General features: G+C 46.7%; 43 protein-coding genes, 1 pseudogene and 1 other annotated feature. Of the genes and pseudogenes, 23 read left to right on the top strand and 21 right to left on the bottom strand.

What is annotated here, in order from left to right:
* Positions 1-332 precede the first annotated feature (332 nt).
* Complete coding sequence (locus B5D35_RS13165; protein WP_078753026.1) at positions 333-1136, bottom strand: MATE family efflux transporter; 804 nt, start codon at positions 1134-1136, stop codon at positions 333-335.
* A 204-nt stretch (positions 1137-1340) separates the two neighbouring features.
* The gene (locus tag B5D35_RS13160; RefSeq protein WP_078753025.1) at positions 1341-1844 is read right to left on the bottom strand and encodes a M48 metallopeptidase family protein; all 504 of its coding nucleotides are present in this window, start codon (positions 1842-1844) and stop codon (positions 1341-1343) included.
* A 270-nt stretch (positions 1845-2114) separates the two neighbouring features.
* On the opposite strand from B5D35_RS13160, the gene B5D35_RS13155 reads away from it, so the two are divergent.
* Together B5D35_RS13155 and B5D35_RS13150 are read left to right on the top strand one after the other, a co-directional pair.
* Complete coding sequence (locus B5D35_RS13155; protein WP_078753024.1) at positions 2115-2486, top strand: hypothetical protein; 372 nt, start codon at positions 2115-2117, stop codon at positions 2484-2486.
* Positions 2487-2520: 34 nt separating this feature from the next.
* On the top strand, positions 2521-2865 hold the full coding sequence (locus B5D35_RS13150; RefSeq protein ID WP_078753023.1) for a thioredoxin family protein: 345 nt from the start codon (positions 2521-2523) through the stop codon (positions 2863-2865).
* 4 nt (positions 2866-2869) lie between these two features.
* Here the strand turns inward: B5D35_RS13150 and B5D35_RS13145 are convergent, their stop codons facing one another.
* Positions 2870-3304: a VOC family protein gene (locus tag B5D35_RS13145; RefSeq protein WP_078753022.1), complete on the bottom strand. Its 435-nt coding sequence runs from the start codon at positions 3302-3304 to the stop codon at positions 2870-2872.
* Between the two features lie 160 nt (positions 3305-3464).
* On the opposite strand from B5D35_RS13145, the gene B5D35_RS13140 reads away from it, so the two are divergent.
* Complete coding sequence (locus B5D35_RS13140) at positions 3465-4091, top strand: LysE family translocator (RefSeq protein ID WP_078753021.1); 627 nt, start codon at positions 3465-3467, stop codon at positions 4089-4091.
* Between the two features lie 5 nt (positions 4092-4096).
* Here the strand turns inward: B5D35_RS13140 and B5D35_RS13135 are convergent, their stop codons facing one another.
* From B5D35_RS13135 to cobA, 5 genes are all read right to left on the bottom strand, one after another.
* Positions 4097-5899 (bottom strand): bifunctional protein-serine/threonine kinase/phosphatase, encoded by a 1803-nt coding sequence (locus B5D35_RS13135; RefSeq protein WP_078753020.1) that lies wholly within the window; start codon positions 5897-5899, stop codon positions 4097-4099.
* A gap of 3 nt (positions 5900-5902) precedes the next feature.
* On the bottom strand, positions 5903-7378 hold the full coding sequence (locus B5D35_RS13130) for a NarK family nitrate/nitrite MFS transporter (protein WP_078753019.1): 1476 nt from the start codon (positions 7376-7378) through the stop codon (positions 5903-5905).
* 108 nt (positions 7379-7486) lie between these two features.
* Entirely contained in the window at positions 7487-7816 is a 330-nt protein-coding gene (gene nirD / locus B5D35_RS13125; RefSeq protein WP_078753018.1) for a nitrite reductase small subunit NirD, read from the bottom strand.
* A gap of 12 nt (positions 7817-7828) precedes the next feature.
* Positions 7829-10381 carry a nitrite reductase large subunit NirB gene (gene nirB, locus B5D35_RS13120; protein ID WP_078753017.1) on the bottom strand — a complete coding sequence of 851 codons (2553 nt, stop codon included), beginning with the start codon at positions 10379-10381 and terminating at the stop codon, positions 7829-7831.
* Positions 10382-10390: 9 nt separating this feature from the next.
* Positions 10391-11167 (bottom strand): uroporphyrinogen-III C-methyltransferase, encoded by a 777-nt coding sequence (gene cobA, locus B5D35_RS13115; RefSeq protein ID WP_198557026.1) that lies wholly within the window; start codon positions 11165-11167, stop codon positions 10391-10393.
* Between the two features lie 515 nt (positions 11168-11682).
* On the opposite strand from cobA, the gene B5D35_RS25400 reads away from it, so the two are divergent.
* Positions 11683-12429 carry a molybdopterin-dependent oxidoreductase gene (locus B5D35_RS25400; protein WP_332870328.1) on the top strand — a complete coding sequence of 249 codons (747 nt, stop codon included), beginning with the start codon at positions 11683-11685 and terminating at the stop codon, positions 12427-12429.
* Positions 12341-14380, top strand: coding sequence for a nitrate reductase (locus B5D35_RS13110; RefSeq protein WP_332870327.1), 2040 nt, complete (start codon positions 12341-12343; stop codon positions 14378-14380). Before B5D35_RS25400 ends, B5D35_RS13110 begins: the two co-directional genes overlap by 89 nt.
* Positions 14381-14500: 120 nt before the next feature.
* On the opposite strand, the gene B5D35_RS13105 is transcribed toward B5D35_RS13110, so the two are convergent.
* The gene (locus B5D35_RS13105; RefSeq protein ID WP_078753015.1) at positions 14501-16411 is read right to left on the bottom strand and encodes a methyl-accepting chemotaxis protein; all 1911 of its coding nucleotides are present in this window, start codon (positions 16409-16411) and stop codon (positions 14501-14503) included.
* A 261-nt stretch (positions 16412-16672) separates the two neighbouring features.
* A complete protein-coding gene (gene topA, locus B5D35_RS13100; RefSeq protein ID WP_078753014.1) occupies positions 16673-19294 on the bottom strand; it encodes a type I DNA topoisomerase in 2622 nt (873 codons plus the stop codon).
* A 404-nt stretch (positions 19295-19698) separates the two neighbouring features.
* Between topA and B5D35_RS13095 the strand changes: the two genes are divergently transcribed.
* Positions 19699-19944, top strand: a complete 246-nt coding sequence (locus B5D35_RS13095; protein ID WP_078753027.1) for a YciN family protein — start codon at positions 19699-19701, stop codon at positions 19942-19944.
* Between the two features lie 48 nt (positions 19945-19992).
* Here the strand turns inward: B5D35_RS13095 and B5D35_RS13090 are convergent, their stop codons facing one another.
* The 3 genes from B5D35_RS13090 to sohB form a co-directional block, all read right to left on the bottom strand.
* Positions 19993-22020: an acyltransferase family protein gene (locus tag B5D35_RS13090; protein WP_078753013.1), complete on the bottom strand. Its 2028-nt coding sequence runs from the start codon at positions 22018-22020 to the stop codon at positions 19993-19995.
* Between the two features lie 356 nt (positions 22021-22376).
* Positions 22377-22787 carry a DUF805 domain-containing protein gene (locus tag B5D35_RS13085; RefSeq protein ID WP_078753012.1) on the bottom strand — a complete coding sequence of 137 codons (411 nt, stop codon included), beginning with the start codon at positions 22785-22787 and terminating at the stop codon, positions 22377-22379.
* An 8-nt stretch (positions 22788-22795) separates the two neighbouring features.
* Complete coding sequence (gene sohB / locus B5D35_RS13080; protein WP_078753011.1) at positions 22796-23854, bottom strand: protease SohB; 1059 nt, start codon at positions 23852-23854, stop codon at positions 22796-22798.
* A 255-nt stretch (positions 23855-24109) separates the two neighbouring features.
* Between sohB and B5D35_RS13075 the strand changes: the two genes are divergently transcribed.
* A complete protein-coding gene (locus tag B5D35_RS13075; RefSeq protein WP_078753010.1) occupies positions 24110-24850 on the top strand; it encodes a YciK family oxidoreductase in 741 nt (246 codons plus the stop codon).
* A gap of 67 nt (positions 24851-24917) precedes the next feature.
* Here the strand turns inward: B5D35_RS13075 and rluB are convergent, their stop codons facing one another.
* The 3 genes from rluB to rnm all read right to left on the bottom strand — a co-directional run bounded on the left by rluB (position 24918) and on the right by rnm (position 27688).
* The gene (gene rluB, locus B5D35_RS13070; protein ID WP_078753009.1) at positions 24918-25967 is read right to left on the bottom strand and encodes a 23S rRNA pseudouridine(2605) synthase RluB; all 1050 of its coding nucleotides are present in this window, start codon (positions 25965-25967) and stop codon (positions 24918-24920) included.
* A 228-nt stretch (positions 25968-26195) separates the two neighbouring features.
* Positions 26196-26816 (bottom strand): L-threonylcarbamoyladenylate synthase, encoded by a 621-nt coding sequence (locus B5D35_RS13065; RefSeq protein WP_078753008.1) that lies wholly within the window; start codon positions 26814-26816, stop codon positions 26196-26198.
* Positions 26813-27688, bottom strand: a complete 876-nt coding sequence (gene rnm, locus B5D35_RS13060; protein WP_078753007.1) for an RNase RNM — start codon at positions 27686-27688, stop codon at positions 26813-26815. Before rnm ends, B5D35_RS13065 begins: the two co-directional genes overlap by 4 nt.
* Positions 27689-27810: 122 nt before the next feature.
* Positions 27811-27904, top strand: a sequence feature (Trp leader region).
* A 67-nt stretch (positions 27905-27971) separates the two neighbouring features.
* Here rnm and aroF point away from each other — a divergent pair.
* The 11 genes from aroF to gspS2 all read left to right on the top strand — a co-directional run bounded on the left by aroF (position 27972) and on the right by gspS2 (position 37664).
* The gene (aroF, locus tag B5D35_RS13055; protein ID WP_078753006.1) at positions 27972-28985 is read left to right on the top strand and encodes a 3-deoxy-7-phosphoheptulonate synthase; all 1014 of its coding nucleotides are present in this window, start codon (positions 27972-27974) and stop codon (positions 28983-28985) included.
* A complete protein-coding gene (locus B5D35_RS13050) occupies positions 28982-30565 on the top strand; it encodes an anthranilate synthase component 1 (RefSeq protein WP_078753005.1) in 1584 nt (527 codons plus the stop codon). Before aroF ends, B5D35_RS13050 begins: the two co-directional genes overlap by 4 nt.
* Positions 30562-31161 (top strand): aminodeoxychorismate/anthranilate synthase component II, encoded by a 600-nt coding sequence (locus B5D35_RS13045; protein WP_078753004.1) that lies wholly within the window; start codon positions 30562-30564, stop codon positions 31159-31161. Before B5D35_RS13050 ends, B5D35_RS13045 begins: the two co-directional genes overlap by 4 nt.
* Positions 31162-31189: 28 nt before the next feature.
* The gene (gene trpD / locus B5D35_RS13040) at positions 31190-32191 is read left to right on the top strand and encodes an anthranilate phosphoribosyltransferase (protein ID WP_078753003.1); all 1002 of its coding nucleotides are present in this window, start codon (positions 31190-31192) and stop codon (positions 32189-32191) included.
* The gene (gene trpCF, locus B5D35_RS13035; protein ID WP_078753002.1) at positions 32191-33558 is read left to right on the top strand and encodes a bifunctional indole-3-glycerol-phosphate synthase TrpC/phosphoribosylanthranilate isomerase TrpF; all 1368 of its coding nucleotides are present in this window, start codon (positions 32191-32193) and stop codon (positions 33556-33558) included. The genes trpD and trpCF overlap by 1 nt, the downstream gene beginning before the upstream one ends.
* A gap of 8 nt (positions 33559-33566) precedes the next feature.
* Positions 33567-34757 carry a tryptophan synthase subunit beta gene (gene trpB / locus B5D35_RS13030; protein ID WP_078753001.1) on the top strand — a complete coding sequence of 397 codons (1191 nt, stop codon included), beginning with the start codon at positions 33567-33569 and terminating at the stop codon, positions 34755-34757.
* Entirely contained in the window at positions 34757-35578 is an 822-nt protein-coding gene (trpA, locus tag B5D35_RS13025; RefSeq protein WP_078753000.1) for a tryptophan synthase subunit alpha, read from the top strand. The genes trpB and trpA overlap by 1 nt, the downstream gene beginning before the upstream one ends.
* 174 nt (positions 35579-35752) lie before the next feature.
* On the top strand, positions 35753-36292 hold the full coding sequence (locus B5D35_RS13020) for a septation protein A (RefSeq protein ID WP_078752999.1): 540 nt from the start codon (positions 35753-35755) through the stop codon (positions 36290-36292).
* A 167-nt stretch (positions 36293-36459) separates the two neighbouring features.
* On the top strand, positions 36460-36849 hold the full coding sequence (gene yciA, locus B5D35_RS13015; protein ID WP_078752998.1) for an acyl-CoA thioester hydrolase YciA: 390 nt from the start codon (positions 36460-36462) through the stop codon (positions 36847-36849).
* A gap of 86 nt (positions 36850-36935) precedes the next feature.
* Positions 36936-37238 carry a YciI family protein gene (locus B5D35_RS13010; RefSeq protein WP_078752997.1) on the top strand — a complete coding sequence of 101 codons (303 nt, stop codon included), beginning with the start codon at positions 36936-36938 and terminating at the stop codon, positions 37236-37238.
* 30 nt (positions 37239-37268) lie between these two features.
* A complete protein-coding gene (gene gspS2, locus B5D35_RS13005) occupies positions 37269-37664 on the top strand; it encodes a type II secretion system pilot lipoprotein GspS-beta (protein WP_078752996.1) in 396 nt (131 codons plus the stop codon).
* Between the two features lie 30 nt (positions 37665-37694).
* On the opposite strand, the gene B5D35_RS13000 is transcribed toward gspS2, so the two are convergent.
* The 5 genes from B5D35_RS13000 to B5D35_RS12980 all read right to left on the bottom strand — a co-directional run bounded on the left by B5D35_RS13000 (position 37695) and on the right by B5D35_RS12980 (position 41323).
* Positions 37695-37949, bottom strand: a complete 255-nt coding sequence (locus B5D35_RS13000) for a hypothetical protein (RefSeq protein WP_078752995.1) — start codon at positions 37947-37949, stop codon at positions 37695-37697.
* A 19-nt stretch (positions 37950-37968) separates the two neighbouring features.
* Positions 37969-38913 (bottom strand): class I SAM-dependent methyltransferase, encoded by a 945-nt coding sequence (locus B5D35_RS12995; RefSeq protein ID WP_078752994.1) that lies wholly within the window; start codon positions 38911-38913, stop codon positions 37969-37971.
* The gene (locus tag B5D35_RS12990) at positions 38910-39110 is read right to left on the bottom strand and encodes a hypothetical protein (protein WP_078752993.1); all 201 of its coding nucleotides are present in this window, start codon (positions 39108-39110) and stop codon (positions 38910-38912) included. The genes B5D35_RS12995 and B5D35_RS12990 overlap by 4 nt, the downstream gene beginning before the upstream one ends.
* 63 nt (positions 39111-39173) lie before the next feature.
* On the bottom strand, positions 39174-39845 hold the full coding sequence (locus B5D35_RS12985; protein ID WP_078752992.1) for a TIGR01621 family pseudouridine synthase: 672 nt from the start codon (positions 39843-39845) through the stop codon (positions 39174-39176).
* 131 nt (positions 39846-39976) lie between these two features.
* Positions 39977-41323 carry a sodium-dependent transporter gene (locus B5D35_RS12980; protein ID WP_078752991.1) on the bottom strand — a complete coding sequence of 449 codons (1347 nt, stop codon included), beginning with the start codon at positions 41321-41323 and terminating at the stop codon, positions 39977-39979.
* Between the two features lie 392 nt (positions 41324-41715).
* Between B5D35_RS12980 and cls the strand changes: the two genes are divergently transcribed.
* The 5 genes and pseudogenes from cls to B5D35_RS12955 all read left to right on the top strand — a co-directional run.
* Complete coding sequence (cls, locus tag B5D35_RS12975) at positions 41716-43176, top strand: cardiolipin synthase (RefSeq protein WP_078752990.1); 1461 nt, start codon at positions 41716-41718, stop codon at positions 43174-43176.
* A gap of 370 nt (positions 43177-43546) precedes the next feature.
* Complete coding sequence (locus B5D35_RS12970; RefSeq protein WP_078752989.1) at positions 43547-43975, top strand: MarR family winged helix-turn-helix transcriptional regulator; 429 nt, start codon at positions 43547-43549, stop codon at positions 43973-43975.
* 276 nt (positions 43976-44251) lie between these two features.
* Positions 44252-44554: a hypothetical protein gene (locus B5D35_RS12965; protein ID WP_078752988.1), complete on the top strand. Its 303-nt coding sequence runs from the start codon at positions 44252-44254 to the stop codon at positions 44552-44554.
* A gap of 205 nt (positions 44555-44759) precedes the next feature.
* Positions 44760-45680, top strand: a complete 921-nt coding sequence (locus B5D35_RS12960; RefSeq protein ID WP_078752987.1) for a manganese-dependent inorganic pyrophosphatase — start codon at positions 44760-44762, stop codon at positions 45678-45680.
* Positions 45681-46323: 643 nt separating this feature from the next.
* Positions 46324-46526, top strand: a pseudogene (locus B5D35_RS12955) (AAA family ATPase); the annotation flags it as partial.

Below are 46526 nucleotides of genomic sequence, written 5' to 3'. Positions count from 1 at the left end.
GCTATGGTGCGGAGAGTTCAACGATCACGAAAGAGCATGGGGCAATCTCTTTCCGACTCTCATGCCTTTTGGCAACAGCGTATAAACCACTTCCGCTGCTTCATCACATGACGCACCTTGAACGGATTCACTTATGTTCATCATACTGACTACCTAGCACTCACCCGATTTATGTGGTTATCAGGAGGACCGTCCTCTCACGATTTCAATCCCGATTGGCAAATGCCAACCTTCGTTACATTGTCAGAGCCGCTACTTTATTCAGGCTCCTAGGTTCATCTGGTGATACAGATGGTTCACTCGTTGAGCGGTGAACAGCGCTTCATACGACTTCACGTCGCACGCCCCATAATGAGCTGATACGTGAAAATTCCGCCGCTCCAAATTAAGCTTCCAGCGATAATGGGAGCCGTAATATTGAAATACTTAACAAGCGTGCTGCGTCTGAACGAAAAGTCCCGAGGTCTGAGGATTAACATTGGGTTATAAAGTTGAATAACCAGCAGCGATATAATGACGCGAAGCAGCCGAGCGGCGACGGTACCATATGCCGCCCCGGTTAAACCTAGTGCTGGCGCGCCGAAATAGCCAAAGATAAGGATGAAGCTCAACGCAACATTAGTTCCTATCTCGGCGATAGACATGTAAAGCGTCACCTTGGTTTTGCCTATCGCGCGCAGAGCTGCATCCATTGAGATGGTTGGGCCTGCAAACAGCATCGCGATGCTTACAATTTGCAGATAATTGGTCGCTAACTCCGCTGTTCTTCCTTCCGTGTTGAACATAGCTGGAATAACAGAGGGAAAAAGCCACACACAAAGGAAAACGAGCGTTGAAGCAAACGTAGAAATAGAAGCACCAAGTGCAAAGTTACGGCGATAGCCCTGTTCGTCTTTCGCTCCCCAGTACTGCGCAAGCAATACACCCATGCCCGTGCCCATGCCCCAGATAAATATCCCGACAAACCAAAACACACGCGCACCAATGCTCGACGCCGCCACTTCTTGCGTCCCAAGCTGGCTGACCATGAGGTTGTCCAAGAACCCCGCACTGCTAAACAATAGACTTTGAAGGACAAGCGGCAAGCCGAGAACAACCACTCGCCGAAGGAAATAAGAATAGGTATTTTCTGCCATTTATCTTCCTTGTAATGACTCTCACTTAATAAAGCAATTTATTTACAATAAGGAAAACAGGTAGCGAATACCAAGTGTAATCACATGTAATTAATGTGATTATCATTCGACAAACATCTCATTCGGAGAAATATTCTATAAATTGAAGGTTAATATCGGTACACATAGAAAAAGCACCTGTTCAGGTGCTTAACAAACAGACGCTTATGCGGATTTTGATGACTCAAGGTGAATAAGATATAGCCGAGTATCAAATTCCAACTGGTGGTAATCCGGTTCCATATGGCAACAAAGCTGATAAAACGCTTTGTTGTGCTCTTTTTCTTTTAGGTGTGCCAATTCGTGAACCACCAGCATGCGTAAAAAAGGTTCAGGCGCTTCTTTAAACATTGAAGCGATACGAATTTCATTTTTCGCTTTGAGCTTTCCGCCGTGAACGCGCGACACAAAGCTATGCAATCCTAGCGCATTGTTTACGACATGGATTTTCCCGTCATATGCGACTTTGCTGATTGGAGATGACTTTTTAAGGTACTGGTCTTTATACCCCATTACATAATCATAAAGTGCCTTTTCGGAGGTAATTTGGTGGTTGGTTGGATAACGCTTTTTTAGCCATTCTCCAAGCGTACCCGTTTCAACAAAGCGGTTTACCTGCTCCAATAAGTGTTCGGGATAGCCACCAAGATAGCGAAGTGAAGGATGCATCTGATTTCTTCAATATATAACGAAGTGGGTATGCTATCAGTATCTCCCTGCATTAAACACTCTGCCATGTCAGATCAGTCCGACTCATCGCTTTATTCATAGCGACTTTCCACGCTTCAACCACGACAAACTCACGATCACTTTGCCCCACATTGGCTTAAACATCAGACATATAGTTATTAAAGGTATTGCTAACATAACTATATCTAAGCAATTTAACGCTATCCGTTTCTGGTTTGTTAGGCCAATCCGCTAAAAAAGGAGAACGACATGAACACAATAAAGGTGGCCTTATTTGGCTGGCATCCTGACGTGGTAAATTATGATAAATGGCCAGGCATGACAGCAGAAAAGCTTCGGGCTACGTTAGAAGGTGACCGAGACCGGCTGCTAGATTTAGGCTATTCCGTCGATCTGCATTATATTCGAGATGGCGAAACAGCCTACGATGCAGCTACTTCAGCGTTAGCGGGTCAACCCTATGATTGTGTGTTGATTGGTGCTGGCGTGAGGCGAGATGATGACCACTTTTTGGTATTCGAAAAACTTGTCAATGCTGTGCACAAAGCCGCACCGCAAGCTACGATTTGTTTTAATACAACCCCCAGTGATACGGCTGACGCCATAAAGCGCTGGACGTAACTCACTGTATTCGTACCGACACGGAGGTGTCCCTTTGACTCGCGCGACAACACAAGGATTCAATCCCGACTACGATGAGGACTCTCCGACATTTGAAGAAGTCAGTGATATAAAAGGCTTTGCGATCGTTGAATTTGGCGCACCTTGGTGCGGACATTGCCAAGCTGCACAACCCGCGGTAGAAGACGCTTTATCAGCGTATTCTCTTCCACACGTAAAAGTGTTTGATGGCAAGGGTAAACCTCTTGGGCGAGCATTCAAGGTCAAACTCTGGCCGACACTCATTTTGCTTCGTGATGGCTTGGAGGTCGACCGTATTGTTCGCCCTATTCATACAATGGAAGTCACCGAACTTCTTTCTCACATGAATTTACGCTGAAACATTATTTCGCGAATAGTTGCCCTTCGATGTCCTTGAACGATTTAAATTCCAAGGCATTGCCTGTGGGGTCGAGAAAAAACATGGTGGCCTGCTCGCCTGGTTCACCCACAAAGCGAATGTAGGGCTCTATGACAAATTCAATACCTTTTGATAGCAACCTGTGTGCGAGCTTCTGCCAATCTTCCATTTCCAGAACGACACCAATGTGCGGCACAGGGACGGCTTTGGCATCGACAGCATTGTGATGAAGATTAAGTGTATTGGTCTCACCGATATTCGGGTCGTAGTGAATGACGAGCTGGTGGCCATACAAATCAAAATCAACCCATTCATTACTGCTTCTTCCCTCTTTGCAATTAAGCACATCGGCATAGAAGCGACGGGATTCTTCGAGGTGCCGGACAGGTATCGCTACATGAAATGGGGTCAGAGCCATAAGAATATCCTTCTCTTTATTTCAATCCTTTTAGTGTTATTTTAGAAACGAATTTCGCTTTAGTTGCCCTAAATTCGATAATCATCTCGACCAACCATTGTTCCAACGTTGCTTTTGCGATAGTTTGAAATCATGAATTTAGAGACCGGAAGGCGTCCCAATGAGCATCGAAACTTGGCTGGCATTTCTGACTATTGCATTTCTCGCAGCCGCTTCTCCAGGTCCCGCTATTTTGCTGGTGATGACACATTCATTGCGCGCAGGCTGGAAACGCGCAATGTTCACCATTGCGGGGAACGTAACTGGGCTGTTTATCATGTCGAGTTTTTCGGTGTTGGGCTTGAGTGCGCTGGTGCTGAGTTCAGCGACTGCTTTTATGGTGATAAAAACCTTGGGTGCGTTATACCTAATGTACCTTGGCATCAAGATCTGGCGAAATGGGATGGAGATATCCATCGATGATGTCGATACGCGCAAGGTCAGCAAACGACGAAATTTTTACCTGCAAGGTATACTGGTTGCGTTAACCAACCCGAAAGCGATTGTGTTTACCACTGCCCTTTTCCCTCAGTTTTTGACGATTGACCAACCCCTTCTGCCTCAATTTACTCTGTTGGTAATAACATTTATCGCCTGCTCTATTACTTGCTTAACCGCCTATGGGTATTGGGGAGTGAAACTAATTACCCGTTCAACATCCGTTGTCGCATCTCGTTGGTTACCGCGAACATTTGGCACCACGTTTGTTGGTGCAGGGGTTGCACTGGCGTTAACGGCGCAACGCTAAAACAACTAATTCGCGATCAATAAACCCGCTAGACAAAGCACCGCAATAAACAGAGCTAGACTCAACCCTTTCCAAAAACGCAGCGGATCTTTTTCAATCAACGGTAAGTGCTTCTGATTTTGCTTAAATGAAGGGTTTGGTTTTTTTAGGTCCTGCTCTAACTCAGAGAGCACGTGATAGCGTGCATTGGCAATCGGGTGAGAGGCCTTTTTCAATCCTGCATCAAACCAGTCGGGAACATCAGAACGATACACGGTCGCTGGGACATAATTTTTCCTTGCGGATGTGCGGGGATTCGCAGGGTTCACTGCTTTATAGGGCAAATGCCCTGTAAGTACCTCATACAATGTGACCCCTAAGGAAAATACGTCTGACGCCAGCGTTGCTTTCCCCCCTTTAAGATACTCCGGCGCGGCATAATTCAGGTCACCAACCGCATAGTCTTCCTCCTGATAGCCTGCTAATTCCACCAGACCACTTGCTTGAGCCGTGCCGTAATCGATTAAGGTGATATTCATGTCTTGATCGACCATTAGGTTGTCAGGTTTGATATCTCGATGAACCACAGACATTCGCTGCAAAACACGTATCGCGCGTATCGCCCCTTTCGCAATGGATCTCACTTGGCTCAGCGTTGGCTGCGGGTTGTCCAGCATCCACTGCCGCAATGTAACACCGTCAACATAGCTACAAACGTGATAAAGAAAAGGCGAATGCATCGACCGTGGATGTATTTTCATCACACCGCGTTGCTTCACCTGTTCGCCTATCCAACCCTCCTGAACAAATCCAGACAGATAAACTGGGTCATCCGCGAAGTGTTGAGACGGCATCTTCAACACATATTGCTTTCCGTCTAACTCGCTTCTAGCAAGATATATATGGCTTCGGCTACCGCTGTGTATCACTCGCACCACACAGTAATGATCTATCGACTGTCCTTCTTTAAGAACGGCAGGAATTCTCAGCCCCGCCACACTTTTTAACGCTTCTCCTAGTGTCGCCGAAGGTAAATGATCAACAGCAAGCAACAGACAGGTGATGTTGTCATCACTGCCGGCTTTAAGTGCTTTGTCTACGATAGTTTGAGACAGGGATTCGAGATCGGTTTCGACCCTGATATTTTGGAGGGATTCACTCAACGCATTGTGCATCAGCGCATCATGAACGCCGTCCGTGGTCATCATCAGTATATCGCCGCGCTCTAGCGAAAAGGATTGATAATCAAAATTTAAATGGCTGTCGATACCTAAGGCTCGGGTCAAATGATGGGTTTGTTTGTTGGTATAGCGACGGTGGTCTTGCGTCTGTTGCGTCAGCACATGTTGCCTGAACAGGTATATTCGACAATCACCTGCATGAAAAACATGCGCAGTGTTTGATTTGAGCACCACGCTACCAAATGAGGCCACCATCGCATTGGATGCGCAGCCTGCCAGTTGTCCATGGTGATAAAGCCAGTGATTGAGCGATTTCAACACATTCGCAGCTGCGTCTTTCGTCGACCATGTTGTGGGCGTACCCAGATAGTCATCAACAAACTCGGTCACACTCATTTCGCTGGCTTTTTGGCTGATGTCACTGGAACTCACCCCATCGGCAATGGCAGCGACGACGCCTTTGTGTTTCAGCGCATGCATTTTTTTCGGTATACAAACAGCAAACGCATCTTGGTTCGGCACCTTAAGACCCGCAATTGAACAGCCACCAGCACGCACAACAAGGTGAGGAGTCAATGTTGACGACTCCCTGATGTGATGGTCTGGCGTGGTTTCCAACCCTGTTGTTGAAAGGTTTTCTGGCTTCATCAATTACACTTTTGCTACGTCGATCATTGTAATGCTTCCATCGTCATTTTCTTCTGCTATTTGTCCGGAGGGCTCTTCCATAAAGAGTAATGTGATAAAACCAATTAACGCAGTACCCGCAATAACATAAAAAAACGTGCTGTATTCGACGACAGACAGAATTGTCAGGTATGTCACCGCACCAACGTTACCATAAGCCCCTGTCATGCCCGCAATTTGTCCTGTCATTCGGCGCTTGATCAATGGCACTGCTGCAAACACGGCTCCCTCCCCCGATTGAACAAAGAAAGAACACCCCATCGCTGCCACAACCGCTAACCAAACAGGCCACGTGCTGTCTACCCATCCCATGACCAAATACCCAATAGCAAGCCCAGCGGTGAGGATCAACAAGGTAGGTTTACGGCCAAATTTATCTGACAACCAACCGCCTCCAGGACGAGACATCAAATTCATAAACGCATATGCCGACGCCACCATACCTGCCACCACAGGCGTCAGTTCAAACGTTTCCAGAAAAAACAAAGGGAGCATTGAAATCACCGCGAGCTCTGATCCAAATGTCGCGAAGTACAAGATGTTCAATACCACAACCTGTTTGAATTTGTATTGATGGACTTCCGGTACTGGCGTTTTGAATATGTGCTTGTTCACCTTCCAAACTTGCGAGACATCAAACAGGTAAATTGCCACCAATACAACGTAGACAGCAATGACCGACGAGGAAGGTAGCATGTCGACGCCAGACGGAGATAACTTCCAAGCCAATAACGCGAGTGCAGCATACATCGGTACTTTCATGATCAGTAGCAGGAAGAAATCCCCTTTGGTTGTCACCTCCATCGCACCTACATTTTTAGGTTTATAGTAAGTCGCGCCTTTCGGGGTATCGGTAACATTGCGGTAAAACACAAATGAAAAACCTAAACTCATCAGGCCTGTAATGGCCATGGCGTACCGCCATCCATCGTCACCACCAAAGAGCACCGCAACAGTAGGCAACGTGAATGCTGCTGCCGCTGAACCGAAATTTCCCCAGCCACCATAGATGCCTTCAGCAGTACCCAATTCATTGTGTGGAAACCACTCAGACACCAAGCGGATGCCAATGACAAAACCTGCCCCGATAAACCCAAGGGCAAATCGAGCAATTGCGGCTTGTAGAAAGCTATCCGAAAAGGCAAAAACAAAACAGGGAATAGAGCACAACGCGAGAAGAAGCGAGTAAACAATACGAGGACCATATTTATCGGTCAGCATACCAATTAAAACGCGCGCAGGTATGGTAAACGCCACGTTTAAAATAAGCAGCGTTTTAATTTCAGCGGATGTTAACCCTAACGATGTTTTTACCGACTGCAACAATGGAGCGAAATTAAACCAAACGACAAACGTAATAAAAAATGCGAACCAACTAAGATGGAGTATTTTCATCTTTCCTTGAAAAGAAAAGATATTAAATTTTTCACTCCCTGACATGTAGACTTCCTTATCAAATAATAGAGACCTGAACCACGACTTCGCAATATCACAGAAAACAATAGAATTTGAGCGAATTTTACGAGCTCAATATCCGTTTAAAACACGCTATTTCACACCTATTTGAATGTCGCCATTTTCACGTCTGATTGGATACGTAGAAATGGAGACAGCGGTATCTTCAATGCACTGCCCGCTATCGAGGCAAAAATGTTGTTTGTAGAGCGGTGATGCGATAACCGTCTTTTCTCCTATTGAGCCAATCATGCCGCGTGAAAGCACGTTGGCTTTTCCAAATGGATCATAATTATCGACGGCATAGAGATTATCGGTTTTCCCACACAAAAATATCGCCACCTGACGCTCACCAAAACGCGCACAAACACCGGTGTTTTTGACTAGATCGTCCTGTCGACAAATCGTTTTCCATTGCATCATGTTTGTTGCTCCTTAATTTTCTACCGTCACGATATCGATGCGCTCAGGTGTCGATGAAACCTCCACGACAGCGGGAATTCGCTGACCACGCACGGTTTGATACTTCAAGTTATCGTCAGCTAATTCGCTATTGATGTAGTGACGGAAACGCTTAAGTTTTTCTGGTGATTCAATCGTGGTTTTCCATTCACATTGGTAGTTACCAAGGCTGGTTGCCATCTCTCTTTCAAGCTCTTCCCCGATTGAAAGTTTGTCTTCAATGACCACCTGCTTGAGGTAGTCGAGTCCACCTTCTAGGTTCTCCAGCCAGACAGAGGTGCGCTGTAGCCTGTCCGCCGTGCGGATGTAGAACATCAAGATTCTGTCGATGTATTTGATGAGCGTTTCACGATCTAAATCCGAAGCAAAGAGGTCCGCGTGACGTGGGCGCATGCCGCCGTTACCACAAACATAAAGGTTCCAGCCATTTTCTGTTGCGATAATGCCGATGTCTTTTGACTGGGCTTCGGCACATTCACGTGTACACCCAGATACAGCAAACTTGAGTTTGTGCGGCGAACGGAGACCCTTATATCGGTCTTCAACATCAATGGCGAATCCGACACTGTCGTCAACACCGTAGCGGCACCACGTCGAGCCCACACAGGATTTTACGGTTCGTACGGATTTACCGTAGGCATGGCCCGTTTCAAACCCTGCATCAACAAGAATGCGCCATATCTCGGGAAGCTCGTGCAGTTGCGCACCGAATAAATCAATACGCTGACCGCCTGTGATTTTGGTGTAAAAATCGTACTGCTTCGCGACCTGACCGAGAACAATCAGTTTATCAGGCGTGATTTCGCCCCCAGCTACACGCGGAACCACGGAATAAGTGCCGTCTTTTTGCATATTCCCAAGGTAGATGTCATTCGTATCTTGCAAGCCAATATGTTCTTCTTTCAGCACGTAATCGTTCCAGAAAGACGCAAGAATAGAGCCGATAGCGGGTTTACATATGTCGCAGCCCAGTCCTTTTCCGTGGCTTTCTAACAGCGCATCAAAGGTTTTTACTTTGGTGATACGGACAATGTCTACCAACTCTTGACGGGTATACTGAAAATGTTCGCAAAGATCGTTATTAACTTCGTGTCCTAACGCAGCCAGCTCGGTATCCATGACTTGCTTGGCAAGTGCCGAACAGCCACCACACCCCGTAGAAGCTTTCGTGTCCGATTTCAGGTCAGCCATTGTCGAGCATCCAGCTGCAACGGCGGCTTTAATGTCGCCTTTGGTCACGTCGTAGCATGAACAAATCAGTGCCTCATCAGGTAGATTTGCCAGTCCTGCTGCCCCTGAATCGGAATCTGCGGCACCGTCAGACAGTAATAACACCGAGGGATACTCTGGTAACGGAAGATCATTAAGCAAAGTTTGGAGAAGGCTTGAATAGCTTTCAGTGTCCCCAACTAACACAGCGCCCAACAACTTCTTGCCGTCTTCAGACACTATGATTCGTTTATAAACCTGCTCAATACCGTCTGAAAACGTATAAAACTGCGCACCGGGCGTATTTCCCTGCGCATCACCAAGGCTCGCCACATCAACCCCTAGCAGCTTGAGCTTGGTGCTCATATCCACGCCTTTAAACGCAGCCTCTTCACCGCAAATGTGCGAAACCGCCACTTTGGCCATTTGGTAGCCCGGCGCAACCAATCCAAAAATGCGACCTTCCCAGAGCGCACATTCGCCAACAGCGTAGATGTCTTCATCATTGGTTTGGCACGTATCATTGATGACAATGCCGCCTCGCTCGCCAACGTCTAATCCATGTGACTTAGCGAGGCTGTCTTGCGGACGAATACCCGCAGAGAACACCACGAGGTCAGTTTCAAGTGAAGTACCATCGGCAAAGGTCAACCTGTAGCGACATTCATCACCAGTAATGATTGACGTCGTCGCTTTCTCGGTATGCACCTTAACGCCAAGCGATTCGATCTTCTCACGAAGCAAGGTACCCCCGCCGTCATCGAGTTGTACCGCCATCAAGCGAGGCGCAAACTCGACGACGTGAGTATCCACGCCCATTTGCTTTAACGCATTAGCAGCCTCAAGCCCGAGTAGGCCACCACCAATAACCACACCAGATTTGCTCTCTTTACCCGACGCTTCAATGGCTTCCAAATCTTCAATGGTGCGGTATACATGGCAATGCGACTGATCGTTACCATCAATCGGCGGGACAAAAGGATAAGAGCCCGTTGCCAACACTAGTTTGTCATAAAAAACTTCGCGGCCTTTATCTGTGACAACGCATTTATTTTCACGTTGAATGGCGATTACCTTCTCATTAAGAAAGTAGTGTACGCCTTTGTCGTCATAGGCCTCGTTACTGGTTAGCATGAGATCATCAGCAGTATTTCCACTAAAAAAGCTACTGAGTTGAACACGGTCGTAGGCAAGTCTTGGCTCTTCTGAAAACGTGGTAATTTCGACGCTGCCGTCCGTAATTCGGTCACACAATTCATCAATGAATCTGTGCCCTACCATGCCATTTCCAACAACAACAATACGTTTCTTATCCATTATTCATCCCTAAGCTGATAGCTTTTCAAACTGTTCTTGTGACTGCGCAACAAACCACTCCAGTTCGTTCGCAAGTGACACCACCTCACCAACCACAATCAATGAGGGTGATTGAACACCTTTATCCGTAATTTCTTCCTGTATGGTGGAAATCTCAGCGGTGAATAAGCGCTGTTCTGACGTGCACCCTTTTTCTATCACGGCCACAGGCATTGACGGTGATATCCCACCCAGCAGCAATTGCTGAGTGATCATTTGTAGTTTTGAAAGGCCCATGTAGAAGACCAATGTGTGATTAAGTGACGCCAGTGCTTTCCAATTTAACGCGAGTTCTTTTTCAGCATGCGCCGTCACCAGCGTGCACCCTTGAGATAGCCCTCTGTGTGTCAGCGGGATGCCGGCATAACTGGTGCAGCCAGATGCCGCGGTGATCCCGGGCACAATCTCCACACTGATACCCGCCTGTCGGAGTTCGAGCATTTCTTCCCCGCCGCGACCAAAGATAAAACCATCACCTCCTTTTACTCGGCAAATGGTCTTTCCAACGCGCGCTAACGTGACTAACGTTTGATTAATATCGGCCTGAGGCACACTGTGAAGCCCCTTTGCTTTTCCGACATAGATTTGTTCAGTAGTAGGAGGGAACAGGGCAACGATGTCTTTGCTGACTAAACGGTCGTAAACGATGACATCTGCCTGTTGAATGGTTTTCAGGGCTTTCAGCGTTAAGAGGTCTGGGTCTCCAGGACCTGCACCGACTAACGATACACGTCCTGCTTTTTTCATGGTGCCTGTCGGCAATGTAGAGACTTGCTGACGACAACAATCGGTCCCAAACAACGGCGAATTTTCTAAGGAATGATCCATGGCTATTCTTCCCCTATTCCTTTTTCTGAAAAGCACATTCAGCACTCAGTGATATTGGTAACAGGCAAATTAGATGCCAAGAAATAATCACAAAGGCTGGCGTAAGCACTAACGCTATGTTTTCGGTGAACTTAAACGTTCAGTAAAAGACAACAAGGTATCGCCAAAATAAGTACACAGACATGTAATGCACTTAAAAGGTGCAACAGAGGTAATTCACGCACCAAAAGGTTCCAAACAATTAATATTACTCACCACACACCGTTCTAAATAAACGATTCAACGCGTCCATTTATCACCATAACTGTCAGAATTAAATCAAGAATAGCCAACTTTTTTCTATATTTAGATTTTAATTCCCAACTTGGCGTATTAGTTGCTATTTCTTATCTATCGAGGAAGTTCAATTATTTATTTGCAGGGTCCGAATTATCATGCTCAAGAAAAAATCAGAATGGATAAAATCGACCTGTGCCTATTGCGGTGTTGGCTGTGGCATAGAGGGAAAACCCAACAGTTCGGGCCGACTCGACATTCGGGGCGATGAAGAACACCCTGCGAATTTCGGCCGTTTATGCTCGAAAGGGCTCGCTTTAGGTGACACCGTCACTGTGGAAGATCGATTACTTCACCCACAAGTTGATGGGATGGAATGTGGTTGGAACCACGCACTGTCTCATGTTGCCTCATCGTTTAATAAAATCATTGAGCAGCACGGTGCTGATGCAGTGGCGTTTTATGTCTCGGGCCAACTACTGACCGAAGACTACTATGTCGTGAATAAGCTGATGAAAGGATTTATTGGCAGCGCAAACATCGACACGAACTCTAGACTGTGTATGGCATCGTCTGTGGCTGGTCACAAACGGGCCTTTGGTGAAGACTGTGTTCCCGGTAACTATGAAGATTTAGAAATCGCCGATCTGGTTGTATTGGTGGGTTCGAACTTAGCGTGGTGCCACCCCGTTCTGTATCAGCGGCTAAATGCAGCCAAGCAGAAAAAAGGAACCAAAGTCGTTGTTATTGACCCTCGCAAGACGGCATCATGCGATATTGCCGATTTGCATCTTCCTCTCTCTCCAGGGAGTGACATTGCACTGTTCAACGGGCTTCTTGCTTATCTTTCCCAGTGTCAACGCCGTGAACCATGCTTATGTCGACGCACATACAAATGGCATTGAAAAAGCGCTTTCCGCTGCCGAGTGTTTTTCTTCGATCTCATCCATCGCGGCAGAAACAGGGCTAGAAATAGAAGACATTGAAACGTTTTATCAATGGTTCAATGCCACTCAAAAGACAGTGACCGTTTTCTCTCAAGGCGTGAATCAGTCAGTCTGTGGCACCGACAAAGTAAACAGTATCCTCAATTGCCATTTGGCCACAGGACGAATTGGCCAACCTGGGAGCACCCCATTTTCGATTACAGGCCAACCCAACGCAATGGGTGGACGTGAAGTTGGAGGGTTAGCAAATACACTGGCCGCACACCTTGAATTTGGCAATGATGCACATACCGATCTTCTAAAAACATTTTGGGACAGTCCTCAGGTAGCGACAAAACCCGGTTTAAAAGCCGTTGATATGTTTGATGCAATTGAAAGAGGCGATATTAAAGCCGTCTGGATTATGGCGACCAATCCGGTTGTATCACTGCCTGACAGCAAAAGAATCCGTACCATTTTGGACAACTGCCCGCTCGTTGTTGTATCAGATTGTATGGAACATACAGACACCATGCAGTTTGCAAACGTAAAACTGCCTGCACAAGGCTGGAGTGAGAAATCAGGGACCGTGACGAACTCAGAGCGACGGATCTCCCGCCAGCGTCGCCTATTACCCACCCCCGGACAAGGAATGCCCGATTGGTGGATTGTCTGTGAAGTAGCCAAACGAATGGGGTTTGACCGCGCTTTCACCTACCGTTCCGAAGTGGATATTTTTAACGAGTATGTTGCCCAAACTGCACTTGGCAATAAGCAGGGAGAGCCGACAAAACGCAAGCTGAACCTCGAAGCGTTTGGCGAATTGTCTAACGAAGAGTATCAACATTTAGCCCCTATTCAATGGCCTCACACTCTGGATCATGAGGTCAAAGAAAGGATATTTTCAAACGGGCAATTTTCGACGTCAGACAGCAGAGCATGCTTTGTCCCCGTCGCTCATCAATCCCTTGCGGACAAACAGACGTCAACATTCAACATGCGCCTTCTTACTGGACGATTGAGGGACCAGTGGCACACGATGACCCGAACAGGCCTGTCAGCATCGCTTAACGCCCTCGATATCGAACCGTATGTTTTGGTTCATCCTGATGACGCGAAAAGTCATCACATAGCTGACGGGCAATTAGTGCAAATAACCAGTCGTTCTGGTCAGCAAATTTTCAAAGCAAGAATTTCGACAGACGTATCGATTGGTCAATGTTTCGTCCCCATCCATTGGAGCGAGACACACAGTAACGGTGGCAAACCAAACACACTCATTGCACCAAAAATTGATCCCATTTCCGGTCAGCCCGAATTCAAAGCCGCTGCCATCAACCTTCAAGCCATAAAAACGCCTTTCAGCATGCTGCTTGCAACCGTGAACCCACAATCAACGCAAACGCTGAATCGTCTTAAGCCTATTCATTGGGTAAAACAAACAGTGGATGGAGGGTATGTTTATCATCTGTACTTCGAGGCGGTACCCGTAAACTTACTCAATGATCTAGCTCCACAGCTATTCGGTTCCAATCATTCATCTCTATTGTCATCGAATACCAAGAGCCGCTCTGGCATTATTTACACAAACAAAAAACCTAACGCTGCGTATGTCCTGTTCGATGCGCAATTCGCTGCCTGCCAGCCTGATATTGCTCAGCTACTCGCTTCCTCTTTTGATGATGTAGACATTCATGCTTTTCTGTCCGGTGAATTGTCCGTACGCTCACCGACCATCTGTACCTGTAAACAAGTGAAGCAGGAAGATATTGAGATCGCCTTCCTTGAAGAGGGTGCATGTTCAGTAGAAAAGATCTGTGAGATGACACAAGCAGGAACAGGATGTGGAAACTGTGTGTCCGAAGTAGGGCGCTGCGTTAACCAACTGCTTATCGACACCCCTTTTAAAGATGATTGTATCGGGGGGTAGCCGCAAGAAAGTGAGAAGATGAAAACGCCCAATGACCATCATTGGGCGTTTTGATGTACGTCGCTTGTCACCCTTGGTTCTAGACCGATCGACACGCTAAGTGCTTATTTCCAATGTAGGTTAGAGCTTAAATTGACCCACGAGTTTGAGGAGTCGACTTGAAAGTTGCGCCAACTCATCGCCAGCATAAGCAATTTGCGCTGCGCTTTCTGTACCTTGCGCAACCACATCGTTGATGTTGTTGACGTTTCGGTTAATCTCTTGAGAAACGGAATATTGCTCATTTGCGGCACTTGCTATCTGGATATTCATATCCGTAATTGCAGAGACCGCACTGCGAATTTCATTCAGCGCGTCACCCGCACTCCTCACTTCCACAACACAGCCATCTGTTGTGGTTTGGCTTCTCGTCATCACTTCAACCGCGGCTTGTGCCTGTTTCTGGAGATCTTCGATGATTCGCTGGATCTCGGTAGTCGAAGATTGTGTACGGCTTGCTAGCGTGCGTACTTCATCAGCAACAACGGCGAAGCCCCTGCCTTGCTCTCCCGCTCGCGCTGCTTCAATTGCCGCATTTAATGCCAACAGGTTCGTTTGATCTGCGATATTCCGAATCACCTCAAGCACAGTGCCTATGGTTTGGCTGTCGCGCTCAAGGTGATTGATCGTAACCGATGTTTCTCGGATCTCACTTTCCAGATTATCAATCATTGAAATAACGCGTTCTACCACGTTACTTCCCGCATCTGTAGATTGATTCGCACGTTCCGCTGCATCTGCGGCAAGCGTTGCATGTTGAGCAACCTCTTGTACCGTGGCGGTCATCTCATTCATTGCTGTTGCAACTTGTTCGGTCTCACCTTGCTGTTGCGCGGCACTTGACCGACTGGCATTGGTGATACTCGACATTTCCTCTGCAGACGTCGCCAAGGTGTTGGTTGCATCAAGGACTTGCTGCATGGTCACGTGTATTTTTTGAGCAAACTGATTAAAGGCACCGGACAGTTCACCGATTTCATCGTTACTGGTTACCTCGATGCGCTGTGTTAAATCCCCTTCACCTTGGGCAATATCCTGCATGGCGCGCGTCGTAGAAACGATAGGCTTCGTAATACCGCGAGCAATGATAAACGCGACTATGGTTCCGATGACCAACCCAATAACTGCCAGCATTGTCAGTTCAAATGAGATCTCATTCAAACTCGCCTCTGAATGCGTTCTATCCATCGCAATCGCTAAGACGCCAAGACGTTTTCCTGAAAAATCCTCAACGGCCTTCATATACAGCGCATGGGGAGTACTTTCGAGATCAACAACAGATTCAAACGCCTCACCCGCCATTACCTTTGAAAGCAAAGACACATCATTTAACTGAGGCGTGCGAAACGTACCACCAAAGGATTTGAAACCACCAGGCCCTGGCAGGATTAGCGCAATTCGCGCGTTATGTCTTTTTTGAAATCGCTCAAAGAACGGTTGACCAAATGACATCCCAAACTCTATCGAGCCAATGTGGTCGTTCTGATAAAAAACGGGAGAAACACCTCGAATACCGAGACCAGCAACTCCATTTTCCAGCCCTTGAATGTTAGCTTTCTTAATGTTGGTTTGAACAACCGTTTCTCTGAAACCAGACAAGTCGTCACCGAATTTCGTTGGCTGATGAACACGTAAAAAGGACGTCGCCGGTGGCGTATGAAACTGGAATTGTTCAACAGAAAAGGATTGCTTTAACGGTGAAAAAACGTGCTGACTTATTTGGTAGAGTTTGTCTCGATCGCCGTCTGCAAACGTTTGTTGTACATCAGGCATGTTTGCCACTACGGTCGACAATGCAACGGCCAAATGGGCAGACGACCCAATTTCTGAAATAGCGGCTGAATAAAGCTTTTCTAGCTCGCGACGTTCACCTTCTTTTATCAGCTGAGAAAATTCTGTTAAGACAACGGCGAGCACCGACCCCGTCAGAATGATTAACAATGCACATATACCCGAAACAATGCGAGTACTGATTTTAAAACGAGATAGCATGACCCTCTCCATATAACAGCTACCTAGGAAGCCACTATATAAAGTCAAAGTGCTAATTTTTATAGAGAATACATAATTATTGTGATGAGATTTGAATCTCTGTTGCAAGTTTAAAATTTAGGAAACGCAGTTGTTGCGCGACGACTAAATATCGTATTGGTCGCAGAATTATGAAATTTATTCGTAAATTGACTCAATTTGTGTGCACGAAGATGAAAAAAAAGCAGCCATCACGGCTGCTTTTTCATGCTAAACATACTGTTATTTTTTCTTACGCTTGTCAGTAACTTCCCATTTACCGTCGATGTACAAGCCCGTCCAACCGGATGGCTTTCCATCTTCCTCGGTACGCACGTAGTTTTCTTTGCTCTTACGGCTAAAGCGAACCACGGCTTTACGACCATCAGGATCTTCCGAAGGTGCGTCTGCAAGGTACTTGAACTTGTCGTGCAAACGATCTTTGAAACGCGCTAGCTCTTCAACCAACGGGGCACGCGTTTCACGCGATTTCGGGAAGTTGCTAGCAGCCAAGAACAAACCTGATGCGCCATCACGAAGTACAAAGTACGCATCAGAGTTTTCACATGGCAACTCAGGAAGGTGCACAGGATCTTTTTTTGGCGGTGCTACTTCACCGTTTTTCAAAATCTTACGCGTGTTCTTACACGTCTCGCTGGTGCAATCCATGTACTTACCGAAACGGCCGTTTTTAAGAACCATATCAGAACCACACTTATCACACTCAACAAGCGGACCTTCATAGCCCTTCAGCTTGTATTCGCCCTTCTCAACCAGGTAACCGTCACAGCTTGGGTTATTACCACACACATGCAGTTTACGAGACTGGTCAATCAGGTACGCGTCCATGGCGGTTTCACACTTAGGACAACGCTTCTTCGCACGAAGTGCCGCTGTTTCAACGTCTTCTTCAAGAACGTTAACAATGCCTTCTTCGTCCATCAGATTAATGGTTGTCTTGCAGCGCTCTTTTGGCGGCAATGCGTAACCTGAACAGCCGAGGAATACGCCTGTAGACGCGGTACGAATACCCATCTTACGACCACAGGTCGGACAATCGATATCCGTTAGAACAATGCTGTTAGGCTTCATACCACCTTCAACTTCATCCAACTCAGCCTTACCTAAATCATCGGTAAAGGCTTTGAAGAAGTTATTCAGCACTTTCTTCCAGTCTTCACTGCCCATCGCGATTTGGTCGAGTTGACCTTCCATACGCGCAGTAAAGTCGTAGTCCATTAAATCGGCAAAGCTGTCATCCAAACGGTCTGTGACAATCTCACCCATTTTTTCGGCATAGAAACGACGTTGTTCAACACGTACATAACCACGATCTTGAATCGTTGAAATGATTGCCGCATAGGTAGACGGACGACCAATGCCACGTTTCTCAAGCTCTTTAACCAATGCAGCTTCTGTAAAGCGCGCTGGCGGCTTAGTGAAGTGCTGCTTAGGGTCAACCTTATCTAATGACAAGATCTCGCCCACATCGACGTGTGGGAGCGTTGTGTCTTCATTTTTACCCATTGGACGCTGTACACGAGTCCAACCGTCAAAACGCAGCGTACGTCCTTTCGCTTTCAGCGTAAATTCGCTTGCTTCAACCGTGATAGTGCTTGAGTCATATTTTGCTGGCACCATCTGGCAAGACACGAATTGACGCCAAATGAGATCGTAAAGGCGGTGCGCATCAGGATCCATACCTTGCAGATCATCAGCTTTGACATCGAGGCTAGAAGGACGAATCGCTTCGTGCGCTTCTTGCGCATTACCTTTTGAGCCATACACGATTGCCGAAGCAGGTAAGTAATTCTCTCCGTATTCGCTACCAATGAAGCTACGCGCATTTTCAACCGCTTCTTTGCTCAAATTGGTTGAGTCTGTACGCATGTAGGTGATGTAACCCGCTTCGTACAGGCGTTGTGCCAGCATCATGGTTTTCTTCACGCCAAAGCCCATACGGGTGCTCGCTGCTTGCTGCAGCGTTGACGTAATGAAAGGTGCAGACGGCTTACTGCTTGTCGGACGGTCTTCGCGATCAACAACTTTGTACGTTGCTTTTTTCAACGTGTCCGTTGCCGCCATCGCTTGCGCTTCATTAAGCGGTTTAAACGCTTCACGGTTTTGCTGCGCCACCACAAGGCGAAGTACGTTTTCACTTGCCGTTGTCGTATCTGCGTGAATATCCCAATACTCTTGCGGGATAAACGCGTTGATTTCGTGCTCACGCTCTACCAGCAGTTTTACTGCGACAGACTGAACGCGACCAGCAGACAAACCACGTGCGACTTTCTTCCAAAGTAGCGGCGACACCATGAAACCAACAACACGATCGAGGAAGCGACGTGCTTGCTGCGCATTTACGCCGTCCATATTCAATTCACCAGGCGCTTGGAATGCCTGTTGGATTGCGTTTTTGGTAATTTCGTTAAACACCACGCGTTTAAAGCGGTTCTCGTCGCCACCGATAATTTCCCGCAGGTGCCAGGCTATTGCCTCCCCCTCGCGGTCCAAATCCGTTGCGAGATAAACGTAATCCGCTTTCTCCGCCAATGCTTTCAGTTCAGCAACGACTTTCTCTTTACCAGGCAACACCTGATAATTTGCTTTCCAGTCGCGATAAGGATCAACGCCCATTTTGTTGATAAGCGCGTTTTTCTCTTTATCTTTTTTAATGCGCTCTTTCTCTTCCGTGCTCAACCCTTTGGTTGATACAGGCGCTGCTTTCTTGCCGCCTTGAGCGGCACCGGTAGGCAGATCTCGAACATGACCTACGCTCGATTTAACGATGAAGTCTTTGCCCAGATACTTATTAATCGTTTTTGCCTTTGCCGGGGACTCCACGATAACGAGAGATTTACCCATAGTGACCAACACGCCCTCGCGTTAAAAAATTCATTTAATAGTTCAAATCGCATGCAAAACCTAGATGGCACGCTACTGACGCTTTTTTTAATATTGAGCGACTCGATCTGAATATCAACCAGTTTCTTTATTATTTACCCTGATTGATTGCTGCTTCTACAGTTGTAAAAATTCTGTAAACCGTATTCTTGCCCTTACGGAGGCATAGCGTAGTCTCAGTTTGGCAAGCGCGCTAATCATTACCATTGACCAACAGCAATATGCCATTTGTCTTCAAATTTTTCTGGCTTGGCTCACACAAAGCCACGCCAAAGGTGACGAATTCAACAATTTACGTGTCGCGTGCCCATTTTCTTTCAAAGGGGTATACTCGCGCTTTTCGTCCCAAAGCATTCGAGATAGTTATGTCACAGAAAGCCCAAATCAGCGCAGAAGCACTGCTAGTCATCGCCAACGAGATGATCCGTGATCACGAAGAATACCTAGAAGGTATGCACGCAAGCTCAGTCGAAGAAAAAGCCGGCGTGATGGTTTTTAAAGGTGAATACTTTTTAGACGAAAACGGACTTCCGACGCCAAAAACAACAGCAGTATTCAACATGTTTAAGTATCTTGCTCATCAGCTTTCCAAGCAGTACACGCTGAGCTAACAACATAGTAAAGGCTATTGCTTCTTTGTCAAAGCAAGGCCTTTTGATTTAGCTAGCGAATAGTGCTTTCAGCCTATCTGAGTCACTAGACGCCATGTACGCTTCATAGATTTTTCTCGAACCAACCGCGTTGATATGGTTGTTGTCTTTGTAAATGGGCTTCCCATCGATTGAACTCACGCACTTGTTATCTTTGCACAAAAGATCTGGGATATCGATGATGACCAGCTGAGGATATTTCTTCTTCAGGCTGTTAAGCATGTCATTGAAGTAGCGATACCTTTCTTTAAACGGTTCTTCATTTTCATCACAGCTGCTTTTTGCCATCCAGTGATAATTCGCTTTTTTCACTAGGCAATTGCTTGGTTTAAATGAGTAAGAAGGAACCTGACCAAAAATCACTGGTGTTTTACCATGTGAAATCAATTTCGAAATCGTTTCTTCTAATCCTTTATCAAAGACGCGACGATTGTTGGCCAGTGACTCTGTTCTGTCCTGCTCATCGCCTAGATAGATACTTCTACCTTCTTCATTTTTAGCCAACGTAGTTTCCGTGTAAGTCGCCCAACGTCCACCTAAAAAAACAACCTTAGCATCTGAATCAAGAATCCTTTCCAACGCACGCTCATTCGTCTTGTAACAGTGGTCTTCCAACTCGCCATAACGAACTCTGCCACCTTCAGCAATGGGAGGACAACCGCCTGCACCCGCATATAGTGCACCAAAATGGTATTTTTTCCCCAGCTCATCAACGAATGGTTGGAAATGCTGTGCATGCGAATCTCCCCATAAAAACACTGATGGCGAGGATTTAGTTTGGTCGCCCAATAACATAGGGAAAAAGGGTTCATAGGCTTCTAATTGTTTTCTAGACTGCTTTTCGCTATCAATATTTGAAACAGAGTCATAATATAACGCCATTGCTTCTTTGCTGAATCGATTCGGATAGCCCTCGTGTTTTTCAATATTTTTGGCAATCAACACTAGCGCGACGACGGGAATGAGAAAGTAACCAATAAATACATATTTTTTCTTAACGCTAAAATAACGAGCTGGGTTTTCAACCAGTTTATAGCTAAGTAAAGAAAGGCCTAATGTTAGTGCCGAGCAAATAACAAAACCTTTAATACCAAATTCCGGCTCGTAATAACGATAAAATGCCTGAACGGGCCAGTGCCACAAGTATAGCGAATATGACAACCTACCTATCCATACCAGTATAGGCAATGATAGAAATTTGGATGTTGGCGAGTCTTTCTTATCTCCTGAAAAAATCAGTAATACTGCTCCAAAGCAAACAATCGCAGCATTTAGTCCGGGGAAGATTTTACTTTTATCAAGGTAAACTAAGGAAAGCACCAAAAACAGCGTACCAGCAGCCCCAGTCAACACATAGACTTTATTAGGCAACACTAGTCTCTTTTCACGAGCTTTGAAAATGGCGAGTGCCAACGATGCCCCCATCAACATCTCAAACGCTCTACCTTGAATAAGGAAATAAGCTTGTGAAGGTTCAGTTAAAGCAAGGAATTGCGATAAACCAACCAGCGCCACCATACTCAAAATCAGCATACTTGAAGCCGATTTTTTTGGTAAATAGCGGACACAAACCAACAGTACAATTGGCCATATAAAGTAGAATTGCTCTTCAACAGACAAAGACCAAATATGCAGGAGCGGCATGGTTTCAGAGGAAGGCGCAAAATAGCCAGTACTTTTTTCAAAGTAAATATTCGAAATAAAAACTGACGAATACCTTAAACTGTCCGCAAACGATGAGAAATCATTTGGCGCAAATAGAATATATGCTAAGACAAGACTTAAAATGGCCACTAGATAGAAAAGAGGAAGAATCCGTTTTATGCGCTTTTCATAGAAACTTGAAAAAGTAAAATCACCCGATATCATCTGAGGAAATATCGCGGATGTGATAATAAACCCCGATATTACGAAGAAAATATCAACACCAATAAAACCACTGGGTAATATATCTTTATTGAAGTGAAAAGTGATCACTAATAAAACAGCTATAGCTCGGAGACCATCGATATCCGGACGATATTTAATATTAGCCATTAATATACTTAACCTTGATCTTATCTTTCGATTCTTTTAGTTAATGTTGTTTAAGCTATACCCGCACAACAACCACATCAAAAACTACTGTTGCAATGACTTATCAAGGTTCATGTCTGCAAGTTAAATACAGACTCTGAGAGATGAGTTAACGCTTTTCCTTGTAGTGATGTCTCCACGATCTTTTGACCGCGACAGCTAGAATCACTAAATACTACTCTACGCCTAAGCCGCTATAGAGCTCCAATTGGTATCTCGCCCCTTTAAAAAAGAGACTGCAACCAATAAACACAAAAAGTCGGCCTGAACATATTTCCTTGTTCAGGCCGACACAGTCAGTTTATCAAAAAATCAGATTAACCTTCAAATATCGCGGTGTCTTTTTCTTTTTTGACTTGTGAAGGACCGTTGCCATCTTGGTCATTTCCACCACGACCTTTAGGATCGGGGCCATAACGATTTGGTCCTGGCGTGCCGTCTTTCAGGCCTAGCTCAACGAGCGAAAATACCATTCCAATAATAGGAACGACGAGAATTAGCGCCCAGTACAAGTTTAGATCCCTATCTTGTATCCTTTTGATACTAAGGGCTAGTGACCCAAAAAACGCGGCATATTGCCCAATCGGACTGATGATGCCGTATGACACACCGTTTATCAGCTCATACGCAGCAGGAATACATAGGATTAGTAACGGTATTTGATATAGCCACCAATCTCGCCTACGTATGCGTCCACGAAGGGTAAACAGTACTTTCAGTTGATTCATCTACACTCCTAAACTATTGGTCGCTGGCCGCGGCTGATCCATTTCAGCAAAACACGATCAAACGCATCAGCTGAAGCGCCAGCCAGTTTTTCTGCCAGCTTTTTGCGCTGTACGTATTTCACGCCCAGAACGTCTTTTTCTTTTACCGCAGACACCAAGTAATCATCGCTGGTGCCAATGCTATCAATCAGGCCCAATGGCAGTGCCTGATTTCCAAACCAGTGCTCTCCCGTTGCGACTTTTTCCAGCTCAAGAGCAGGACGATGATCAGCGATAAAGTCTTTAAACAAGGTATGGGTTTCTTCCAACTCCATCATGAATTTTTCACGCGCTTTGTCGGTATTTTCACCGAACATGGTCAAGGTACGTTTAAATTCACCCGCAGTCAGTTGCTCAAACTCAATATCATGTTTTTTCAATAGCTTATTGAAGTTTGGCAATTGCGCAATTACGCCAATCGAGCCGACTACAGCGAACGGCGCGGCAATAATTTTATCCGCAACACATGCCATCATATAACCGCCACTCGCCGCAACTTTGTCGACGGAAACAGTCAATGGAATACCCGCTTGTTTGATACGGTCTAGCTGGGAAGACGCAAGGCCATAAGCATGGACCATACCGCCGCCACTTTCTAAACGCACCAGCACTTCATCACCTTCTTTGGCAACAGAAAGAACGGCCGTGACTTCTTCACGCAATGCCGTTACTTCACGCGCATCGATACTGCCCTTAAAATCCAGTACAAAAACATGCGGTTTTCGGCTCGATTCCAAAGAGGCGGTATCCGTCATTTTCTTCGCCTCAGCTTTGGCTTCTTTGGCCTTGGCTTTTTCCGCTTTCTTTTCCGCTTTGTCCCGCGCTTTTAGTGCTGCCTCGTCATAAAGGTGCGACTCCATCGAATGCACCAAATCCTTATGATTTTCAGTCAAGTTGGTGATTTCCAGATCACCTTTTTGTCCTTGCTTACCGCCCGCGCTTTTGACAATGATCAATACGACAATAACCGCAATTGCAAACGTCAACACTTTGGCAAGAAATAACCCGTAATCAAGCAAAAATTCCAAACTCTGTTCCTCGTTTTTCTTTTATATCCAAGCGACCATCAAACGGCTGAGGCACTTACTTTTAGCCAATTTCCCCATTCTATACCCAAACTGCGCCAATATGCAGTTTTCAAAAGGATTGAATGGCCGAAGATTAACCCCGTTCATCCCGCTAATTTCGCATTGACTGGTTGTTTCAGCCATTAAGTGCATCTTACAATGATGGCTGTTGAGATGAACAGACAGCAATGTCGACGATAAAAGGAATATTGTAACGTGGAGTATCAAGTAGCAGCCAATGCACTGACAGGTAAAGTCATTCTGGTGACCGGTGCTGGAGATGGAATTGGTCGTCAGGCCGCACTCAGTTACGCTCAACACGGTGCAACCGTTATATTGCTCGGTCGTACAGTGAAAAAGCTGGAAAGCGTTTACGACGAGATTGAAGCTGCAGGATACGCGCAGCCCGCAATCATCCCTCTGGATATGTTAGGCGCAACGCGCCAGCACTATCTTGATATGGCGGACACCATCGAGCAACAATTTGGGCAGTTAGATGGCGTACTGCACAATGCAGGGTTGCTGGGTGTGTTAAGCCCATTCGACCAAATTGAAGAAAAGGCTTACGACGACGTCATGCAAGTCAATGTCAAAGCGACGTTCTTGATGACACAAGCCATTATGCCTCTAATTCAAAAATCTGAAGATGGTCGAATCGTTTTCACTTCGTCGACGGTTGGACACTCTGGCCGAGCATTCTGGGGAGCATACGCCATATCCAAATTTGCTACCGAAGGTATGATGCAAGTACTGGCTGATGAATTAAGTAACACCACCGTCAAAGTGAATGCCATTAATCCTGGAGGCACTCGTACTAAAATGCGAGCCTCAGCCTTCCCTGCTGAAGATGCTAACAACCTGAAGACCCCATTAGAGATTATGCCGCTCTACCTTTACCTGATGGCCCCAGAAGGTAAGGACGTTAACGGCCAGTGTATTGATGCACAACCCAAGTAGTTTACTTGCCGTCTAAAATGACAAAAGCCAGCATTTCAGCTGGCTTTTTTGTAATGCAAAAAGCGTATTAACGCGGTTTGCGATTGCTTGGTGGCTTCTGGCGAGATGACGATTGACCAGATGACTTACCCATAGGTTTACCTGGACGACCACCGCTACCACGTTTACCTTGCGCAGGTTTACCGTGAGCAGGCTTGCCATGAGCAGGCTTACCGTGAGCAGGTTTGTCTTGTTGAGTACCACCGCGACGTGAGTTACGCGGTTTACGCGTTTCACCTGATTCAACGCGTTCTTCGTGACGACGAACTGCACGACGGATTTTCTGATTACGAGATTTGTGCTTCTTGGTTTCTGTTTCCAAAAAGGTCTCTTTTTCTGAACGAAGCTCTACCATTTCACGTAGGTAGTTCACCTCATCCAGACCCAGTTCCATCCAACCGCCACGTGGTAGTTCTTTGTTCAGGTAAATATCGCCATAGCGTACACGCTTCAGTCGGCTAACGGTTACACCCTGTGATTCCCACAAGCGGCGAACTTCACGGTTACGGCCTTCGGTGATTACAACGTAGAAAGTGTGGTTCGACCCTTCACCACCAGCGTAAAGCACGTCTTCAAAGCGTGCTTCGCCGTCTTCTAGCTCTACACCACGAACAAGGTTTTTAACCATTTGCTCGTTCACTTCGCCGAACACACGAACCATATACTCGCGCTGAACTTGACGGCTTGGGTGCATCAAACGGTTTGCGAGTTCACCATCAGTTGTGAACAACAGCATACCTGACGTGTTCGCATCCAGGCGACCCACGGCAACCCAGCGTGCACCGTTTAAACGAGGCAGACGGTCAAAGACGGTACGACGACCTTCTGGATCGCTACGCGTACACAGTTCACCTTCCGGTTTGTTGTAAGCCAAGACACGACATACTTGCTCAGAAGGTGCAGAAATCTGCACGCTGTGACCATCAAGACGCACGTGAGCGTTAAGGTCTTCAAGACGATCGCCCAACTTTGCCACTGCACCGTTGATGCTAACTCGACCAGCCAAGATCATGCTCTCAATCTCACGACGAGAACCTAGACCTGCACGGGCTAGCACCTTCTGTAATTTTTCGCTCATTTACTAATACCTTACTGTCGCCTTCACAGGCGTCGATGTCGGAAAGAAAAGCTCTAGATTCGGAAATTTTAGTGAATCTGAGATAACGGCGTATTATGCCAGTGTACAGGGCCGTTCACCAAGCGTTTTCGTTTTGCCAAGACACCACAGCAATGGAAATTAAACTTTGCATCTTTCCTTACAGCACAGTGCAAAATGCAACGTTTAATTCCAACTATAACAACAAGCTTATTCGAACGGAGCAGGGTCACCTGTACCACGACGGAGAATGACAGGCTCATCCTCGCTCATATCAACGACTGTGGTCGGCTGCTCGCCGAGATAACCACCGTTCAGAATGCAATCAACAGCGTGTTCCAGCTGATCGCGAATCGCTTCAGGATCGGATTCTGTGTAGTCATTACCCGGTAAAATCAATGACGTTGACATCATTGGCTCACCCATTGCTTCAAGTAAATCCAGCGCTATCTGATTGTTAGGTACACGAATCCCGATCGTCTTCCTTTTCGGGTTCATCAGCCTACGAGGTACCTCTTTGGTTGCACGTAGAATGAAGGTGTAAGGGCCGGGGGTGTTATTGCGAATCAAACGATACGCCGTATTATCAACACGTGCATAAAGCGACAACTCAGACAAATCACGACACAGGAGCGTGAAGTTGTGTTTATCATCCAAGCGGCGAATGCGACAAATACGCTCTAATGCTTGTTTGTTTTCCAATTGACAACCCAGTGCATAGCCAGAGTCAGTAGGATAAACAATCACACCGCCATTTCGAATGATAGCAACCGTCTGGTTAATCAATCGCGCTTGTGGATTTTCTGGATGTACATAAAAAAATTGGCTCACACTTCCTCCTCATGAGGTTTAGCACCGCGGTCAAGATCCGGAATCAACCAATGCTCCCAGATTTCCGAGCAGCCTTTAGGCAAGTATAAATTACGCCCTAGTTCCAGCCAGGGAGATGGATAATGGAAATCTGATCCTTGCGATCCCGCGAGTCCAAATTGAATCGCATAATCACCGAGTAATCGACGTTCATTCGGAGATTGCTGTGGCTGCGCCACCTCCATGCCATCACCGCTCGCATCCACGAAGGTTTGTAGTAATCTTTTCAGCCACTTGGCCGTTAGATTATATCGTCCTGGGTGCGCAAGCACGGCTTGTCCGCCTGCTTTGTGAATCACATCCACCGCTTCTTCAATGGTGCACCAATTCGGTGACACATAACCCGGATTTCCGCGCGTCAGATACTTTTTAAACACGGCTTGCATGGTTTTCACATGCCCTTGCTCCACCATCCAGCGGGCAAAATGAGCACGTGTAATTGGCGCTTCACCTGCAAGGGCTTGAGCCCCTTCCAATGCACCCGGCATACGGTGTTTTTCGAGCCGTTCAGCAATCATGCCAGCACGAATTTCACGACGCGATGCTTGTGCTTTAATTAGCGACACAAGCTCTTCATTGGCAGGATCTATGTTGAGCCCAACAATATGAATGTCTTTATTTTCCCAAACCGTCGATATCTCAATGCCATTAATGATGTGCAATGGAAGATCGTTTTCTAGAACTGCCAACCTTGCCGCATCAAGCCCTGCAACTGAGTCATGGTCAGTGATTGCAAGAACATCAACGCGAAATTCAGCAGCACGCTTTACCAGGTCCTCAGGGCTGAATCGCCCGTCAGACGCCGTTGTGTGGCTATGTAAATCAAATAGCATTTATTTTCTTCAATTTGTTGCTTGACTTTACCCTCACACACCAGTTAACTAGTACATGATTACGAACACAAATGGATTGCGTCTTCATGGTACAGCATAAACTCATTCAACAAACAGCACTGATTGCATGGTGGTGGCACTCCCAATAGCGGGCGGTGTGATGAGTTTTAGCAAAAAAAAGACCTCACCAAGCCCGCATACTGCGGGTTTTTTTGTACCCAAATTTTGACCGCCACTTCGATGAAAACGACAAACGCGGCGGAACGTAAGAAGGATTCTGACAATGATTATTGTACTAAAACGAGAAGCAACCGAAGCACAGGCAAAAGCTATCCTCGCAAAAATTGAGCAAGCAGGCCTGAAACCGCTGTTTATGCCGGGCGTTGAACGTATTGTACTGGGCGCATTGGGAGATGAGCGAGTTTTGCAAAAGCTGCATTTAGACAGCGACCCGATTGTTGAAGAAGTGAAACCTATCCTGACCAAATACAAAATGGTCTCTCGCGATGTCCAAGCGCATGACAGTGTAGTGCGCATTGGCAATATTGCCGTCGGGGGCGATAAATTCGCCGTTATTGCAGGTCCTTGTTCCGTTGAGTCAGAAGCGCAGTTGATGTCTGTCGCTGATGTTGTAAAAGGTCACGGCGCCGTCGCCCTCCGTGGTGGTGCCTATAAACCAAGAACCAGTCCTTATGACTTCCAAGGTATGGGTGTTGAAGGCCTAAAATTGTTGAAAAAAGCAAGTGACGCAACAGGCATGCCCACCGTGTCTGAAGTCATGGAGGTCAGCCAGGTAGATTCACTGTGTGAATACATAGACTGCTTACAAATTGGCGCACGCAATATGCAAAACTACGGATTGTTAAAGGCAGTTGGTGAAACCGGAAAACCGGTCTTGTTAAAGCGCGGACTTTCCGCCACTATCGAGGAGTTATTGCTGGCAGCAGAATATATCTATGATGCTGGCAACCCGAACATTATTTTGTGTGAACGCGGTATTCGTACCTACGAAACCGCTACCCGAAATACACTCGACCTCAATGCCGTCGCGTATATCAAGCAACGCAGCCACCTACCCGTGGTCGTTGACCCAAGCCATGGCACCGGTGTTCGAGAGTTGGTTATCCCGTTGTCTCGCGCCGCAGCTGCTGTGGGTGCTGACGGCATTATCGTAGAAAGCCACCTCAACCCCGCCGAAGCTTTGTCAGATGGTCATCAGGCATTGACCGGGTCGATGTTCGCGCAATTGATGCAGGAATTAAAACCATTTGTAGAAGCAGCAGGGAGAACGCTGTGAAAAACCACGCTTTAAAGCTAGGCGAACTCGACGTATTAAACTTGGATGTGCCATACGTCGCAGCACCGACAGAACTGTATGCGGCGGTTTGTAAAGACCGTCCGCATAGCTTACTGCTCGAATCTGCCGAGATTGACTCTAAGCAAGACCTGAAAAGCCTCATGCTGATCGATGCAGCGGTACGTATTGTTTGCCGCGGTAGGACTGTCGAACTCGAAGCAAAAACGAAGAACGGCAGCAATGTGCTCGACGCTGTAGAAGCGTCAATCACGGCACAAGGCTTGGTCGTTGAGCAAACGCGTAAAACAGATTTACTCACACTGCATTTTGCTCAAGAAAATCGTGCACAAGATGAGGACGCCCGCCTGCGTGAACCGTCACCTTTCGACGCATTGCGACTGATACAACAGGCATTCAGACTCGATGGATTACCAAGCGAAGCGCTTTTTATAGGTGGACTGTTTGCTTACGATCTCGTGGCACAATTTGAACCGTTTCCAAGTGTTGAGCAAAGCAATCGCTGCCCCGATTACCTGTTCTATGTTGCAGAAACACTGCTTATCATTGACCACCAGCGCCGTAAAGCCAAACTGCAAGGTACACAGTTTGGTGGTGCAGAAACAACGGAAGCCTACTTCGATCTGAGCAGGCGCTTACAAAACATCAAAGAAAACTGCATTCATCCTACACAAATGCCAGATGCCCAAAAACTGGCAAGTTGTGAAATGAATATGTCTGTGAGTGATGAAGAATTTTGCGCTGCGGTTGATGAACTGAAAAGCTATGTCGTTAAAGGTGATGTCTTTCAGGTTGTTCCTAGCCGAAAGTTCACCTTGCCTTGCCCATCACCACTGAACGCATACCTGAAACTCAAGCAAGGGAATCCAAGTCCTTACATGTTCTACATGCAAGACGCCGATTTCACGCTGTTTGGCGCATCGCCAGAAAGCGCGCTCAAATATGGCAAAGACACCAACCAAGTCGAAATCTACCCGATCGCGGGTACACGACCTCGCGGCAAAAATGCAGACGGTTCAATCAACTTGGATTTGGACGGCCGTATCGAGCTAGAACTTCGTAACGATACCAAAGAGAAAGCTGAGCACATGATGCTGGTAGATTTGGCGCGTAACGACGTGGCGCGCATCAGCGAACCCGGCACACGTTATGTCGCTGACCTACTCCAAGTAGACCGCTACAGCCATGTGATGCACCTAGTGTCCCGCGTTGTAGGTCAGCTTCGGAATGACTTGGATGCGTTGCACGCCTATCAAGCATGCATGAACATGGGCACCCTGACTGGTGCACCAAAAATCCGCGCGATGCAGCTTATCCGCCAGTTCGAACAAGGCCGTCGCGGTAGCTATGGTGGTGCCGTGGGCTACCTAACTGGTCATGGAGATATGGATACTTGTATCGTTATCCGTTCTGCCTACGTAGAAGATGGCGTCGCACAAGTGCAAGCGGGGGCGGGAGTGGTATTTGATTCTATCCCACAAGCAGAAGCCGATGAAACACGTAGTAAAGCACAAGCGGTTATCACTGCCATCAAAGCAGCACACACGGAGGCACAAGCATGAGCAACGCACTGAATGCACATATTGTGCTAGTCGATAACTTTGATTCCTTCACCTACAACTTGGTCGATCAATTTCGCTCTCTGGGTTATCCGGTCAAGATTTACCGTAACAGCCTATCTGCCGAACAAATTGCCAACGCGGTGGAAGAACTCGTTAATCCCGTTGTTGTACTTTCTCCCGGCCCAGGCGCACCCTCTGAAGCGGGTTGTATGCCAGCATTAATCCAAATGCTAAAAGGCAAGGTGCCAATGATTGGTATTTGCCTCGGCCAACAAGCCATCACAGAAGCGTATGGCGGTGAAGTATCTGGTGCGGGTGAAATCGTACATGGCAAAGCATCGCAGATGACACACAGCCAGCACCCTGTTTTTGGCAACATCGAAAGTCCTCTGACTATCGCCCGATATCACTCTTTGGTCGCAACCAAAGTGCCGGAATCACTGGATGTGATTGCCGACGTAGACGGGCTTGTCATGGCCGTGGTGAACGATGCCGACCGCGTAGTCGGTTTTCAATTTCATCCCGAATCAATACTAACAACGAAAGGCGCAGACCTTCTCACACACACAATCAGTTGGGCTACACAAACACGCTGATGGACATTAGGGAAATAGGAGAGAACTTATGGAAGCAATCATCAACAAACTTTACGACCAGACGACTCTGACTCAGGACGAAAGCCAACAGCTGTTTGACACCATCATCAAAGGAGAATTGGATCCTATCCTGCTGGCTTCAGCACTGACTGCACTGAAAATAAAAGGCGAATCGCCAGAGGAAATCGCAGGGGCTGCGGCTGCACTGACTGAAAATGCGAACCCATTCCCGTCACCCGATTATGATTTTGCTGATATCGTCGGAACAGGTGGCGACGGTGCAAACACCATTAATATTTCAACGACTGCCGCGTTTGTTGCCGCTGCATGTGGCGTAAAAGTCGCCAAGCACGGTAATCGAGGCGTATCGAGCAAATCAGGTTCCTCCGATCTGCTTGCAGCCTTCGGCATTGATTTAGCCATGAGCCCAGAAACTGCGCGTAGTGCGTTAGATGATTTAGGTGTCTGCTTCCTGTTCGCGCCGCAATATCACAGCGGCGTTCGCCATGCGATGCCTGTGCGTCAAACCATGAAAACTCGCACCATTTTCAATCTCTTGGGTCCGCTAATTAATCCCGCCAAACCGAGTTTGGAACTGATGGGGGTGTACGAAAAATCGCTTGTCCGCCCTATTGCAGAGACCATGTTGAACCTTGGGTTGAAACGCGCAGCAGTCGTACATGGTAGCGGACTCGATGAAGTTGCCATTCACGGCGAGACAACCGTGGCAGAAATCAAAGACGGGCAAATTCATGAATACACGCTGACACCTGCAGAATTCGGCGTAGAAACCTACCCACTGGACACCATCAAAGGTGGAGACCCAGAAGAAAACAAAGCCATCATCACCCAAATTTTGCAAGGCAAAGGGACGGATGCACAACAAGCGGCAGTCGCCGTCAACGTTGCACTTCTGCTTCGCCTCTTTGGGCATGAAGATCTCAAAGCTAATACGAAAAAAGCACTGGACATTATGCAGAGTGGTAAACCATTCGAACTGGTTCAGCAGCTAGCATCACGGAGCAACTAATGGAAACGGTACTCGCAAAAATTGTTGCGGATAAAAAAGTATGGGTCGCAGATCGCAAGGCAGCGCAGCCTCTTGAGAGCTTTATTAACGACATCGTGACAAGCGATAGAAGTTTCTACCAAGCGCTCTCAAGTAAACCTGCAAAGTTCATCTTAGAATGCAAAAAGGCTTCACCGTCAAAAGGCCTGATCCGTGACGACTTCGACTTGGATTACATTGCCAGCGTATACGGCAAACATGCCGCGGCGATTTCAGTCCTGACTGATGAGAAGTACTTTCAGGGTAACTTTGACTTCCTGCCAATTGTACGGGGTCAAGTGCCTTGCCCTGTGCTTTGTAAAGATTTCATGGTCGATACCTATCAAATCTATCTCGCGCGTCACCATCAAGCAGACGCGATTTTGCTCATGCTCTCCGTACTAAATGATGACGAGTACCGTGAACTGGCTGACGTTGCACACACGTTGAATCTGGGTGTGCTGACAGAAGTGAGCAACGAAGAAGAGCTGGCGCGAGCAATCGCATTGGACGCCAAAGTTGTTGGTATTAATAACCGCAACCTTCGCGACCTCAGCATCGACTTAAATCGCACCAAAGCGTTAGCGCCGCAGCTACCTGACGATCGTATCGTCATTTCTGAATCCGGTATCTACACCCACCAGCAGATCCGCGAACTTGCTCCTTACGCAAATGGCTTTCTGATTGGTAGTTCATTGATGTCAGAAACCGATGTGGAACAAGCGGTTCGACGCGTACTTTACGGCGACAACAAAGTGTGTGGATTAACACGCGCAGAAGATGCTAAAGCCGCTTACGAAGCCTATGCCAACTATGGTGGCCTGATATTCGTCGAAAAATCACCGCGGTATGTAGATGTAGAAGCTGCGCAAAAAGTGATGAAAGGCGCGCCACTGGAATACGTGGGCGTATTCCAAAACCACGAGATTGATCACGTCGCTCAGATTGCAAATGAACTTGGGCTGCATGCCGTTCAATTGCACGGCGACGAAACCGCTGACTATGTGGACAGCCTTCGTAGCAAGCTGGCTGAGAACACCCAAATATGGAAAGCGCACGGCGTGAGCACGGAAACGCCTTCCCTGCTTGAGAATGTGGACCGCAATCTTCTGGATAGCCGTGTAGGCGAACAGCGTGGCGGCACTGGCACTTCATTTGATTGGTCGCTGATCCCTGATGCGCGAAAAGACACGCTGATGATCGCTGGCGGGCTCAACAGCGAAAATGCAAAACAAGCCGCGGAGCTTGGCTGCATCGGATTAGATTTTAACTCGGGTGTCGAAGACATGCCGGGTCTCAAAGACAGAGAAAAACTGGACGCTGCGTTTACAGCGCTGAGAGATTACTAAGGACTGTTATGACTAAGTTGAATGCCTATTTTGGCGAATTCGGTGGCCAGTACGTGCCACAGATTCTGGTCCCAGCGTTGGATCAATTGGAACAAGCGTTCATTGACGCACAAAGCGACCCCGAATTCCAAAGCGAGTTTATCAATTTGCTCCAGGAATATGCAGGGAGACCAACCGCGTTGACGCTAACGCGTAACCTCACGAAAGGTACCAAAACCAAGTTGTACCTCAAGCGTGAGGACTTGCTGCACGGCGGTGCACATAAAACCAACCAAGTGCTGGGCCAAGCATTGCTGGCTAAGCGAATGGGCAAGAAAGAGATCATCGCCGAAACGGGCGCAGGTCAGCACGGTGTTGCGACAGCGCTTGCTTGTGCGCTGCTCGACTTGAAATGTCGCGTTTACATGGGTGCAAAAGACGTGGAACGTCAAAGCCCGAACGTATTTCGCATGAAATTGATGGGTGCCGAAGTGATCCCTGTTCATTCAGGCTCTTCAACCCTTAAAGATGCCTGTAATGAAGCACTGCGAGATTGGTCAGCCACCTATGAAGATGCGCACTATCTTCTTGGCACAGCTGCGGGCCCTCACCCCTTCCCGACCATTGTGCGTGAATTCCAAAAAATGATTGGTGAAGAAACTAAGCAACAGATTTTGGAGCGCGAAGGTCGCTTGCCTGATAGCGTGATTGCCTGTGTGGGCGGCGGTTCAAATGCCATTGGTATGTTCGCTGATTTCATCGAAGAATCCGACGTTGGCCTGATTGGTGTAGAGCCAGCAGGTTTAGGGTTAGATACAGACCAGCATGGTGCGCCGCTTAAACACGGTAAGCTCGGCATTTTCTTTGGGATGAAATCGCCACTGATGCAAGACACTCACGGCCAAGTAGAAGAATCCTACTCAGTATCTGCAGGTCTCGACTTCCCATCTGTTGGGCCACAACACGCACATTTAAACGCCATCGGTCGCGCTGAGTACGTTGCCATCACCGATGACGAAGCTTTGGACGCGTTCCAAGAACTTGCTCGTCATGAAGGTATTATCCCTGCATTGGAATCAGCCCATGCGCTTGCATACGCACTTAAAATGGCGAGAGAGAACCCAGAAAAAGAGCAATTACTGGTGGTTAACCTGTCAGGTCGTGGAGACAAGGACATCTTCACCGTGCACGACATTTTGAAAGAAAAAGGAGTGATGTAATGGCTGCGACCTTGTCTCACCGCTATGAAGCGATGTTTGAAAAACTGGATGCAAAGAATGAAGGCGCTTTCGTCCCTTTCGTGACCATTGACGATCCAAATCCTGAGCAGTCCCTGAAGGTAATCGAAACCCTCGTGGCAAACGGTGCTGACGCACTTGAACTGGGGATTCCTTTTTCTGATCCATTGGCAGATGGCCCAACTATTCAAGGTGCAGCAATCCGCGCGTTAGGGTCGGGGACAACACCTGACACTTGCTTTGACATCTTACGTAGAGTGCGTGAGATCCACCCTGATATCCCTATGGGTCTGTTGATGTACGCCAACCTAGTATTCGCCAACGGAATCGACAATTTCTATGCAAAATGCGCAGATGCGGGTGTGGACTCAGTACTGATTGCCGATGTACCCGCAGGCGAGTCCGACGAGTTTCGCGCGTCGGCAGAAAAACACGGTGTGCACGCGATTTTTATTGCGCCACCAAATGCCAATGAAGAAACACTGAAAACCATTTCAGAACTGGGTGGTGGTTATACCTATCTGCTTTCACGCGCAGGTGTAACGGGCGCAGAAACCAAGGCAGGTCAACCGATTAACCATTTGCTGGAAAAGCTTAGCGAATACGGTGCACCTCGCCCGCTGCTGGGTTTTGGTATTTCTGAACCGTCACAAGTTAAAGAAGCCATTGGTGCTGGGGCTGCAGGAGCGATTTCCGGTTCAGCCGTGGTGAAAATCATTGAGCGTAACGTGAATGATGAATCCAACATGCTTAAAGAACTTGGTGAATTTGTTTCAGTAATGAAAGCAGCAACTGCAAAATAGCATTTAAAGCCCGTTCAACACCCACTAAAAGCCAACCTTATGTTGGCTTTTTTCATCTCGAAACAGTTCTCTTCCTCGTTCACGTTTTATATAGCGTAAGTTTTCGGTAAACTCACCCGTTAGATTTGATAACACTCCGCTCAACGTTTGGAGTGAACAAGGATAAGTATCTGAATGAAACAGCTTCTCGATTTTATTCCACTGATTATTTTCTTTGCGCTTTACAAGATGTACGACATCTACACCGCAACAGGTGCGTTGATTGTCGCCACCATCATTCAAGTTGCAGTGACGTGGGTGCTTTATAAAAAAGTGGAAAAAATGCAAGTTATCACCGCAGTACTCGTCGCTGTGTTCGGGGGGATGACGCTATTTTTCCAAGATGATAACTTCATCAAATGGAAAGTCACCATTGTCTATGCACTGTTTGCTGGTGGACTGATTATTTCTCAAATGCTTGGTAAGCCGTTGATTAAAGGTATGCTGGCCAAAGAAATTAACCTGCCTGATGCCGTATGGCGAAACGTAAACCACGCTTGGGTTGCGTTCTTCTCGGTACTTGCCGTGCTCAATATTTACGTCGCATATAGCCTTCCATTAGACGTTTGGGTGAACTTCAAAGTCTTCGGGTTAATGGCACTGACACTGATGTACACGTTAGCGACTGGCGTTTATATCTACAAGCACATGCCGAAAGAAACAGACTCCGAGTAACCCTCTTTTCATTGCGCAGGATATTTACGATCCTGCGCCCTTTGGGACAAATTGATTCCCAGGAAGAAGTACCATGTCAGAATCAAATCCGTACCCACAGGGTAAATACTTGGCGGCCTCTCCGCTGGATAAAATTGCATCGCAATATTTTGTGGAGACGTTTAACAATGTGTGACACACCTAAAGGGCAACTCCTTTCCAGAACACTTGCAATGCCCAGCGACTGCAATCCAAATATGCAAATCTTCGGCGGCTGGATCATGTCCCAGCTTGACCTTGCAGGTGGCATCCTCGCAAAAGAAATCTCAGGTGGAAAGATCGTCACCGTTTCTGTTTCAAGTATTGAATTCAAGAAACCTGTGAATATCGGCGATGTCGTTTGTGTATATGGTGAGTGCGTCAAAATCGGTCGCACATCCATGAGCATGGAATTGGAAGTATGGGTGAAACCCATTAACGATGACGGCATTAAAGATCGCTATAAAGTGTGTAATGCCACGTTTCACTATGTCGCAATCGACAGTGAAGGCCGCCCACGAGCGATAAACAAGTCATAAATCAGACATTTCTGCCAGCACTTTACTGTATCCTTGCGTACACTAGGCTCAAAGCAAAGTGCTGACTTACATGGAGAGAATGAGAAATGTGGTACGTCATCTTTTCACAAGACGTAGAAAACAGTTTGCCGCTTCGCATGCAAGTGCGCGAACTACATCTGGCACGACTACGAGCCCTTGAATCAGAAGGACGACTGCTGGTTGCTGGCCCAAACCCTGCTGTAGACAGTGAAGACCCAGGCGAAGCAGGCTTTACCGGCTCGACCGTCATTGCTCAGTTTAACAGTCTTGAAGAAGCGCAAACCTGGGCGGACGCCGACCCTTATATTGATGCTGGCGTCTACAAAGACGTTATTGTTAAACCCTTTAAGAAAGTTCTGCCTGCATAACACGCAGATTTACAAAGCAAGGATCCCGTAATGCGAGATTGGTTAATCACCGGAAAATCCGTACTGGTTGGTGCACTGGTTTTAGGTTTATCAGCGTGTTCCAGCACATCAGATCTTGAAATAGCAGAAACATTTGCAGCTCAACGTGCAGATATGCTGGGCAAGCTCGTACCGGTTAATATGAATGGTTACAACTTAGTAAGAGCAAAAGCCAATAGTGCTGAGATAGAGCTTACTCTCTTGTATTCTGGAAGTGGTGATGTTGCTCCTATCGTCCTTGCTGACGGCTTAGAAAAACGATACTGCAAGGAGAATGAAATCTCGTCTCTGATGGAGAAAGGCGTGAGTTACAAACTCCTCGTAAGAGATGCTCGTGGCCGCCCTGTATTGGAACGCGTGATAACGAAAGAAGATTGTAGTAGCTAGAAACTGAAAGCCCGCAAATGTTGCGGGCTTTTATTTGATAAGCTCAAAACCTAGGAGGAATGACATCACTTTTTCCCTTGCCATCTCGCAAGGCTTTAGTGACCAAATGTCATCAACCAGATACAGGTTACCGCTAACAACGTCGTTGCCTGACACTGCCTCTGCGAATATTTTTAACGCATGTCCGTGACTATAGCGGCCTATCGATAGCCCCCACCGTTCACCATTGTATGTGACGTCATGGTAACCCGATTCTAGCGCATTTATCCGTTGAAAAGCGTCCATAGGCAACGCCTCGCGTCAATTAACTGTGTTTAAAGTGAAGCACTTTTAACGCGCTATCCGTGTCAATATCTTCAAACTCGGGTGGATTTTCTAAACGAGACTCAAAGAGGAATGCAGGAGCCAGTTCTGCCATCTGTTCAGTTAAGAAACTCGGCAATACATCCGGTGAGTTAACACAAGCAAGTACATCCCCACCTTCCGCCACCAATTCTGGCAACTTGCGCAGAATTTTCGCGTAATCTTTGGTCAGAACAAAACTGCCTTTCTGGAAAGAGGGCGGGTCAATGATAACGAGATCGTAAGGACCAAATTTTTTGACTTTCCCCCACGACTTAAACAATTCATGACCAAGGAAACTCACCTTGCTCATGTCATGCTGATTTAACTGGTGATTTTCACGACCACGAGACAAAGATGACTTCGCCATGTCCAGATTCACCACTTTCTCAGCCCCGCCTTCGATGGCTGCAACAGAAAAACCACAAGTGTACGCAAAGAGATTCAGTACACGTTTACCTTGGGCATGATCTTTCACCCATTGGCGGCCCAATCGCATATCGAGAAACAAACCATTATTCTGACGTTTACCGAGATCCAGCTTGTAAGTGAGCGTATTCTCTACCACATTGATTTGCATTGGCATTTCGCCAACCAACGTTTCCGTCTCTGCCCCTTCGCGATCTCTATGCTGCACAGAAACGGTTTTACCACCGACTTGCTTCCAGACATCGGATTGAACAAATGCTTGCACTTGTTCATTCAGCGCAATGTAAAACGCTGGCTCGGCCTCTTTAAACACAGCGATTTGCAGTACGCCCTGCCCCAGCCAGTCTGCTGTTATTTGCTCCAATCCGTCGTAGCAACGTCCTCGCCCGTGGAAAACACGACGCACCTCATCACCGCATTCAATCAAGCGGTTGGAAATAACACTGAAAAACTGTGGCAGTGCGCTTGGTGACATCATTCTGGGTTTTCCTCTTTAGTGACCGCTGCAGCCTCATTCAGATCTAATGGAATACCGCTGAGTTGCAAGTTATTAAATTCGTTGCCGTGATGACGTTGAGCGCGAGCAATTTTGCGCTTCCGCTGGCGTCTCAGGCTCGCAAGCCCCCAAAACTTATGAGAATTCGTGCTGCGCGTCTTACTGCGATTAGGCTGCATGCTTGTCTCCAATATTTACAAGCCATCCTTGGTATCGTTCCTGATTGTTCAGGTGAATTCCGTTTATTTTTGATGAAGTAGTTTGGGCCAGTTTAGAAGCCAAGGTGCTTGCCAATCGTTCGGCAATTCCGGCCACATGTCACCCAGCACTGGTGGTTCAACAAATTGATAGTGTTTACCGGTATGTGTAAACGACAAGGAATACGCGTGTAAATACCCTCTATCAGCGGCTTCACCACCATAAATATCGTCTCCCAGAATCGTCGAACCCACACTTTTCAGTGCCACACGAATCTGGTGGGTTTTTCCTGTATACGGCTTACAAAGGAATAACCGCTTACCTTCTCCGCCCGACGTAGAAAAAAACTGTGTCGTTGCTGGATTGGTTTTGCTCGAAAGCAATTTCCACATCGCGCGACGGCTTTTTGCCATATCACCCGAAATGGTACCTTGCTTCTTACTCGGCTTCTTCGCTGACAGGGCAAGATAGAACTTTTGAACCGTTCTTTCTGCAAACAGACTTGAAAGTGATGAAGCCGCTTGTTGATGTCGACCCAGCAATAGCAATCCGGATGTCATTTTATCCAGTCTATGGATTAAATAAAGTTGCTTATCACCCGTTGCGTTAGCAACCTCGGTCAACAAAGCCTGCTCATTATCATCCTTATGGACACTGACTCCAGGGTGTTTGTTGATCACCAAGAAATCGTCATTCTGATAAACCAGCGTGAACATGGTTAAACCTGTTATTTGTTACGTCTGCGGTGAGTGTAATCGGAGTGGGAAGACAGATAAAGCAAAGAGGTAATGAGGATGAAAAATAGTAAAAAAGAATCCCCGCACTGGCGGGGATTTACACAAAATGGTTACTTAAATAGCGGCCACAAAAACACCATTGCCATCAAGATTGGGCATACGATACGAACGTACGCTGGCCATACTTTCCAGAACGTGCTTTGCGCAAACTCAGGTTGACCATGGCTTAGCTCTTCAAGTACTTGGTTGCGGTTCCAAATCCAGCCAGCAATCAGTGCCATTATCAAGCCAAGAATGGGTTGCATGTACTCGGTTGTCACGGTAATCACTAAGCCAAACATGGTGTCGAAATTAAAGATAATGATGGCCGATAAAATAGAAATCGCACCACCAATCCACCATACAACCGCTTTACGCTCCTTGTTCAGTTCTTCACACGCACAAGAAACAGGCACCTCAAGCATTGAGATAGAAGACGTCAACGCTGCAATCACCATCAATGCAAAGAAAGCCACGCTGATAATGATGCCTGCAAAGCCCATGGTTTCAAACATGGCAGGAAGTACGCTGAACACCAATGTATCACCGTCAAGCAACGCACCTGCTTCGTTATAAATTTGCACACCATTTTTCTGTGCCACGAACATTGCCGGCAAAATCAGGAGACCCGCAACAAATGCTACGCCCGTGTCGACCATCGCAACTTGTGCAGCAGTCTTCGGCAAGTTTGCGTCTTTGCTCAGGTAAGAGCCGTATACCATCATGGTACAAACACCGATCGAAAGTGAGAAGAACGCCTGCCCCATCGCGCTCACCATCAAATCTGGAGAGAAATGTGACGTATCTGGGACTAAGTACATTTTCAAGCCATCAATTGCACCCGGTTGGGTCAAGGTGTAAATCACCATCACAATGAACAGCACAAACAGTACGGGCATCAAACGGCTAGACCATTTTTCAATACCGTCTGCGACACCGTTTTTCACGACAAGAATAGTCAGAAGCATGAACACGCCCATCAGAATCAGGTTACGTTCAATGCTAAAACCTTCAAGCCACGCTGCCGCACTCTCCATCCCGATAGCACTCAGCACCGGCCCCACAAGGAAGCCAAAGAACCAGCCCGCCACTATCGCGTAGAAACTCAAAATACCGCTGGCACCCAACAGACCCGCAATACCAACAGCACTGCCCAACGCTTTTTGTTTAGGTGCGACGGAAATAAGGGAACGAATAGGGTTCGACGCGCCATAACGACCAATGGTCAACTCTGCAACCAACAAGGGATAAGCCAGGACAAATACCATGACCAAATACGTGATCAAAAAAACAGCACCACCATTGCTGGCTGCCTGTGTCGGGAAACCCCATATATTACCTAGGCCAACGGCAGAACCTGCCGCGGCAAGAATGAAACCTAATCTGGAAGAAAACTGGGCTCTATTACTGCTTGCCATAACTACTCTCTACTACAATCGATGATGTTGTTTAGGTACTAATACCCAGCATCTTCTGCCTTTCCTTGGCATCTCCCAGCTGGATTGTAAACATTAGTTTACAGGAGACATTTGACCCGCTTTTGCAACAGACATGGCAAGTAAACCAGCTTTGGAATAAAATTTGAAGCGATCGCGCTATATTTTTCGATCAAGTGGTATATTTCCCCGCTCACACTCCCTTTTCTGTTACTTTATAAACACCTGGCGACAATTATTTCATAACAAACCTTTCACACTGACGAAGAATTGACTTCTAATGACTATCGATAACGAATAAGAGACACTAAAGTCTGTGCATAGTCAGCACCACCGCTCTATATTGAGTGACGAAAAAGGCTAAGTTGGTTGATATGGAAAAAATTTATCAGTTTATTGTTTGGGCGAGTGTTTTTTTTTATTGGCTTTTAATCGCCGGTGTCACCATTCGTGTCGTTCTAAAACGCCGTGCACTTGGTGTTTCTATTGCTTGGCTGATGATCATCTACATCATCCCTATTGTTGGGGTAATCCTTTATTTACTCGTAGGTGAGTTAAATTTAGGGAGAAAGCGAGCCGAACGTGCGAAAGCAATGTTCACCCCTTATGGTCAATGGATGGCAACACTGAGTGAGTGTGAAGTCCACCGACCACAGCACCAAAGCTTCCTCGCCCGTCCCGTTCATGATCTTTGCCTGAGACGCGCAGGGATACCGGCCTTAGCGGGAAATCAGCTTTCTCTTCATTGTGAAACCGCCGATATTTTACGAAATATTGCTAAAGATGTTCATTCAGCCAAACGTTCCGTCAACATGGTTTTTTATATTTGGCATCCAGGCGGACATGCAGACGATGTTGCTAAAGAAGTATGCTCTGCGGCGCGTCGTGGTGTGACCGTGCGAATTTTGCTCGACTCAGCTGGGAGCAAATCCTTCTTTCGAACCCACTGGCCAGACGAAATGCGTCGTGCGGGCGTAGAGCTTATTGAAGCGCTGGCCGTAAGCCCTGCTCGTATGTTTTTACGGCGCCTCGACATTCGACAACACCGTAAAATTGTCATCATCGACAACGAAATTGGCTATACAGGCTCCATGAACATGGTTGACCCACGTTTCTTCAAACAAGATGCAGGCGTTGGGCAGTGGGTCGATATTATGGTGAAAGTCGACGGCCCCTCTGTTCCTGTTTTAAACAGCATTTTCGCGTGGGATTGGGAAGTCGAAACAGGATTGCGATACTTGCCAGATTTACCAACCTGCCCTTTGATTGAACAACATGAACATGCTAACCATTCAGTGCAGGTCGCGCCGTCAGGGCCTGGCATGCCTGACGGTATTATCCAGCAAGTATTGATGCTAGCTATCCACCAGGCAAAAAGAAGCCTCACCATCACCACGCCTTACCTCATCCCGAGTGAAAGTTTGCTCGCAGCGCTACAGACGACTGCACAGCGGGGGGTGACTGTAAATCTGATTATCCCGGCAAAAAATGACAGCCTTATGGTCGAATGGGCAAGCCGGTCATTTTTCAATGACTTGCTAAGAGCCGGAATCAATATTTATCGATTTCAAGGAGGCCTTCTTCACACAAAATCCGTGATGGTCGACGAAAACTTCTGCCTAATTGGAACCGTAAATCTCGACATGCGAAGCCTGTGGCTAAACTTTGAATTAACGCTATGTATTGACGATCCGGATTTCTGCGCGGACCTTTCCTCTTTGCAGCAGGAATACATCAACAACTCGACCCCTCTTCTCATTGAAACGTGGCAAAAACGCTCCGTGTTAAATCGACCCATTGAGCAGTTTTTCTACATGTTCAGCCCGCTACTGTAACCACGAATAAAACACCAAAAGTCATGGCTTTGGTGTTTTTGGGCCCTTTTTTGAACAAGTCATTTAATTTCACAATTTCTTACACTTTTTCAGGTCAGATAAACACCCCATCTAGGTTTACAACGGACTAATTATCAAACGAGATTTTGGGGTTATTTAGTCACCTCATTTACACCCTGCCTCACTTTTGAAACATAACATTTACCATTTTCGGTAATTTCTTTTATGTATCAATTAGTTAAATGACAATAAAAAGTAAATTCAGCCAGATACACTCTTATGACGAGAGTGTCTGGCATATTAGACTTTTCCAGAGATGAAGATGTAATATTTGCGCCACTAAACCTATAAAAATGCAATAGAGATAAGCGTGGATATTCAATCGGAACTGAGCTCACTATGTCGTCTAATTACGCTAAAATCGGCAAAGCGCTATCATGACTGGCTATTTGAGCAAGGAGTCACTTTAGGCCCCGAGCAAACCATCACCATTTCAACGATTGCAAAATCTGTTGAATTTCGCCAAGGCGATCTGATGGCTTTGCCTTATTTGGCCAGTGAGAAGTCAAAAGTGAGCCGTATCGTCCAAAGTTTGGTGATGGAAGGCTACATTAATCGTCGTGACGATATTAACGACCGACGTTCTAAGATTTTGACACTCACGGATAAAGGTCAAGCAATGGCAGACCTTCTGAGTAAAGCAGACCAACGTAACTTCGAAACGATTCACGCACTCCTATCAGAAGAAGAGGCGGTTTCACTTCGTTCTACATTAACGAAAGTCGCACACGCCATTTAACGAATAAAGAAAACCCGGCCACGCCGGGTTTTTATTTCCTGCCCCAGCATGTCCATTGTTTCAACACATTGATTTATCAGCTCTGACTTAAATCACGCGTGTTTTTCCATCTTAATTACATCCAAAATACCGTATTTAATACGAGAAAAAAGTTTCGTTTTCACATCAAACTCTTGGTCATCAAAACCCATATTCATACGTCTTTTTCGCCCCTCAAATGCAACCTGTTGTCTACACTTTAAAAGCGATTACGGGTGATGCTCCAGGGGAATGATCATGCAAGCAAGACACAGAAACTACTTACTCAAAGATACAAAACAACTCCACGCACATGTCCAAGTTATCCCCACCGGCTTGGTCGAAATTGAAATAGTGGAGAATCGTCAATGCCATGAAGCAGAGTTCGAACATGTAAGATTCGAACGTAGCGGCAGGGTGACGAAGTTGGTGGGCAAACATACGTCAAATGGTAAACCCGTTCATTGGCAATTACCGTTAACCAATGCGGACGCAACAGAACTAGAAAACCTCATCGAAGAAGCTCAAGAAGAGCTCGAAATATTGATGAGAGACTTGTAACTACTCCTTGCATATCCTTTTTAAGCGCTGCACTGCAGCGCTTTTTTCATTTCATCTCATGATAATTCGAACTGTGTCGAGAGGTTAAACGTTGGTCGCGTATCTCATTCGGCGAATGCCGCTCACGACGAAGGACGAATGTACATTTATGGTCACTCTGGTAAAATGCGCGAAATTCAAAATGTGAGCATGACGAGAGCCAATTATGCCAATGTATGTTGTGGGTCATAAGATCCCTGATTCTGATTCTATCTGCGGTGCGATTGCACTTGCGTACCTGAAAAATCAAATCGATGAGCCAGCTGTTGCCGCGCGTTTGGGCGACCTATCTCCTGAGACTGCATTCATCCTAGATCGTTTTGGTTTCGAAGCTCCTGAGCTGAAACTTAGCTATGCAGGTGAAGAAGTTTACATCGTTGACCACTCTGAACTGACTCAGGCACCTGACGATATCGCAGAAGCGACTATTGTGGGCATCGTTGATCACCACAAGCTGGGTGATCTAACAACATCTACTCCTCTTGAATGCTGGATCCGCCCTGTAGGTTGTTCAAACACCGTTATCAAAATGATGTATGACTTCTACAACGTAAAAATTCCAAAAGAAATCGCTGGTATCATGCTTTGTGCGATCCTAAGCGACACTGTTATCTTCAAATCTCCGACTTGCACTACCGCAGACATTCGTTGTGTTGAAGACTTGGCAAAAATCGCGGGTATCGAAGATTTCGAAACACTGGGCATGGAAATGTTCAATGTAAAATCTGCGGTTGCTGGTACGCCAATTCGTGATCTGGTTATGCGTGACTACAAAGATTTCAACATGAACGGTAACCTAGTAGGTATCGGTCAGCTGGAAGTGGTTGACCTGGCTGTTTTCGACGAAATCAAAGGTGAGTTGGAAGCCGACATTGCAGTACTGAAAGCAGAAGGCGAACGCCACACTGTTATGCTGCTGCTAACTGACATCATGAAAGAAGGCTCTGAGTTGCTGGTCATTTCTGATGACGTTGAAATTGTTGAGCGTGCCTACGGTAAACAAACCGAAAACGGCCGTGTATGGCTGGACGGCGTACTGAGCCGCAAGAAGCAAGTTGTTCCGCCTCTACAGGATTCATTTGCTTAATCTCAAGCACTGAGATTCATTCAAAGGGTGGTATTTTTACCGCCCTTTTTCATGCTCTCCGTACACAGAGAAAAAGCGGACAAAAACAATCTCGCGTTAGGACAATGGCTTATGAACATTGTTCGATTAATCACTCGTTTAAACTCTGTTTCATATTGATGCCCGTCACATAACTGTGCATAATTCGTTCAACTTTTACTCAAGAGGAACGAACTGTGTCAACGTTGATCGCCGCTAAATTGTCTAAATATGCCCCACTTTTCGTCATGATAAGTGCAACTATCGCATTCGCTATTGTTAACGCTATGTATTGGGGTGGCGTTCTGTAATTCACAGTAAACGTAATCTTTTGAGAAACCGAGCCCGACGCTCGGTTTTTGTTTATAGCCTCTAAAGCCGCGTTATCAGGTGGCCAGCACATCAGGCAAGGTGCCAATAAAACTCTCCATTAATAAGGAAAACCTCCCCTATTTTCACCAAGTTAAACAACAATCAACGAAACGCCTGTCTCACCTCCAGTAATTACATCAATCAGCAACGTCGGCCTCACACCTGTGACTAAGACAGTCGTTCCTCTTGAGAGCTTTCAACACCGGCTCTCTACGTATGATGTGTTGCTGGAGGTGCGGGCGTGAACCTTCAGATGAGTCGTATTGAATCTGCCTGTGAAACACTCAAGTTACAGGCAGTGGGTCAAGAGTGGTCACATTTAGCCAAAACGGCACTCAACAATGAGGCGAGTCTTGCCGACTATTTAGAGTCGCTACTCAATGCTGAGCTGGAAGCAAGAGCGGAGAAAACAAGAGTCACCCTCACAAAGTTTGCAGGCTTCCCGATGGATAAAAC

The sequence above is a fragment of the Enterovibrio nigricans DSM 22720 genome, from assembly GCF_900167155.1.
GTDB classification, from domain to species: domain Bacteria; phylum Pseudomonadota; class Gammaproteobacteria; order Enterobacterales; family Vibrionaceae; genus Enterovibrio; species Enterovibrio nigricans.
The sequence above is the reverse complement of the archived record's forward strand: the minus strand, read 5'-3'. Positions and strand labels throughout refer to the sequence as shown.

Bases quoted from the DNA above. Each gene is read 5' to 3' on its own strand.
- B5D35_RS13165 (WP_078753026.1), bottom strand. From the start codon at position 1,136: ATGGCAGAAAATACCTATTCTTATTTCCTTCGGCGAGTGGTTGTTCTC.
- B5D35_RS13160 (WP_078753025.1), bottom strand. From the start codon at position 1,844: ATGCATCCTTCACTTCGCTATCTTGGTGGCTATCCCGAACACTTATTG.
- B5D35_RS13155 (WP_078753024.1), top strand. From the start codon at position 2,115: ATGAACACAATAAAGGTGGCCTTATTTGGCTGGCATCCTGACGTGGTA.
- B5D35_RS13145 (WP_078753022.1), bottom strand. From the start codon at position 3,304: ATGGCTCTGACCCCATTTCATGTAGCGATACCTGTCCGGCACCTCGAA.
- B5D35_RS13140 (WP_078753021.1), top strand. From the start codon at position 3,465: ATGAGCATCGAAACTTGGCTGGCATTTCTGACTATTGCATTTCTCGCA.
- B5D35_RS13135 (WP_078753020.1), bottom strand. From the start codon at position 5,899: ATGAAGCCAGAAAACCTTTCAACAACAGGGTTGGAAACCACGCCAGAC.
- B5D35_RS13130 (WP_078753019.1), bottom strand. From the start codon at position 7,378: ATGTCAGGGAGTGAAAAATTTAATATCTTTTCTTTTCAAGGAAAGATG.
- nirD (WP_078753018.1), bottom strand. From the start codon at position 7,816: ATGATGCAATGGAAAACGATTTGTCGACAGGACGATCTAGTCAAAAAC.
- nirB (WP_078753017.1), bottom strand. From the start codon at position 10,381: ATGGATAAGAAACGTATTGTTGTTGTTGGAAATGGCATGGTAGGGCAC.
- cobA (WP_198557026.1), bottom strand. From the start codon at position 11,167: ATGAAAAAAGCAGGACGTGTATCGTTAGTCGGTGCAGGTCCTGGAGAC.
- B5D35_RS25400 (WP_332870328.1), top strand. From the start codon at position 11,683: ATGCTCAAGAAAAAATCAGAATGGATAAAATCGACCTGTGCCTATTGC.
- B5D35_RS13105 (WP_078753015.1), bottom strand. From the start codon at position 16,411: ATGCTATCTCGTTTTAAAATCAGTACTCGCATTGTTTCGGGTATATGT.
- topA (WP_078753014.1), bottom strand. From the start codon at position 19,294: ATGGGTAAATCTCTCGTTATCGTGGAGTCCCCGGCAAAGGCAAAAACG.
- B5D35_RS13095 (WP_078753027.1), top strand. From the start codon at position 19,699: ATGTCACAGAAAGCCCAAATCAGCGCAGAAGCACTGCTAGTCATCGCC.
- B5D35_RS13090 (WP_078753013.1), bottom strand. From the start codon at position 22,020: ATGGCTAATATTAAATATCGTCCGGATATCGATGGTCTCCGAGCTATA.
- B5D35_RS13085 (WP_078753012.1), bottom strand. From the start codon at position 22,787: ATGAATCAACTGAAAGTACTGTTTACCCTTCGTGGACGCATACGTAGG.
- rluB (WP_078753009.1), bottom strand. From the start codon at position 25,967: ATGAGCGAAAAATTACAGAAGGTGCTAGCCCGTGCAGGTCTAGGTTCT.
- rnm (WP_078753007.1), bottom strand. From the start codon at position 27,688: ATGCTATTTGATTTACATAGCCACACAACGGCGTCTGACGGGCGATTC.
- aroF (WP_078753006.1), top strand. From the start codon at position 27,972: ATGATTATTGTACTAAAACGAGAAGCAACCGAAGCACAGGCAAAAGCT.
- B5D35_RS13045 (WP_078753004.1), top strand. From the start codon at position 30,562: ATGAGCAACGCACTGAATGCACATATTGTGCTAGTCGATAACTTTGAT.
- trpD (WP_078753003.1), top strand. From the start codon at position 31,190: ATGGAAGCAATCATCAACAAACTTTACGACCAGACGACTCTGACTCAG.
- trpCF (WP_078753002.1), top strand. From the start codon at position 32,191: ATGGAAACGGTACTCGCAAAAATTGTTGCGGATAAAAAAGTATGGGTC.
- trpB (WP_078753001.1), top strand. From the start codon at position 33,567: ATGACTAAGTTGAATGCCTATTTTGGCGAATTCGGTGGCCAGTACGTG.
- trpA (WP_078753000.1), top strand. From the start codon at position 34,757: ATGGCTGCGACCTTGTCTCACCGCTATGAAGCGATGTTTGAAAAACTG.
- B5D35_RS13020 (WP_078752999.1), top strand. From the start codon at position 35,753: ATGAAACAGCTTCTCGATTTTATTCCACTGATTATTTTCTTTGCGCTT.
- yciA (WP_078752998.1), top strand. From the start codon at position 36,460: ATGTGTGACACACCTAAAGGGCAACTCCTTTCCAGAACACTTGCAATG.
- B5D35_RS13010 (WP_078752997.1), top strand. From the start codon at position 36,936: ATGTGGTACGTCATCTTTTCACAAGACGTAGAAAACAGTTTGCCGCTT.
- gspS2 (WP_078752996.1), top strand. From the start codon at position 37,269: ATGCGAGATTGGTTAATCACCGGAAAATCCGTACTGGTTGGTGCACTG.
- B5D35_RS13000 (WP_078752995.1), bottom strand. From the start codon at position 37,949: ATGGACGCTTTTCAACGGATAAATGCGCTAGAATCGGGTTACCATGAC.
- B5D35_RS12995 (WP_078752994.1), bottom strand. From the start codon at position 38,913: ATGATGTCACCAAGCGCACTGCCACAGTTTTTCAGTGTTATTTCCAAC.
- B5D35_RS12990 (WP_078752993.1), bottom strand. From the start codon at position 39,110: ATGCAGCCTAATCGCAGTAAGACGCGCAGCACGAATTCTCATAAGTTT.
- B5D35_RS12985 (WP_078752992.1), bottom strand. From the start codon at position 39,845: ATGTTCACGCTGGTTTATCAGAATGACGATTTCTTGGTGATCAACAAA.
- B5D35_RS12980 (WP_078752991.1), bottom strand. From the start codon at position 41,323: ATGGCAAGCAGTAATAGAGCCCAGTTTTCTTCCAGATTAGGTTTCATT.
- cls (WP_078752990.1), top strand. From the start codon at position 41,716: ATGGAAAAAATTTATCAGTTTATTGTTTGGGCGAGTGTTTTTTTTTAT.
- B5D35_RS12965 (WP_078752988.1), top strand. From the start codon at position 44,252: ATGCAAGCAAGACACAGAAACTACTTACTCAAAGATACAAAACAACTC.
- B5D35_RS12960 (WP_078752987.1), top strand. From the start codon at position 44,760: ATGCCAATGTATGTTGTGGGTCATAAGATCCCTGATTCTGATTCTATC.